Source organism: Prevotella sp. CAG:255, from assembly GCF_000431195.1.
Classification (GTDB): Bacteria; Bacteroidota; Bacteroidia; order Bacteroidales; family Bacteroidaceae; genus Prevotella; species Prevotella rara.
Window position 1 is genome coordinate 1 of sequence record NZ_HF986820.1, and the last position, 45,553, is coordinate 45,553.

The 45,553-nt window shown below is 45.2% G+C and carries 50 protein-coding genes and 1 tRNA gene; 48 read left to right on the forward strand and 3 right to left on the reverse strand.

Annotated elements, in window-relative coordinates; all coding sequences use genetic code 11:
• The 11 genes from tuf to QVO66_RS09035 all read left to right on the forward strand — a co-directional run.
• Nucleotides 1-1,129 (forward strand): elongation factor Tu (gene tuf / locus QVO66_RS08990; protein WP_288172772.1); only part of this gene is annotated, 1,129 nt, incomplete at its 5' end.
• A gap of 54 nt (nt 1,130-1,183) precedes the next feature.
• Nucleotides 1,184-1,259, forward strand: a tRNA-Trp gene (locus QVO66_RS08995).
• Between the two features lie 13 nt (nt 1,260-1,272).
• A complete protein-coding gene (gene secE / locus QVO66_RS13660; RefSeq protein WP_082335246.1) occupies nt 1,273-1,464 on the forward strand; it encodes a preprotein translocase subunit SecE in 192 nt (63 codons plus the stop codon).
• 14 nt (nt 1,465-1,478) lie between these two features.
• Nucleotides 1,479-2,021, forward strand: a complete 543-nt coding sequence (gene nusG / locus QVO66_RS09000; RefSeq protein ID WP_021855148.1) for a transcription termination/antitermination protein NusG — start codon at nt 1,479-1,481, stop codon at nt 2,019-2,021.
• Between the two features lie 63 nt (nt 2,022-2,084).
• Nucleotides 2,085-2,525 (forward strand): 50S ribosomal protein L11, encoded by a 441-nt coding sequence (gene rplK, locus QVO66_RS09005; protein ID WP_021855149.1) that lies wholly within the window; start codon nt 2,085-2,087, stop codon nt 2,523-2,525.
• A gap of 17 nt (nt 2,526-2,542) precedes the next feature.
• On the forward strand, nt 2,543-3,235 hold the full coding sequence (gene rplA, locus QVO66_RS09010) for a 50S ribosomal protein L1 (protein ID WP_021855150.1): 693 nt from the start codon (nt 2,543-2,545) through the stop codon (nt 3,233-3,235).
• A gap of 18 nt (nt 3,236-3,253) precedes the next feature.
• Complete coding sequence (gene rplJ / locus QVO66_RS09015; protein WP_021855151.1) at nt 3,254-3,772, forward strand: 50S ribosomal protein L10; 519 nt, start codon at nt 3,254-3,256, stop codon at nt 3,770-3,772.
• 49 nt (nt 3,773-3,821) lie between these two features.
• Complete coding sequence (rplL, locus tag QVO66_RS09020) at nt 3,822-4,202, forward strand: 50S ribosomal protein L7/L12 (protein ID WP_021855152.1); 381 nt, start codon at nt 3,822-3,824, stop codon at nt 4,200-4,202.
• A gap of 183 nt (nt 4,203-4,385) precedes the next feature.
• Complete coding sequence (gene rpoB, locus QVO66_RS09025; RefSeq protein WP_021855153.1) at nt 4,386-8,198, forward strand: DNA-directed RNA polymerase subunit beta; 3,813 nt, start codon at nt 4,386-4,388, stop codon at nt 8,196-8,198.
• 38 nt (nt 8,199-8,236) lie between these two features.
• A complete protein-coding gene (rpoC, locus tag QVO66_RS09030) occupies nt 8,237-12,571 on the forward strand; it encodes a DNA-directed RNA polymerase subunit beta' (RefSeq protein ID WP_021855154.1) in 4,335 nt (1,444 codons plus the stop codon).
• A 532-nt stretch (nt 12,572-13,103) separates the two neighbouring features.
• A complete protein-coding gene (locus QVO66_RS09035; protein WP_288172773.1) occupies nt 13,104-14,930 on the forward strand; it encodes a hypothetical protein in 1,827 nt (608 codons plus the stop codon).
• A 610-nt stretch (nt 14,931-15,540) separates the two neighbouring features.
• Here QVO66_RS09035 and QVO66_RS09040 read toward each other — a convergent pair.
• Nucleotides 15,541-16,509 (reverse strand): sodium bile acid symporter family protein, encoded by a 969-nt coding sequence (locus QVO66_RS09040; RefSeq protein ID WP_021855158.1) that lies wholly within the window; start codon nt 16,507-16,509, stop codon nt 15,541-15,543.
• Between the two features lie 196 nt (nt 16,510-16,705).
• On the opposite strand from QVO66_RS09040, the gene QVO66_RS09045 reads away from it, so the two are divergent.
• Nucleotides 16,706-17,905 (forward strand): mechanosensitive ion channel family protein, encoded by a 1,200-nt coding sequence (locus QVO66_RS09045; RefSeq protein WP_021855159.1) that lies wholly within the window; start codon nt 16,706-16,708, stop codon nt 17,903-17,905.
• Nucleotides 17,906-18,559: 654 nt separating this feature from the next.
• A complete protein-coding gene (trpS, locus tag QVO66_RS09050) occupies nt 18,560-19,651 on the forward strand; it encodes a tryptophan--tRNA ligase (protein ID WP_021855160.1) in 1,092 nt (363 codons plus the stop codon).
• Nucleotides 19,652-19,760: 109 nt separating this feature from the next.
• Here the strand turns inward: trpS and QVO66_RS09055 are convergent, their stop codons facing one another.
• Together QVO66_RS09055 and QVO66_RS09060 are read right to left on the reverse strand one after the other, a co-directional pair.
• Nucleotides 19,761-21,461 carry a leucine-rich repeat domain-containing protein gene (locus QVO66_RS09055; RefSeq protein ID WP_021855161.1) on the reverse strand — a complete coding sequence of 567 codons (1,701 nt, stop codon included), beginning with the start codon at nt 21,459-21,461 and terminating at the stop codon, nt 19,761-19,763.
• Between the two features lie 45 nt (nt 21,462-21,506).
• A complete protein-coding gene (locus QVO66_RS09060; protein WP_021855162.1) occupies nt 21,507-23,072 on the reverse strand; it encodes a hypothetical protein in 1,566 nt (521 codons plus the stop codon).
• Nucleotides 23,073-23,318: 246 nt separating this feature from the next.
• Here QVO66_RS09060 and QVO66_RS09065 point away from each other — a divergent pair, with 246 nt between their 5' ends.
• From QVO66_RS09065 to rplQ, 35 genes are all read left to right on the forward strand, one after another.
• On the forward strand, nt 23,319-24,818 hold the full coding sequence (locus QVO66_RS09065) for a helix-turn-helix domain-containing protein (RefSeq protein ID WP_021855163.1): 1,500 nt from the start codon (nt 23,319-23,321) through the stop codon (nt 24,816-24,818).
• Nucleotides 24,819-25,441: 623 nt separating this feature from the next.
• Nucleotides 25,442-25,759: a DUF3467 domain-containing protein gene (locus QVO66_RS09070; RefSeq protein WP_021855164.1), complete on the forward strand. Its 318-nt coding sequence runs from the start codon at nt 25,442-25,444 to the stop codon at nt 25,757-25,759.
• Between the two features lie 249 nt (nt 25,760-26,008).
• Entirely contained in the window at nt 26,009-26,389 is a 381-nt protein-coding gene (gene rpsL, locus QVO66_RS09075; protein WP_021851960.1) for a 30S ribosomal protein S12, read from the forward strand.
• A 146-nt stretch (nt 26,390-26,535) separates the two neighbouring features.
• The gene (gene rpsG / locus QVO66_RS09080; protein ID WP_021855165.1) at nt 26,536-27,012 is read left to right on the forward strand and encodes a 30S ribosomal protein S7; all 477 of its coding nucleotides are present in this window, start codon (nt 26,536-26,538) and stop codon (nt 27,010-27,012) included.
• Nucleotides 27,013-27,036: 24 nt separating this feature from the next.
• Nucleotides 27,037-29,154, forward strand: a complete 2,118-nt coding sequence (gene fusA, locus QVO66_RS09085) for an elongation factor G (RefSeq protein ID WP_021855166.1) — start codon at nt 27,037-27,039, stop codon at nt 29,152-29,154.
• Nucleotides 29,155-29,270: 116 nt separating this feature from the next.
• Nucleotides 29,271-29,576, forward strand: coding sequence for a 30S ribosomal protein S10 (gene rpsJ / locus QVO66_RS09090; RefSeq protein WP_009228666.1), 306 nt, complete (start codon nt 29,271-29,273; stop codon nt 29,574-29,576).
• Nucleotides 29,577-29,600: 24 nt separating this feature from the next.
• Nucleotides 29,601-30,215, forward strand: coding sequence for a 50S ribosomal protein L3 (gene rplC, locus QVO66_RS09095; RefSeq protein ID WP_021855167.1), 615 nt, complete (start codon nt 29,601-29,603; stop codon nt 30,213-30,215).
• A complete protein-coding gene (gene rplD, locus QVO66_RS09100) occupies nt 30,215-30,844 on the forward strand; it encodes a 50S ribosomal protein L4 (protein WP_021855168.1) in 630 nt (209 codons plus the stop codon). Before rplC ends, rplD begins: the two co-directional genes overlap by 1 nt.
• Before the next feature lie 14 nt (nt 30,845-30,858).
• On the forward strand, nt 30,859-31,152 hold the full coding sequence (gene rplW, locus QVO66_RS09105; RefSeq protein WP_021855169.1) for a 50S ribosomal protein L23: 294 nt from the start codon (nt 30,859-30,861) through the stop codon (nt 31,150-31,152).
• A gap of 7 nt (nt 31,153-31,159) precedes the next feature.
• Nucleotides 31,160-31,984, forward strand: a complete 825-nt coding sequence (rplB, locus tag QVO66_RS09110; RefSeq protein ID WP_021855170.1) for a 50S ribosomal protein L2 — start codon at nt 31,160-31,162, stop codon at nt 31,982-31,984.
• A 21-nt stretch (nt 31,985-32,005) separates the two neighbouring features.
• Nucleotides 32,006-32,272: a 30S ribosomal protein S19 gene (gene rpsS, locus QVO66_RS09115; protein WP_021855171.1), complete on the forward strand. Its 267-nt coding sequence runs from the start codon at nt 32,006-32,008 to the stop codon at nt 32,270-32,272.
• 34 nt (nt 32,273-32,306) lie between these two features.
• On the forward strand, nt 32,307-32,711 hold the full coding sequence (rplV, locus tag QVO66_RS09120) for a 50S ribosomal protein L22 (RefSeq protein WP_021855172.1): 405 nt from the start codon (nt 32,307-32,309) through the stop codon (nt 32,709-32,711).
• An 8-nt stretch (nt 32,712-32,719) separates the two neighbouring features.
• Nucleotides 32,720-33,439, forward strand: a complete 720-nt coding sequence (gene rpsC / locus QVO66_RS09125) for a 30S ribosomal protein S3 (RefSeq protein ID WP_021855173.1) — start codon at nt 32,720-32,722, stop codon at nt 33,437-33,439.
• Between the two features lie 14 nt (nt 33,440-33,453).
• Nucleotides 33,454-33,882 (forward strand): 50S ribosomal protein L16, encoded by a 429-nt coding sequence (gene rplP / locus QVO66_RS09130; RefSeq protein WP_021855174.1) that lies wholly within the window; start codon nt 33,454-33,456, stop codon nt 33,880-33,882.
• A 2-nt stretch (nt 33,883-33,884) separates the two neighbouring features.
• Nucleotides 33,885-34,079, forward strand: coding sequence for a 50S ribosomal protein L29 (gene rpmC / locus QVO66_RS09135; protein WP_021855175.1), 195 nt, complete (start codon nt 33,885-33,887; stop codon nt 34,077-34,079).
• A gap of 2 nt (nt 34,080-34,081) precedes the next feature.
• Complete coding sequence (gene rpsQ / locus QVO66_RS09140) at nt 34,082-34,348, forward strand: 30S ribosomal protein S17 (protein WP_082335262.1); 267 nt, start codon at nt 34,082-34,084, stop codon at nt 34,346-34,348.
• Nucleotides 34,349-34,350: 2 nt separating this feature from the next.
• Nucleotides 34,351-34,716 carry a 50S ribosomal protein L14 gene (gene rplN, locus QVO66_RS09145; RefSeq protein WP_021855177.1) on the forward strand — a complete coding sequence of 122 codons (366 nt, stop codon included), beginning with the start codon at nt 34,351-34,353 and terminating at the stop codon, nt 34,714-34,716.
• 18 nt (nt 34,717-34,734) lie between these two features.
• The gene (gene rplX, locus QVO66_RS09150) at nt 34,735-35,055 is read left to right on the forward strand and encodes a 50S ribosomal protein L24 (protein WP_021855178.1); all 321 of its coding nucleotides are present in this window, start codon (nt 34,735-34,737) and stop codon (nt 35,053-35,055) included.
• Entirely contained in the window at nt 35,055-35,609 is a 555-nt protein-coding gene (gene rplE / locus QVO66_RS09155; protein WP_021855179.1) for a 50S ribosomal protein L5, read from the forward strand. Before rplX ends, rplE begins: the two co-directional genes overlap by 1 nt.
• Before the next feature lie 5 nt (nt 35,610-35,614).
• On the forward strand, nt 35,615-35,917 hold the full coding sequence (gene rpsN, locus QVO66_RS09160; RefSeq protein WP_021855180.1) for a 30S ribosomal protein S14: 303 nt from the start codon (nt 35,615-35,617) through the stop codon (nt 35,915-35,917).
• 66 nt (nt 35,918-35,983) lie between these two features.
• Nucleotides 35,984-36,379: a 30S ribosomal protein S8 gene (rpsH, locus tag QVO66_RS09165; protein WP_021855181.1), complete on the forward strand. Its 396-nt coding sequence runs from the start codon at nt 35,984-35,986 to the stop codon at nt 36,377-36,379.
• Between the two features lie 16 nt (nt 36,380-36,395).
• Entirely contained in the window at nt 36,396-36,962 is a 567-nt protein-coding gene (gene rplF, locus QVO66_RS09170; protein WP_021855182.1) for a 50S ribosomal protein L6, read from the forward strand.
• Between the two features lie 18 nt (nt 36,963-36,980).
• Nucleotides 36,981-37,325 (forward strand): 50S ribosomal protein L18, encoded by a 345-nt coding sequence (rplR, locus tag QVO66_RS09175; RefSeq protein ID WP_021855183.1) that lies wholly within the window; start codon nt 36,981-36,983, stop codon nt 37,323-37,325.
• Between the two features lie 6 nt (nt 37,326-37,331).
• Nucleotides 37,332-37,844: a 30S ribosomal protein S5 gene (rpsE, locus tag QVO66_RS09180; RefSeq protein WP_053398841.1), complete on the forward strand. Its 513-nt coding sequence runs from the start codon at nt 37,332-37,334 to the stop codon at nt 37,842-37,844.
• Nucleotides 37,845-37,855: 11 nt separating this feature from the next.
• Nucleotides 37,856-38,032, forward strand: coding sequence for a 50S ribosomal protein L30 (rpmD, locus tag QVO66_RS09185; RefSeq protein WP_021855185.1), 177 nt, complete (start codon nt 37,856-37,858; stop codon nt 38,030-38,032).
• 26 nt (nt 38,033-38,058) lie between these two features.
• Nucleotides 38,059-38,505: a 50S ribosomal protein L15 gene (gene rplO / locus QVO66_RS09190; protein WP_021855186.1), complete on the forward strand. Its 447-nt coding sequence runs from the start codon at nt 38,059-38,061 to the stop codon at nt 38,503-38,505.
• Between the two features lie 4 nt (nt 38,506-38,509).
• The gene (gene secY / locus QVO66_RS09195) at nt 38,510-39,853 is read left to right on the forward strand and encodes a preprotein translocase subunit SecY (RefSeq protein ID WP_021855187.1); all 1,344 of its coding nucleotides are present in this window, start codon (nt 38,510-38,512) and stop codon (nt 39,851-39,853) included.
• Nucleotides 39,854-39,868: 15 nt separating this feature from the next.
• The gene (map, locus tag QVO66_RS09200; RefSeq protein ID WP_125105469.1) at nt 39,869-40,663 is read left to right on the forward strand and encodes a type I methionyl aminopeptidase; all 795 of its coding nucleotides are present in this window, start codon (nt 39,869-39,871) and stop codon (nt 40,661-40,663) included.
• A gap of 8 nt (nt 40,664-40,671) precedes the next feature.
• Nucleotides 40,672-40,890, forward strand: a complete 219-nt coding sequence (infA, locus tag QVO66_RS09205; protein WP_021855189.1) for a translation initiation factor IF-1 — start codon at nt 40,672-40,674, stop codon at nt 40,888-40,890.
• A gap of 14 nt (nt 40,891-40,904) precedes the next feature.
• The gene (gene ykgO / locus QVO66_RS09210) at nt 40,905-41,021 is read left to right on the forward strand and encodes a type B 50S ribosomal protein L36 (RefSeq protein WP_021855190.1); all 117 of its coding nucleotides are present in this window, start codon (nt 40,905-40,907) and stop codon (nt 41,019-41,021) included.
• Between the two features lie 30 nt (nt 41,022-41,051).
• Complete coding sequence (gene rpsM / locus QVO66_RS09215) at nt 41,052-41,432, forward strand: 30S ribosomal protein S13 (protein ID WP_021855191.1); 381 nt, start codon at nt 41,052-41,054, stop codon at nt 41,430-41,432.
• A 9-nt stretch (nt 41,433-41,441) separates the two neighbouring features.
• The gene (gene rpsK / locus QVO66_RS09220) at nt 41,442-41,831 is read left to right on the forward strand and encodes a 30S ribosomal protein S11 (protein WP_021855192.1); all 390 of its coding nucleotides are present in this window, start codon (nt 41,442-41,444) and stop codon (nt 41,829-41,831) included.
• Nucleotides 41,832-41,900: 69 nt separating this feature from the next.
• Entirely contained in the window at nt 41,901-42,506 is a 606-nt protein-coding gene (gene rpsD / locus QVO66_RS09225; protein WP_021855193.1) for a 30S ribosomal protein S4, read from the forward strand.
• A gap of 12 nt (nt 42,507-42,518) precedes the next feature.
• A complete protein-coding gene (locus QVO66_RS09230) occupies nt 42,519-43,511 on the forward strand; it encodes a DNA-directed RNA polymerase subunit alpha (protein WP_021855194.1) in 993 nt (330 codons plus the stop codon).
• Between the two features lie 70 nt (nt 43,512-43,581).
• Entirely contained in the window at nt 43,582-44,076 is a 495-nt protein-coding gene (gene rplQ, locus QVO66_RS09235) for a 50S ribosomal protein L17 (protein ID WP_053398839.1), read from the forward strand.
• The last annotated feature ends 1,477 nt before the right edge of the window (nt 44,077-45,553 follow it).

Below are 45,553 nucleotides of genomic sequence, written 5' to 3' on the forward strand. Positions count from 1 at the left end.
TCACGTAGACCACGGTAAGACTACTCTGACTGCTGCTATCACAACAGTATTGGCAAAGAAAGGTCTTTCTGAAGTTAAGTCTTTTGACTCTATCGATAACGCTCCTGAGGAAAAAGAGCGTGGTATTACTATCAATACAGCACACGTAGAGTATGAAACAGAAAACCGTCACTATGCACACGTTGACTGCCCGGGACACGCTGACTATGTAAAGAACATGGTAACAGGTGCTGCTCAGATGGATGGTGCTATCATCGTTGTTGCTGCAACTGATGGTCCTATGCCTCAGACACGTGAGCACGTGCTTCTCGCTCGTCAGGTAAACGTTCCTCGTCTGGTTGTATTCCTGAACAAGTGTGATATGGTTGAGGATGAGGAAATGCTTGAGCTCGTTGAGATGGAAATGCGTGAGCTTCTCGATCAGTACGAGTATGATGGCGACAATACTCCTATTATCCGCGGTTCTGCTCTTGGTGCACTTAACGGTGTTGAGAAGTGGGAAGAGAAGGTAATGGAGCTGATGGCTGCTGTTGACGAGTGGATTCCGCTGCCTCCGCGTGACCTCGACAAACCGTTCCTGATGCCTGTTGAGGACGTATTCTCAATCACAGGTCGTGGTACTGTTGCTACAGGTCGTATCGAGACTGGCCGTGTTAAGGTTGGTGACGAAGTTGAGCTCCTCGGTCTTGGTGAAGACAAGAAGTCAGTTGTAACTGGTGTTGAGATGTTCCGTAAGATTCTTGACGAAGGTGAAGCTGGTGATAACGTAGGTCTGCTTCTCCGTGGTATCGACAAGAACGAAATCAAGCGTGGTATGGTACTCTGCCACCCGGGTCAGATCAAACCTTACAAGAAGTTCAAGGCTCAGATCTATGTACTGAAGAAAGAAGAAGGTGGACGTCACACTCCGTTCGGAAACAAGTATCGTCCTCAGTTCTACCTCCGTACAATGGACTGTACAGGTGAAATCTCTCTGCCGGAAGGCGTAGAAATGGTAATGCCTGGTGATAACGTAACAATCACTGTTGAGCTTATCTACGCTGTTGCATTGAACGTAGGTCTGCGCTTCGCTATCCGTGAAGGTGGTCGTACAGTAGGTGCTGGTCAGATTACTGAAATCATCGATTAATCATTATCAATGATATAAGTTTTAGGTTCTCGTCTTCCGGCGAGAACCTATTTTACGGGAATAGCTCAGTTGGTAGAGCACTGGTCTCCAAAACCAGGTGTCGGGAGTTCGAGCCTCTCTTCCCGTGCCAAAATAAAGATAATATGTTTAAAAAATTCGCAAATTACTGCAAAGTTTGTTACGAAGAACTTGTGCATAAAACAACATGGCCGACACGTGCCGAACTTACTCATAGTGCAATGGTTGTATTATCTGCTTCCTTGATCATTGCAGTTGTAGTGTTCATTATGGATTCCGTGTTCCGGTTTGTTATGAGTACGATCTATCCTAATTAATCGTAAAAAGGAAAATGGCTGAATCAGGAAAAAAGTGGTATGTATTGCGTGCTGTCAGTGGTAAGGAGGCTAAGGTAAAAGAATATATCGATGCCGAACTTAAGCACAACACGCTTCTTTCAACTTATGTTTCTCAGGTACTTATACCTATGGAGAAGCATGCTTCTTTGCGTAATGGCAAGCGTGTGGTTAAAGAGAAGATTTCTCTCCCGGGCTATGTCCTCGTAGAGGCAGAACTGAAAGGAGACGTGGCACATACACTGCGCTTCATACCTAACGTACTTGGCTTCTTGGGCGGATTGGATAATCCTACCCCTGTTAAGCAGTCTGATATCAACCGTATCCTTGGAACGGCTGAAGAGTCAGTGCTGACGGAAGAAGTAAATATTCCGTTCTGTGTTGACGAGACAGTGAAGGTTACTGATGGACCGTTCAGCGGCTTTAGCGGTGTCATTGAAGAAGTGAATACCGAGAAGCACAAACTTAAGGTTATGGTTAAGATCTTTGGACGTAAAACTCCATTGGAATTAGGTTTTATGCAAGTTGCAAAAGAATAACGTGTTGTTACGGACACGTGTGTTCTTTTATAAAATCTCAAATTTTTTTAATTAACAAAAGAAATGGCTAAAGAAGTTGCTGGATTAATCAAATTACAGATTAAAGGTGGCGCTGCGAATCCTTCACCACCAGTTGGACCGGCTCTCGGTTCAAAGGGTATTAACATCATGGGATTCTGCAAGGAATTCAACGCCAGAACTCAGGATAAGGCTGGAAAAGTGCTTCCGGTTGTTATCACTTACTACACCGATAAGTCATACAGCTTCGAAATTAAGACTTCTCCTGCTGCTGTTCAGCTGCTGGAGGCAGCCAAGGTTAAGAGTGGTTCTGCCGAGCCTAACCGTAGAAAAGTGGCTTCTGTGACATGGGATCAGATCCGTGCCATTGCAGAAGACAAAATGGCTGATCTTAACTGCTTTACCGTAGAGTCTGCGATGAAGCTTGTTGCTGGTACGGCTAGAAGTATGGGCATCTCAGTTAAAGGGGACTTCCCTGGTAAATAATTTATAACTTCAAGAAAATGAGTAAACTGACAAAAAATCAAAAATCAGTAGCTGATAAGGTTGAAGCAGGGAAAGCATACTCTTTGAAAGAGGCTGCAGAGTTGGTTAAGGATATTACTACTACCAAGTTTGACGCTTCTCTTGATATTGATGTACGCTTGGGCGTTGACCCGCGTAAGGCTAACCAGATGGTAAGAGGCGTTGTGTCTCTGCCTAACGGAACTGGTAAGGTTACACGCGTGCTCTGCCTTTGTACTCCTGATGCTGAAGCTGCTGCAAAAGAAGCAGGTGCTGACTATGTAGGTCTTGACGAGTATATCGAAAAGATCAAAGGTGGATGGACAGATGTTGATGTTATCATCACAATGCCGTCATGCATGGGCAAGATTGGTCCTTTAGGACGTGTTCTTGGTCCGCGTGGCTTGATGCCTAACCCTAAGAGCGGTACTGTAACTATGGACGTTGCAAAGGCTGTCAAGGAGGTTAAGCAGGGTAAGATCGACTTCAAGGTTGACAAGGCCGGTATCATCCATGCATCAATTGGTAAGGTTTCTTTCACTCCGGAACAGATCTATCAGAATGCGAAAGAATTTATCGCTACTGTTATTAAACTGAAACCTTCTGCTGCTAAAGGTACATACATCAAGAGTATCTTTATTTCTAGCACTATGAGTAAGGGTATCAAGATTGATCCTAAATCAGTTGAATAACTCTAAAAGTTTTGTAAGATGAAGAAAGAAGTAAAAGATACTATAGTTGTTGAACTCGGTCAGAAGCTGAAAGAGTATTCTCATTTCTACCTCGTTGATGTAACAGGTATGAATGCTGGTGCTACAAGCAAGCTCCGTCGCGAGTGCTTCAAGAACGAAATCAAGATGGTCGTTGTAAAGAACACTCTTCTTCACAAGGCTTTCGAGGCTTCGGATGTTGATTATGAGCCTTTGTATGGCTGTCTGAAGGGTAACACTGCTGTTCTCTTCTGCAACACAGCTAACGTTCCAGCTAAGATGCTGAAAGGTTATGTAAAAGAGAGTATTCCTGCATTGAAGGCTGCTTATGCAGAGGAAAGCATCTATGTTGGTGCTGACAAGCTGGAAGAACTCGCAGCTCTCAAGAGCAAGGACGAAGTTATTGCAGACATTGTTGCATTGCTGCAGTCTCCTGCAAAGAACGTTGTTTCTGCTCTTCAGTCAGGCGCTCACACCATCCATGGTGTACTCAAAACTTTAGGCGAGCGTCCTGAGTAATTTTAACACCCAAACATTAATATTTAAAAACATTAAAATTTAAAATAAAATGGCAGATATTAAAGCTATTGCTGAAGAATTAGTAAATTTGACAGTTAAGGAAGTAAACGAGTTGGCAACAGTCCTGAAGGACGAGTATGGAATTGAGCCTGCTGCTGCAGCTGTTGCTGTTGCTGCTGGTCCTGCTGCAGGTGGTGCTGCAGCCGCAGCTGAGGAGAAGACATCTTTCGATGTTGTACTCGCTGAGGTTGGTGGTGCAAAACTGCAGGTAGTTAAGGCCGTTAAAGAGGCTTGTGGTCTTGGTCTGAAAGAGGCTAAGGATCTCGTAGACGGTGCTCCTTCTACATTGAAGGAAGGTCTGTCTAAGGACGAGGCTGAGAACCTGAAGAAGGCTATCGAAGAGGCTGGCGCTAAGGTTGAGCTCAAATAATTGAGACAATAAAAAATATTTCGGGTTAAGATTCTCCCAGTCGGAGAGTCTTAACCTTTTTGTGTCTTTTATTAATACCATGCAGTCAACCACCGCTGCAAGGTGTAGGTCAAGATTCATGACTTTGAAATCTGCGGCCATTTATTTTCAAGGTGGCATTTTTAACGGTAATAAAAATCTGTAATGGCTTCAAAAATTGTTGATAACAGAGTGAATTTTGCCAGCGTGAAGAATCCGATGCCGTATCCGGATTTCCTCGATGTGCAGTTAAAGTCTTTCAGAGACTTCTTACAGTTGGATACTCCGCCTGAGGAACGCAAGAATGACGGTTTGTATAAGGTCTTTGCTGAAAATTTCCCTATCACCGACACACGTAATAATTTCGTTCTTGAGTTCTTGGATTACTATATCGACCCGCCCCGTTACACCATCGACGAGTGTCTTGAGCGCGGACTTACATATAGCGTGCCCCTGAAGGCTAAGATGAAACTGTATTGTACAGACCCTGACCATGAGGACTTCGGTACTTTCATTCAGGATGTTTTCCTCGGCACAATTCCTTATATGACTGATAACGGCACATTTATCATAAATGGAGCCGAGCGTGTTGTTGTATCACAGTTGCACAGATCTCCCGGTGTGTTCTTCGGACAGGGCGTTCACGCCAACGGTACGGTGCTTTATTCGGCACGTATCATCCCGTTCAAGGGCTCATGGATTGAGTTTGCAACCGACATCAACAATGTGATGTATGCATACATCGACCGTAAGAAGAAGTTGCCTGTTACAACACTTTTGCGTGCTATCGGTTTCGAGACCGATAAGGATATTCTTCAGATATTCGACCTGGCTGAGGAAGTTAAGGTCAACAAGAAGAATATGAAGGATGCCATTGGCCGTAAGCTTGCTGCGAGGGTTTTGAAGAGCTGGAATGAGGACTTCGTTGATGAGGATACCGGTGAAGTTGTTTCTATCGAGCGTAACGAGGTTATCATGGAGCGTGAGACAGAAATCACAAAGGACAACATCGACGACATTATCGACAGTGGCGCTTCGACAGTTCTTCTCCACAAGGATATTGATTCTGCAAGCAAGTATTCAATAATCTTCAACACATTACAGAAAGACCCGAGTAACTCTGAGAAGGAAGCCGTGCTCTACATCTACCGTCAGCTGCGTAATGCAGACCCTGCCGATGACGCAAGTGCACGTGAGGTTATTCAGAACCTGTTCTTCTCTGACAAACGTTATGACTTGGGTGATGTAGGCCGTTACCGTATCAACAAGAAGTTAGGTCTTGATACAGACATGGATGTCCGTATCCTGACTAAAGAAGATATAATCGAAATTATCAAATATCTTATACAGCTGGTTAACTCTAACGCCACTGTAGACGATATCGACCACCTCAGCAACCGCCGTGTACGTACAGTAGGCGAGCAGCTGAGCAACCAGTTCTCTATCGGTCTGGCACGTATGAGCCGTACCATCAGAGAGCGTATGAACGTTCGCGATAATGAGGTGTTCACTCCTACAGACCTTATCAACGCCAAGACAATATCGAGTGTTATCAACTCGTTCTTCGGTACTAACCCGTTGTCACAGTTCATGGACCAGACCAACCCGCTTGCCGAAGTAACTCACAAGCGCCGTCTGTCTGCCCTTGGTCCTGGCGGTCTGTCAAGAGAGCGTGCCGGTTTCGAGGTGCGTGACGTTCACTATACACACTACGGACGCCTTTGTCCTATTGAGAGCCCTGAAGGTCCTAACATCGGACTTATCTCGTCTCTTTGTGTTTACGCTAAAATCAATGAGTTGGGATTCATCGAGACTCCTTACCGCAAGGTTAAGGACGGAATTGTTGATCTCGACAATGACCATATACTTTATCTTACTGCTGAAGAGGAGGAAGACCATATCATCGGTCAGGGCAATGCTCCGCTGAACGACGACGGTACGTTTATCCGTGAAGTGGTTAAGTGTCGCCAGGATGCCGACTTCCCCGTAGTGCCTCCTTCGGAGGTTGACCTTATGGACGTATCTCCTCAGCAGATTGCATCTATTGCTGCCGGACTCATTCCTTTCTTGGAGCACGACGATGCTCACCGTGCGTTGATGGGTAGTAACATGATGCGCCAGGCAGTTCCTCTGCTTCACAATGAGGCTCCTATCGTAGGTACCGGTATTGAGAAGCAGGTATGCGTTGACTCACGTACTATGATCACAGCCGAAGGCGATGGCGTAATCGAGTATGTTGATGCAACTACAATACGTATCCTTTATGACAGAACTGAGGAAGAAGAGTTCGTAAGCTTTGAGCCTGCTCTCAAGGAGTACAGAATACCTAAGTTCCGCCGTACTAACCAGAACATGACCGTTGACCTCCGTCCTATTTGCGACAAGGGACAGCGTGTAAAGAAGGGCGACATCCTTACAGAAGGATATGCTACAGAGGACGGCGAGCTGGCACTCGGACGCAACTTGCTTGTTGCTTACATGCCTTGGAAGGGATACAACTATGAGGACGCTATCGTGCTCAACGAGCGTGTAGTGCGTGAGGATATTCTTACTTCAGTACATGTGGATGAATATTCGCTCGACGTTCGTGAGACAAAGCGCGGTATGGAAGAGTTCACAAGCGACATTCCTAACGTCAGTGAAGAGGCTACCAAAGACCTCGATGACAATGGTATAATCAGAGTTGGTGCTCGTGTAGAGCCGGGCGATATCCTTATCGGTAAGATTTCACCTAAGGGTGAGAGCGATCCTTCACCTGAGGAGAAACTGCTCCGCGCTATCTTCGGCGACAAGGCTGGCGACGTGAAGGATTCTTCACTTAAGGCCAATCCTTCTCTTACCGGTGTCGTTATCGACAAGAAACTGTTCTCACGTGCCGTTAAGACACGTTCTTCTAAGCAGCAGGACAAGATCGTTCTGGCTAAGATCGACGAAGAGTATGCTGCTAAGATAGACGACCTGAAGGATATCCTTGTTGACAAGCTCCTCACTCTTACAGACGACAAGACGTCTATGGGTATCAAGGATTATACCGGAGCTGAGATTATTACAAGGGGAAGCAAGTTCACAATGGCTCAGCTGAAGAACCTTGAATATGACGGAATACAGTCAAACAACTGGACTAACGACGAACATACTAATGAGCTGATACAGAAGCTGATTATGAACTTCATCAAGAAGTACAAGCTCCTGGACGCAGAACTCAAGCGCCGTAAGTTCGCAATTACAATCGGTGACGAGCTGCCCTCAGGCATCCTGCAGATGGCTAAGGTTTACGTTGCCAAGAAACGTAAGATCGGCGTAGGTGATAAGCTTGCCGGTCGCCACGGTAACAAGGGTATCGTTTCTAAGATTGTACGTCAGGAAGATATGCCGTTCCTCGAGGACGGACGTCCTGTAGACTTGGTTCTTAACCCGCTGGGTGTGCCTTCACGTATGAACCTCGGACAGATATTTGAGGCTATTCTCGGTGCTGCCGGTAAACGTCTTGGCGTCAAGTTCGCAACACCTATCTTCGACGGTGCCAAACTCGACGACCTTCAGGAGTGGACCGACAAGGCTGGTCTGCCGCGCCTCTGCTCAACACACCTCTATGACGGTGAGACAGGTGAGATGTTCGACCAGCCGGCAACGGTAGGTATCACATACTTCCTTAAACTCGGCCACATGGTTGAAGATAAGATGCACGCCCGCAGCATCGGTCCGTACTCTCTTATCACACAGCAGCCTCTTGGAGGTAAGGCACAGTTTGGTGGTCAGCGTTTTGGTGAGATGGAGGTTTGGGCTCTCGAGGCATTCGGTGCCAGCCATGTGCTTCAGGAAATCCTTACCATCAAGTCTGATGACGTAGTAGGCCGTTCAAAGGCTTACGAGGCTATCGTCAAGGGCGAGCCTATGCCTACACCGGGCATACCGGAGTCTCTCAACGTGCTGCTGCACGAGCTCCGTGGTCTTGGCTTAAGTGTTACCCTTGATTAATAACGAAACTCTTTACATAACAAATATAAACAAGAATTATGGCTTTCAAGAAAGATTCAAAGATAAAGAGTAATTTCACGAAGATTACTATCGGACTTGCATCACCGGAAGAAATCCTCGAAAGTTCTTTTGGCGAGGTTACCAAACCTGAGACCATAAACTATCGTACATATAAACCTGAGCGCGACGGACTTTTCTGCGAGCGCATCTTTGGTCCGACAAAGGACTATGAGTGTGCCTGCGGTAAATATAAGCGCATCAGATATAAAGGCATTGTCTGCGACCGCTGCGGTGTAGAGGTTACAGAGAAGAAAGTGCGCCGTGAGCGCACCGGACATATCGAGCTCGTTGTGCCTGTTGCACACATCTGGTATTTCCGTTCATTGCCTAACAAAATAGGTTACCTGCTCGGTATACCGACAAAGAAACTCGATTCTGTAATTTATTACGAGAAGTATATCGTAATACAGCCGGGTGTAATGGAAGGCCGTACAGACTCTGAGGGCGTTGAAATCAACGGTTCTCACAAGATGGACTTCCTTACAGAAGACGAATATGTAAACATCATGGACAACCTGCCCGACGGCAACGAATATCTTGACGATACAGACCCGAATAAGTTCATCGCCAAGATGGGTGCCGAGGCAATCTATGATCTGTTGGTAAATATCGATCTCGACTCTCTTTCTTATGAGCTTCGCGACCGTGCCAACAGCGACTCTTCTCAGCAGAGAAAGACCGAGGCCCTCAAGCGTCTGCAGGTTGTAGAGGCATTCCGCGGAAGCCGCAACATAAACAAGCCCGAGTGGATGATCATGAAGATTATTCCTGTTACTCCTCCTGAGCTTCGTCCGTTGGTTCCGCTGGATGGTGGTCGTTTTGCAACATCTGACCTCAACGACCTTTATCGTCGTGTCATCATACGTAACAACCGTCTGAAGAGACTTATGGAGATTAAGGCTCCTGAGGTTATTCTCCGTAACGAGAAACGTATGTTGCAGGAGGCTGTCGACAGCTTGTTTGACAACTCACGCAAGAGCAGTGCCGTTAAGAGCGATTCTAACCGTCCGCTGAAGTCTCTGTCTGACTCACTGAAAGGTAAGCAGGGACGTTTCCGTCAGAACCTTCTCGGTAAGCGTGTCGACTATTCAGCACGTTCAGTTATCGTTGTAGGTCCTGAGTTGAAGATGGGCGAGTGCGGTCTGCCTAAGCTTATGGCTGCAGAGCTCTACAAGCCGTTCATCATCCGTAAGCTCATTGAGCGCGGTATCGTCAAGACTGTAAAGAGCGCAAAGAAAATTGTGGACCGCCGCGAGCCGGTTATCTGGGATATCCTCGAGAATGTGATGAAGGGACACCCTGTATTGCTCAACCGTGCGCCTACACTTCACCGTCTTGGTATTCAGGCATTCCAGCCTAAACTTATCGAAGGTAAGGCTATTCAGCTCCATCCGTTGGCATGTACTGCGTTCAACGCCGACTTCGACGGTGACCAGATGGCTGTTCACCTTCCATTGAGCAATGAGGCAGTGCTCGAGGCACAGATTCTGATGCTTCAGAGCCACAACATCCTTAACCCTGCCAACGGTGCGCCTATCACAGTGCCTTCACAGGATATGGTGCTCGGACTTTACTATATTACAAAGATTCGTCCGGGTGCAAAGGGTGAGGGACTTACGTTCTATGGTCCGGAAGAGGCAATCATTGCGCACAATGAAGGCAAGTGTGACCTCCATGCTCAGGTAAAGGTTGTTGTGAAAGACCTTGATGCAGACGGAAAACTTGTTGACAAGATGGTTGAGACTTCTGTCGGCCGTGTGATTGTCAACGGCATCATACCTGAAGAAGTTGGTTATGTAAATAAGATTATCTCTAAGAAGAGTCTTCGCGATATTATTGCCGACGTAATTAAGGCTGTGGGCTTTGCCCGTGCCTGCGAGTTCCTCGACGGTATCAAGAACCTTGGTTATCGTATGGCATATCTGGCTGGTCTGTCGTTCAACCTTGACGATATCATCATTCCGAAGGAGAAGGCCGACCTCGTTGCAAAAGGTAATGAGGAAGTACGTCAGATTACCGACAACTATAACATGGGATTCATCACAGACAACGAGCGTTACAACCAGGTAATTGACGCCTGGACACACGTAAATAACGAGTTGGGTGACGTCCTGATGAAGGAGATGACTGAGGCTGACCAGGGATTCAACGCCGTCTACATGATGCTTGACTCTGGAGCCCGTGGTTCTAAAGACCAGATCCGTCAGTTGGCCGGTATGCGTGGACTTATGGCAAAACCGCAGAAGGCAGGAGCTGAAGGTGCTCAGATTATTGAGAACCCGATTCTTTCTAACTTTAAGGAAGGTATGAGCGTGCTCGAGTACTTCATCTCTACCCACGGTGCCCGTAAGGGTCTTGCGGATACCGCTATGAAGACTGCCGACGCTGGATATCTTACACGTCGTCTTGTTGACGTTTCTCATGACGTTATCATTACAGAGGAAGACTGTGGAACTCTGCGCGGACTTGTATGTACAGCATTGAAGAATGGCGATGAGGTTATTTCTTCTCTGTATGAGCGTATCCTCGGCCGTGTGTCAGTTCACGATATTATACATCCTAACACAGGCGAGCTTATTGTTGCTGCCGGTGAGGAAATTACAGAGCCTATAGCTCAGATTATAGAAGACAGCCCGATCGAGAGCGTTGAAATCCGTTCTGTGCTTACTTGTGAGAGCAAGAAGGGTGTCTGCATGAAGTGTTACGGCCGTAACCTTGCCACAAGCCGCATGGTGCAGAAGGGCGAGGCTGTCGGAGTCATCGCAGCTCAGGCTATCGGTGAGCCGGGTACACAGCTTACACTTCGTACGTTCCACGCCGGTGGTGTGGCTGCCAATGCTGCAGCCAATGCATCTATCGTTGCCAAGAACGACAGCCGCATCGAGTTCGATGAGCTTCGTACCGTGCCGTTTGTTGAAGAAGGTGACAATGGCGAGGTTCAGTGTGAGATGGTCGTAAGCCGTCTGGCCGAAATCCGTTTCGTTGATCCTAACACAAACATCGTGCTTTCTACTCTGAACGTTCCTTACGGAAGCTCACTCTACTTCAAGGGCGGCTCTATCGTTAAGAAGGGTGATATGATTGCACGTTGGGACCCGTTCAACGCCGTTATCGTAACTGAGTATGCCGGTACGCTGAAGTTCCGCGACGTTATCGACGGTGTTACGTTCCACTCTGAGACCGACGATACAACAGGTCTTACCGAAAAGATTATCACTGAGTCTAAGGATAAGAGCAAGGTGCCTACCTGTGATATCGTAGATAAGAACGGCGATGTTGTCGGTACATACAACTTCCCTGTGGGTGGTCACGTTGTTGTTGAAGATGGTCAGACCGTCAAGACCGGTGCAACCCTCGTTAAGATTCCTCGTACAGTTGGTAAGGCTGGTGACATCACCGGAGGTCTTCCACGTGTAACAGAGCTCTTCGAGGCCCGCAACCCGTCTAACCCTGCCGTAGTGAGTGAAATCGACGGTGAGGTTACAATGGGTAAGGTTAAGCGCGGTAACCGTGAGATTATCGTTACCTCAAAGACAGGCGAGCAGCGCAAGTATCTCGTTTCTCTGTCAAAGCAGATTCTGGTTCAGGAGCACGATGCCGTTCGTGCCGGTACTCCTCTGTCAGACGGTGTTATTACGCCTAACGACATCCTTTCAATCAAGGGTCCTACAGCCGTTCAGGAGTATATCGTAAACGAAGTACAGGACGTATACCGTCTGCAGGGTGTGAAGATTAACGACAAGCACTTTGAAATCATCGTTCGTCAGATGATGCGCAAGGTGCAGATCAATGATCCGGGTGACACAACCTTCCTTGAGCAGGAGATTGTCGACAAACTCGACTTCGCTGAGGAGAACGACCGTATATGGGGTAAGAAAGTTGTTACCGACGCCGGCGACAGCGAGACTCTTAAGAAGGGTCAGATTATCTCAGCCCGCAAGCTGCGTGATGAGAACTCAACTCTGAAGCGCCGCGACCTTAAGACTGTTCAGGTGCGTGATGCCGTTCCTGCAACATCGACTCAGATCCTGCAGGGTATCACACGTGCTGCTCTTCAGACTAAGAGCTTCATGTCTGCTGCATCATTCCAGGAGACAACCAAGGTGCTCAACGAGGCTGCTATCCGCGGAAAGGTAGACTATCTGGAAGGAATGAAAGAGAACGTTATCTGCGGACACCTTATTCCGGCCGGTACTGGTCTGCGTGAATTCGAAAAAATTATTGTAGGTTCACGTGAGGATTATGACCGTATACAGGCAAACCGCAAGAATGTGATTGACTATAGCGAAAAGCAGACAGCTGAGAAAGAATAATTTCAAGGCTAAAACTATATAAGCAAAACGGCGATGCAATGTTAACATGCATCGCCGTTTTGCTTATATGTTATATCCAAATTAAAGAAATTTATTTATTTTCTTTTAAAAAATTTGTTTGCATTATAAAATTTCATATATTTGTGGAATTAAAAATATTATTGAAATCCTTGTTAATCTCTGAAAGAGATGGTCTTGCGTTTATTGCAAACCAAAATCTTTGGATGTTTAAATTAAAGGCTTATGAAAAATAACACAGCAGATATATACTTTATTCTAGATGGATAGCAGTATGGCTATTCCCAATATTATAATGTAAAGCTGTTGGATGTTTTGAGTAATGTCAGCCTTATATCAATTTTGATTTATATAATTATTGAATTATTGATGTTTAATTTAAAATAATTGCGTTATGATTAAAAGATTACTTTCTTTGGTAACCGCTTTTGTTGCGTTTTGCTGTATAGCAAATGCACAGGCATTTCAGCGGAATGAGGCCGGTTTAGGACTCAAGTATAATAAGATTGAGAAAATGGCACCGACTCGTGCTGCTGCCGAGGGAGTGGTTTTCACTTATGCTCAGGGAGATACCTATGTTGGTGTAGGAGCAGGTACAGATCATTATGATTGTGCTATTTTTGTACCAGGAAAGTTCGCTGGTAATAAAATCGACCAGGTGGGCTTTTACCTGATAGACCATAAAGTTGTAAAAAATGTTAAGTGCTGGATTGCAAAGGATCTGCCAAGTAGTATCACTTCTTCAGGATGCGAATTTTTGAAAGACATTACTCCTACAACTTCAATTAGTGTTGACGGAAATCCTGAAATCGTAACAGTTGAAAACTATACAATTCCTGCAGAGGGCTGTTATGTCGGTTATTCGTTTGATGTTACATCACTCACTTCACAGGCCGGTCAATATCCTATTGCCTTTGATGGCTCTAGCTATTGTGATGAATACGGAGGATACGTTTGTCTGCAGGGCAAATGGGACAACATGGCAAGCTATGGTTTTGGAAACTTGTTGACATTGGTTTCAATGTCAGGTGACAATTTCCTCGGTAATGCCGCTTCATTTGTTTCAGACAATATAGGTCGAGTAATTACAATGAAAAACGGTAATGTTAATATTTCTGCAATGATCAAAAATGATGGTGTAACACCAATGACTTCTGTGGCTTATACAGTTAAGGATGTTGCAACTGGAGAGACATCTGCAGAAAACACTGTAAACTTGGATAATGTTGAATTTAACAATAATGGTGTGATTAACATCCCATTGACAGCCGGCAATGAGGCAAAAGAGGAAGAAAAAGAAATTGTTATTACTAAGGTAAACGGACAGCCCAACGAAACAGTCAATGCAACATGCAAAGGTTCTTTAATTGTTCTCACAAATGCTATTAAGCGCAGATCTGTTGTAGAGGAATTTACAGCTACAGGTTGTGGATATTGTACTCGCGGATATGCAGGTATGGCTGCATTGGCAGACAAATATCCTGAGTCGTTCATCGGTATTGCCGTACACGGAAAGATGAACTATGACGACCCGATGAGAATTACTGACTATAATTCTGTCATGGCAACGGTTCAGGGTTACCCATCTGCATTCATAAACAGAGGTCCTTCTATTGACCCATATTTCGGCACATCACAGAGTCAACTGCTTGGTGTACTTGACGATTTTGAAGCAAGTCTTACTTTGACAGAAGCTGAAATGTCTGTATGGCCGGAGTGGAACGAAAGCCAGACTGAAATAAATGTAATTACCGACGTGCAGTTCTTCTACAGCAGCAATAATGCTCCTTATGCATTGGCTTATGTTCTGCTTGCTGACGGTTTGCAGGGCAGCGAGAGCAACTGGTGGCAGACTAACTATTATTCTGGAGCTACTGGTGCTGAGAATGAACCTTATATTTACGAGTATACACAAAAAGGTGAGCAGATAAAGGATATGGTTTATGATCATGTTGCCATTATGGCCAAGGATGTAGCTGAAGGTATCAAGGGCTCAATAGCTGCTCCCCTTGTAGCAGATGCAGTTCAGCGTCATGAAACAACTTTCGATCTTTCTAATGGCGTTACTTCTGCCAGCAAGTTCAACCTCTTGCAGGATAAGTCAAAGCTGAAGGTTGTTGCAATGCTTATCAACACAGAGACTGGTGAGATTGTAAATGCTGCAGAGAGAGCCGTTGGTACATTTGGTACAGGTATCAACGTTGTTGATCCTTCAGAGAAGGAAGTTAAGGAAGTTGCCCGCTATACTATTGACGGCGTGCAGCTCAGCGCTCCTGCAAAGGGCATCAATATCGTTAAGATGTCTGACGGAACAACAAGAAAGGTTGTTGTAAAGCAGTAATTGAATAATTCTGAATTTTAAGAATTCAGAGTAGAATAAGATCTTGGCCATTAGAAAATATTAGGGCTGTGTATGAGGCTTCTGATAATTTTCTGATGGCCATTATTGTTTTATTATATTTGGTCTGTCCTTGAGTGCATTGCCGTATGTTTGATGGTTTAACCCCAATCTGCCATTATACCGCACTTGGCTTTATCTATTTTGGGCATTCATGCCTTCGGCCTGTCTTTTTTGTTTCTATTGAGCGAATCGGTTAATAACCGATTTGGGCTTAACTCCAACTTGCCATTATGTTTCCACCTCTTTATCTTTTGTTATTTGCTGCCATGGCCGGATTGTCTAAGGAATATGTTGACTGCACGGTAGCAACAGAAAAAAGAAAGACGGATAAGACTGCAATGAACCAGGCGGAATAAGTCTTATATGCTTAATGATTTGGGGTTGATCGTAACGTATCTGCGATGTGCCTTAATATGCATTTTGCCGGTTTGGGATAGCTAATATAAGATAATCCCTAACCGGCAAAATGTTGATTAAAGAATAGGCTGGTTAAAGTCTATAAAGGTGTGTTACTGATATTTCTTAGGTTTTATCCGGATGCAGCCGGCCATCACTTGTTTTCATTCTTGCTCTCTTCCTGCTTTCTGTGCTGATAAAGCTGATAAGAGTTTATCACGTTGTGCCATATGCTGTAGAAGCCGCCGGCTACTGCCGTTATCGGTGTGAAGAAGGTGTATCCCATCCATATTGCCAGCACGGTGTTCTTTTGTCCAAGCGACTGTCCTGCCGTAATCTTGTCGTTGTATAACGCACCTACCTTGCGTCCGAGCCAGAACTGGAGCAGACAGCTGATAAGCGATGCTGCCACTAGGCCGAGTTCGGTGGCAATGGCCACGTCGGCATGAACAATGGTGCGTGTCGTGACGGTCATGGCCAGCGTAAGCGCAACTGCCCAAAGATAGAAGCTCAGGTCGCTGTAGTGAGATATCGTGAAGTGGAGTCTTGGCGAAAGATATCTCAGCAGGATGGCAGCCAGCAGGGGCAGAAGCAGCAACGGGAACACCTTGCCGAGTATCAGCATTGCCGAATTAAGTATGCCGAGCTCCGGATTGGGATGTACATACGGCACAAGTGCCGGTATGAATGCCGCCGTAATGATGTTTATCAGTATAGTGTATGTGGTTATGTGGTTAACATTTCCGCCAAGTTTTTTTGTTATCACCGCACCGGCCGTGGCCGTAGGACATATTAGGCATATCATGGCACCCTCGAGCACAATGCGCAGTCCGCTGTGCGGCATGAGCATAAGCGCTACGGCTATGGCTGTGAATGTGCCGGCCTGGAAGAGCAGCAGCCACGGATGCCACTTGCACAGGCGGAGCTTCTTGGGGTTCACCTTGCAGAATGTGATAAACAGCATGGCAAATATCAGCATGGGCTGCAGCAGCTCGATGGCTTTGAGGGCAAAGTGGTGAGTAGGTTGCAGCGCGGGTATTGCCGTGTAGACAAAATAGGCAGCAATGCCGGTAATGATGGCGATGATAAGCGTCCAGTCTTTTAAGAATTTGATGATTTTCATTTTGTATTTTCTTTCAGTCAGGCAAACTTACTACTTTTTCCGCAATCTTGTCAATATTTTTTGCTTTTTGTTTATATCTTAGGTGCCATATTCCTTTATATATGTTCCGGCAGTATAATCTAGGCATACTTTTGTTCGTTTATTTCGGCGTTATTTCTTAAATTTGTGCCAAATTGAAGATATACAGAAAAGTCAGATGGATAGATTAGATGATTATATATTAAGTTTTCTCCGCCACACAGCCGGTGTGTCCGAGAGCGTTTTGTCGTGGGTATATCCGCTCACGGCCCTGTTTGCCATAGGTCTTGTTTCGTATCTCTGCACGGCGCTGTTCCGCTATGTTGTAATGCCGGCAGTGCAGAAGCTTACCGAGCGCACCAAGGCCACATGGGACGACTATCTGTTCAACGACCGTGTGATGAAAGCCTTCCGCCGCATCATACCTCCCGTGTTGTGGTATGTCCTGCTGCCGTTTGCCTTTGCTGCTGACAGCAGTGTGCTGCCCGTGCTGCTCAAGGCCTGCAACATCTACCTTGTGGTGGTGTCGCTGTTCTTTATAAGCGAGTTTCTCCATTCGCTCTACGAGATATCCAGCGAGCACCAGAAGCTGCGTAACCGGCCGCTGAAGGGTATCTATCAGATGTTCAACCTCATGGCCGTTGTGGTGGGCTTCATCCTCGTGGTGAGCATCATCGTCAACAAGAGTGCCGGCACCGTGCTTGCCGGTCTTGGCGCTTCTGCTGCCATCATCATGCTGATTTTCAAGGACACCATCCTCGGTCTTGTGGCCGGCGTGCAGCTTACGGCCAACGATATGCTGCGTCCGGGCGACTGGATAACCATGAACAAGTATGGCGCCAACGGATATGTAAGGGAAGTGTCGCTCACCACTGTCAAGGTGCAGAACTTCGACAAGACCATCACCACCATACCGCCTTATCTGCTCGTGAGCGACTCGTTTCAGAACTGGCGCGGCATGCGCGAGGCGGGCGGACGCCGACTGAAGCTGTCGGTCAACATCGACGCCAACACCGTACACTTCTGTTCGCCTGACGAACTGCGCAGCTACGAAGAGAAAGGATATATAGCCAAAGGCCAGTATGACTCTGCTGACAGGCCCGTTGCCAACACGCAGGTGTACCGCAACTTTATGATGGACTTCATGTCGCGCCACCCCAACGTCAACAAAGACCTTATGATAATGGCACGCATGCTTCAGCCCACGCCCGAGGGCCTGCCTCTCGAGCTTTACTGCTTCTCGGTGTTCCCCGACTGGAAACCCTTCGAGCTGTTTCAGGGTGAGGTGCTCGACTATGCCATCGTTATGGCGTCAGAGTTCGGCCTGCGCATCTTCCAGCGTCCTGCCGGCAGCGATCTTGGCTCGCCCGTAGCCTGATGCCGGCCTGATGTGCTGTGGCTTGTGCCTGATGCAGGTGCCGGTGTCGTGTTGTTATGTCATCTCATTGCGCCGCAACCCTTTCATAGTGTCATCTGCATTATGTTCAGAAAAATAGCTGAAACAGCCGCAATACATCTCCTGATTATAGCTGATGCCGTGCCGAATGGGGCGTGTGGTGCGGCGCTTATAGCGTATTCGCACTAAAGCCCTGCCTTTCTCCGTGTGTAAAAGGCAGGGTTTTGTATGCTCAAAGGCCGTCTTCTGTTTGCTAAAAGACTACGTTTTGCATTGCCGTTTGCCGTGTTTTACATTGTAGCCTGCCGCCCGGCATTGCACACATTTGCCACTTTGCCCCATAAAACGCTGTAACAATGTGCTTTCTCTTTGCACACATTTTCAGGCATATTTGCGCATAAAGTATTTTATTTTCTGAAAACCGCAGAATGAGAGCCTCACGCCAAATCAATGTGTAAGCCTTGTCCTTGTTTTATGTTGCATTTGTCAAGACTGCAGCTCAATCGCTCCGGCCGTGCATCCCAATCGCACATATTGCGGCCGTGCTTGCCAAGTTTTTCGTGTTAAATAGCTGATTTTCAGAAAAAATGTGTAAGTTTGCACTTTATAAATAGCAATAAAAAAGAAAAATAGACAATGGGAAAGATAATACTTACCGGCGACCGCCCTACCGGAAAACTTCATTTGGGCCACTATGTTGGCTCGTTGCGCCGCAGGGTGGAGCTGCAGAATGAAGGCGACTTCGACCGCATGTTTGTGTTCATTGCCGATGTTCAGGCACTTACCGACAATGCCGACAACCCCGAAAAGGTCAGACAGAACATCATCGAGGTGGCTCTCGACTATCTTTCGGCAGGACTCGACCCCGAAAAGGTTACGCTCTTTGTGCAGTCGATGATACCCGAGCTGGCCGAGCTGACGGTGTATTACATGAACCTTGTCACCGTGTCGCGCCTTCAGCGCAACCCTACGGTGAAGACCGAGATACAGATGCGCAACTTCGAGACGAGCATCCCCGTGGGCTTCTTCACATATCCTATAAGCCAGGCTGCCGACATTACGGCCTTCAAGGCCACTACGGTGCCTGCCGGCGAAGACCAGGAGCCTATGCTCGAGCAGACGCGCGAGATAGTGAAGCGCTTCAACAATATATACGGCGACGTGCTTGTTGAGCCTAAGATAATGCTGCCCACCAACTCGGTGTGCTGCCGCCTGCCGGGAACCGACGGCAAGGCCAAGATGAGCAAGAGCCTCGGCAACTGCATCTATCTGTCTGACACGCCCAAGGACATGCAGCAGAAGGTGAAGAGTATGTATACCGACCCGGGACACCTGCGCGTGGAAGACCCCGGAAAGGTGGAGGGCAACACGGTGTTTACATACCTCGAGGCGTTCAGCACGCCCGACGACTTTGCCGAATACTGGCCTGAGTATAAGAGCCTCGACGAGTTGAAAGACCACTACCGCCGCGGCGGACTGGGCGACATGAAGTGCAAGAAGTTCCTCATAAAGGTGCTCGACCGCCAGCTTGAGCCTATCCGTCAGCGCCGCCATGAGTTTGAACAGGACATCCCGGAGGTTTACAACATCCTGAAGAAAGGCTCAGAGGCTGCCCGCGAGGTGGCAGCGCAGACTCTGCACGACGTGCGCGAGGCCATGCGCATCAACTATTTTGACGACCTCGACCTTATCAAGGAGCAGGCTGCCAAGTATAAGGCAGGCGAGTAGGAGGCCGGTGTAGCATATAATACATACGTTAGTATAAATGACGGGCCGCATATCCTGACAATGGGGATATGCGGCCCTGCGTGATATATAAGGACTTTTATTGTAGGTGTCAGCGGTTGATTACCTTCCTGGCTGTTCCGTCGCTCATGCGTATTATGTTTATTCCGCGTGCGGGTTTTGCCAGCTTCCTTCCGTCAATGCCGTAGCGTGCCGTCTCTGTTGCGCCGGCTGCTGTCTCGCTTTCTATGCCTGACGTCTCGCTCTCCTTTATCATAAACTCCTTCCATACGTCAGCCTTTTCATATTCGGCCTTGGCTCCTTGCGGCACATACAGCAGGCAGTCCTGCGGCACGTCGCTGTCCCATCCGGCAAATGACGTGTTGTCGCATGCCGGCGGTGTGACGGCCTTGCAGTCTACTTCTGTCAGCATGTTGTAGGCAAATGCCGCATAGCCTATCGACTCGAGCGTAGACGGCAGCGTCAGCTTCGTCAGGCTTTCGCAGTTGATGAATGCCATTTGGTCGATAGTCTTCGTTCCTTCGCCTATTGTCAGCTCCTCAAGATACACCATGTAAGAGAACGCGTTGCGCGGTATCGTGGTGATAGAGCCGGGCAGAGACATCACTACCACGCCCTCGCATCCGTCGAATGCCCCTTCGCCTATGGTCTTTACGGTTTCGGGCAGGTTGATGTTTTCCATTGTGTAGCAGCTCGAAAAGGCATTTTCGCCTATGCTCTCAAGACCTTCCGGGAACACTACGTCGAGCAGTCTCATGTTGTTCTGGAATGCGTTGTCGCCTATTGTCTTCACTCCTTCAGGTATGTTCACGCTTTCAAGGTTAGAGCATCTGTCGAACATATAGTCGGGTATGGCTGTCAGACCTTCGGGCAGAACTGCAGATTTTAGTGCCGTGCAGTTGGAGAAGCATCCCTCCAGCTCGGTAACAGAGTTAGGTATCTCTATGGTTTCGAGTTTGTCGCAGTAAGAGAATGCCGAACCCTCTATGCTCTGCAGGCCGTCGTTCAGACTGACGGATGCAAGACTGCTGCACATAAAGAACGCCGACTCGTCTATCTCTTTCAGCGTTGCCGGACATTCGAGGCTGGTCAGCATGCAGCTGCTGAATGCCTCTTTGCCTATTTTTACGAGATTTTTCGGCAGTGTTATTTCTGTTATTGCCGTGCCCGAGAAGGCGTTTGCCGGTATCTCTTCGCATTCTTCAGGAAGAGTTACCGAAGTCAGCTTGCCGCAGTTTCTGAACATGCCTTTGGCCGGCATGATGCCGTTGACAAAGCTGAACGATGCAATTTGCGTCTCTGAAAAGGCGTAGCTGCGTATCTCTTTCAGACCGTCGGGCAGTGTTATCTCGCTCAGGGCGGTGCATCTCATGAATGCGCTGTCGCCCACAACCGTTGTTCCTGCCGGAAGGCTAAGGCTTTCCAACTTGTCGCAGCTGTAGAATATGCAGTTGCCCATCTCGTTGTCGTTGGTATAAAATTCCTTGTTGTTCACATAGTCGGTGTAGTAGGCTTCGCCTCCTGCCACAACCTTAGCCTCGCTCAGGTCGAGCGTTGCCAGCTTGCCTTCAGTGGGCACGTTGTCGAGGTCTATGCCTGCCATGTCGCGCAGCAATATGAAGTCGGTGCCGTTCAGGTTTCCGGTTATCTTGAGCGATGTAATGGTGTATTTGTCGCTGCCTATCTGTTCCGACAGAGTGCCTGCCGTCTCAACATTCACTGTGGTCTGTTGCGCCTGTGATATGGCCGCGATTGCTGCCATGCAGAATGTAAGTAGTAAAGCTCTTTTCATGGTTAAATCGTTTTTAGGGTCATACAATTTTATTCTTGTTCTCGTTTATCTCACGACAACCTTTCTGGCGGTTGTCTTTCCGTTGCTTAGTGTGGTGCGTATTATGTTTACGCCTCTGCCGGCCTTGCTCACCTTGCTTCCCGTTATGCTGAATATCTCTTCGCTGACAGGGCTGCCGTATTCGTCGGTCGTGGCTGCGTCTATGCCGGTGCCAGTTTCGGGTGTAACCTTCTGCATGAATATTGAGGTTGTGCCGTTGCGCTCCTCGTCCCAGCTTGTCAGGAAGTATTTTCCGTCTATCATGGCCGATGATTTCAGGTTGACTTTCTTTGTCGGAGTCTCTGTAAACTGAATTGTTTCGCAGGTCTTGTTGCCGCCGGCATCATATATGTCGAGCAGTGAGTTCACCGCCTTTGTTGCGCCGTCGAGTTTCTGATAGAACAGGGCAGCGTTGCCGTTGCCGGCGTCCTGCACGCTGTAGAACGAGTACATGTCGCCGTTCTGCATGGCGGCCACCTCTATGTTGCCTTCCGGCAGTGCCTGTCCGTCGGTGGTGTATCTTTTCATGTAGAGTCCCTGAGTGTTTGAGTTGTTTTTGTCAAACTGCTGGTATGCGCAAGCGAAGGTGTTGTCGCTGCTGATGTATGCCACGGCTGGCTGTGCTCCGCCATAGTTGCCGTCGTTGAGGATTATGCCTCCGGGCTTGCCGTCGAAAGCCGTTTTTCCGTTACTCCTGACATAGACAAACGCACTGTTGAAGTTTGCGTCCATGCATGTTATCAGTGCTCCGTTGTCGGGTCCGGGCACAATCTTTAGCACTTCCCATGGCTTAGGCGATGCAAGTCCGCCGTTGAACACCGTCTCGTCCTCTTCCGTAAGGCTTTCCCCGTTGCCGTCAATGAGCTTGGTCTTCAGCGAACTGCTCTCATATATATAGGTAAGAAGGGCGTTGTCGCCGTCGCTTTTTGTCACAAAGGGGTAGGGGGTGCTCTTGTAGGTAGTCTCCACGGCTGTCTTCTGCCATATAGAGTTGCCGTCCTTGTCGAGTCTTTCAATGGCTATGCAGTCTTTTTGTGCGTTGTCGTCGCGATACATGTAGGCGCATATACATCCGCCGTCGTCGAGCGCACATATGCTTAGTCCGACCTGTGTTGCAAAACCCTTGCCGCTGTTGAGCACGGTTCCGTCCCATAGCTGCCTGCCGTCTGGCGCATATTTATATATGGTGTATGTATTCAGCTTGCTGTCAGGAGCAGTTCTGAAGTCCTGCACGCCGACAAACGCCTGTCCGTCTTTGTCGAGAGCCAGATGCTGGTTGTAGGCTGACCACACTTTGTTGGCTTCCTGTGAGATGATTTTTCCGCCCCTCTCCATAACCTTGTTGCCGTCTTTATCTATTATTTGCAGGCGCATGCCCAGGGTTCCGTTCATGTTTGTGATGAAGAAGACATAGGTTACTCCGTCCTTGTTCGTGGCCACTTCGTTTTCGTCAAAGGCCAGTCCTGTCGGCGTAATCTGAGTGTTCTTGCCTAAGTCGGTTGTCCATTGGGCGCGTGTCATGCCCGCTATGAATATTATTACTGCAGTAAGGAGTATTATTCTTCTTTTCATGACAGATGGTTTTAAGGGTTATACATAATAAAGTTATCTAAAAACAAAAGTAATACTTGTTTCATATATAGTGGCTGACGTAGAGGTCTTTCGCAAATATACGCCTAATAATGTTTTTGTGCAATAGCCGGATGCTCCAAATGTTTGCTATTTCATGAAATAACAAAAGAAATGCTTTAAATTTGCCTGCGTATGCCCGGATTTTGATTATAATTCTTATATTTGCCGATACAAAAAGTCTCAGTTATGAATATTATCGCCGTCATTGCAGCTGCCTTGCTGCTGATTATTCCTTGTTCCGGTAGCCTTGCTGCCGGAAACAGCCGTGCTGCAGAGATTGCAGAGACGGCGCAGAAGGATTATTATTCAGGCGAATATTTTGATGCTCTCGAAGGATTCATAACCGGCCTGAAGGTTGCACGCGACGAGAAGGACAGTCTGTCGCTCATGATATGCACCGGATATATAAGCAACATATACAATTGCTTCAACGACTACAGCAGCAGTCTGGCTTATCTGCTTGAGGGATACGAGGTTGCCCGGATGTGCAACAATGAGAATATGAATGCCCGCTTCCTTTCAAACATTGTAAGTACGTGCTGCCGGTTGGGCGATGTTAAGAGCGCGGAGAAATATTATGCCCTTGAAGAGAAGGTCGCTATGAATGACCGGGACGAGAACGACTATTATCTCCTTTATAATAAGGCACGCATCATGCAGGCCGGAGGGAGATTCAATGAGGCCTTGCAGATGCATCACAGACTGTTGGACATGGCTAAGAGACGCGGCATGGCTGAGTTGTATTCACTTATTCAGTATAGCGAGATAGGCAATGTGCTTGTCAGGCTTGGCCGGTATTCAGAGGCACGCAAATATGGCGAGATGTGCATGAGCCTGTCGGGAAGACTTAGCGACGACGACCTAAAGATTAATGCGTATAATATTATGGCAGGAGCCTGCAAGGGACTTGGGCAGGCTGACCAATATGCCTTGTATCATTCTAAGGCGCTGGCTCTTACTGATTCTGTATTTAATCCTAAACGTTTCTATATGGTGCGCAACCGTCTTGACGTTTATCGCGACAGTGTGGCCGGCGAGCGTATAACGATGCTGAACGGTATAGTTACACGGCAGTCGGATGCGATGCTCCTGCTTATTCTTCTTGTTGTTGTTATGTTTGCTGTGTCTGGTGCGGTGTGGTATGCTTACCGCAGACAGGCAAAAACTAAGGGTGCTTTGCCTGAAAAGGCTGTTGCTTCCGACTGTGACATGCTTCCTGGTGATTGTATGCCAGTAGAGTCGGTGTTGTTGACTGTAGAGGCTGCTGCACCTGTACAACTATCAGAAACTGATTCTGCTGTTGAAGAGCAGTGCCTTATGAGTCGTGAGCAGGCCGAAGCTTTATATGAGAAAATAGAACAGGCATTTAATGATGTTGCAGTTATATCAGAACCCGAATTCAGTTTGGGCACCTTGTCGCAGTTGGTAGGCTCTAATATGAAATATGTGTCGTGGGTGATAAACAGTTTTTATGGTAAAAACTTTAAGACTATCCTTAATGAGTGTCGTGTGCGTGAGGCATGTATCAGACTGGGCGACACAGAGCGTTATGGCAACATCACTATTCAGGGAATATATGAAAGTCTGGGATACCGCAGTGCATCAAGTTTTAACCGGGCTTTCAGACAAGTTACCGGCATGTCGCCATCAGCCTTTCTTAAGCAGGCCCAGGTAGAAAAGGTGTAGCGGGGCAGAGGCAAATGCTGTTTTGTGCGACTTCATATTGCTGATGTTGTCTTTCTGTTGTGAGCGCGATGACCGGCAGTTGTGTTTTATTATATGTAGACGGACGTCGGGCGTTAGGTTAAAATGGCGTTGTCTGATTGTGATTTATTTAACGCTTAATGCACATTCCTGATCTTTAGCTAATGTCTTTTTCGTGTTGTGTTTGCAGTCTCCTTCCTTAATTGTTTATGCCGTTTATGAATGTGATTTTGGACCGGTGCTGGCTTTATGTATGCCATGTGGTATGTTGAAAATTTATGACTTTGTTGCGCAGAATATTTATTTTAATGTTTTTGTTACCAAAAATATATCTGTTATTGCTTGTTTTTCTGCCAAAAAGGTTTATCTTTGCATTACTTTCTATCAGGCTCCGTGATGAGCATAAGTAAGGCTGCATGCTTGTGGCTGCAATGCTTAGAATAACGTATGCCGGTATTCTAAAAAATTAATCCGGTTAAATAGGCGGCTGTAGATGCTGTCTTAAAATTCAGGCGGAAGATACTGACTGATGGCTACAGGTGATGAGCTGTATGCCGAGAAACAGAGATATGAAACTTTATACATTAATATAATAATACAAAGAAATGGAAAACAAAAATAACAATCAGGGTCAGTTTCAAGTAGATCTGCCCGCAGATGTATCACAGGGACAATACGCAAACTTTGCTATTATAACACACTCTAGTTCTGATTTTGTGCTCGACTTTGCCCGCATCCTTCCCGGTGTACCCAAGGCAACAGTTAAGTCACGTGTGATTCTTGCTCCTGAGCATGCAAAGCGTCTGCTTATGGCTCTTCAGGACAATATCGTAAGATATGAGAATGCTTTCGGTCAGATAAAGATTCCGCAGCAGGAAAAAGGCACTATTGCACCTTTCCACATTAATAAGGGTGAAGCCTAATTTTTCATCTCAGAAGAATTGATAAGTGTCTACAAGTGCATTTAAATAAGCATATTGTAGTTAATTTATTTTAATAAAGCCTATATTGTGCAAATTTTATGCCGATATAGGCTTTTTGGATTCTTTATAATTATGTAATTTAAAGAATTATTCTTACCTTTGCAGCCCAAATCGGTCTATGTTCTATTGGCCGTATTACAATAATAAGAAAATAACAAAACAAAATATATAACTAAAAATTTAACAACAATGCCTACAATTCAACAATTGGTAAGAAAAGGTAGAAAGGCGCTTGTTGACAAGAGCAAATCACCGGCTTTGGATTCATGTCCTCAGCGTCGTGGTGTTTGTGTTCGTGTTTACACAACAACCCCTAAGAAACCTAATTCGGCAATGCGTAAAGTTGCCCGTGTCCGTTTGACAAACCAGAAGGAAGTTAACTCTTACATACCGGGAGAGGGACACAACCTTCAGGAGCACTCTATCGTACTCGTACGTGGCGGTCGTGTAAAGGACCTTCCTGGTGTACGTTATCACATCGTTCGTGGTACTCTTGATACAGCTGGTGTAGCAAACCGTACACAGCGTCGTTCTAAGTATGGCGCAAAGCGTCCTAAGGCTAAGAAATAATCGTTAAAAGCCAGTTTTTAGGACATAATTGACATTTTATTAACGTTTTGCTGGAGAATTGTTATAAAGGTTGAGTAAGCAGTTCTGGTGAGAACGCTGAAGAACAAGAGAACAGCCCCATGCAGAATTAATTTCAAAACAAAGAAATGAGAAAAGCAAAACCAAAGAAGCGCGTGGTCCTTCCGGATCCCGTTTACAATGACCAGAAAGTCTCAAAATTCGTTAACCATCTGATGTATGATGGAAAGAAAAATACTTCTTATGAGATTTTCTACAAAGCATTAGACACAGTAAAAGAGAAAATGGCTAGCGAGGAAAAGTCTGCTCTTGAAATATGGAAGGCAGCCCTCGACAATATTACTCCTCAGGTTGAGGTTAAGAGCCGTCGTATCGGTGGTGCTACATTCCAGGTTCCTACAGAAATCCGTCCTGACCGTAAGGAGAGCATCTCTATGAAGAATATGATTAACTATGCACGCAAGCGCGGCGGTAAGACAATGGCCGACAAGCTCGCTGCTGAAATCATGGATGCTTATAACAATCAGGGTGGCGCATTCAAGCGTAAGGAAGATATGCACCGCATGGCTGAGGCTAACCGTGCATTCGCTCACTTCAGATTTTAATAATACAGACAGGTAAAAAGAATCATGGCAAAGCAAGATTTACATTTGACCCGTAATATCGGTATTATGGCTCACATCGATGCCGGTAAGACAACAACTTCTGAGCGTATCCTTTTCTATACAGGTAAAACTCATAAGATTGGTGAGGTTCACGATGGTGCTGCTACAATGGACTGGATGGCTCAGGAGCAGGAGCGTGGTATTACTATCACATCTGCTGCCACCACTTGCTACTGGCACTATGACAACAAGCAGTTCAAGATTAACCTGATTGACACTCCGGGACACGTTGACTTCACTGCTGAGGTTGAGCGTTCTCTGCGTGTTCTTGACGGAGCTGTTGCTACATATTGCGCTGTAGGCGGTGTACAGCCTCAGTCTGAAACTGTATGGCGTCAGGCTGACAAATATAATGTTCCCCGTCTCGGCTATGTAAACAAGATGGACCGTTCTGGTGCTGACTATTTTGACGTTCTGCGTCAGATGAAGGAAGTGCTTGGCGCTAATCCTGTTTCTCTCGTTGTTCCTATCGGAAGTGAGGAGACTTTCAAAGGTATCGTAGATCTTATCAAGATGAAGGCTATCCTTTGGCACGATGAGACTATGGGCGCTGAATTTGAGGTTGCTGAGATTCCTGCTGACCTTAAGGACGAAGCTGAAGAGTGGAGAGGAAAACTCCTTGAAAGCGCAGCTGAGTTCGATGAGTCTTTGATGGAAAAATACTTTGAGGATCCTAACTCAATAACAGAAGAGGAAATCATTGCTGCTATCCGTAAGGGTACTTTGGCTATGGAATGTACTCCTGTTATCTGTGGTTCTTCATTCAAGAATAAGGGTGTTCAGACCCTGCTCGACTATGTATGTGCATTCCTGCCTTCTCCTGTTGATACTCCTAACATCGTTGGTACAAACCCGACAACAGGTGAGGAAGAAGACCGTAAGCCGTCTGAGGATGCGCCTACTTCAGCTCTTGCGTTCAAGATTGCTACTGACCCGTATGTTGGCCGTCTCGTATTCTTCCGCGTTTACTCTGGTAAGGTTGAGGCTGGTTCTTATGTTTACAACACACGTTCAGGCAAGAAGGAGCGCGTAAGCCGTCTGTTCCAGATGAACTCAAACAAGCAGGTTCCTATGGACGCTATCGATGCCGGTGATATCGGTGCTGGTGTTGGTTTCAAGGATATCCGTACAGGTGATACTCTTTGCGATGAGGCACATCCTATCGTACTCGAGTCTATGACATTCCCTGATCCTGTTATTGGTATCGCTGTTGAGCCGAAGAGCCAGGCTGACGTTGATAAGCTCGGTATCGGTCTTGCTAAGCTTGCTGAGGAAGACCCGACCTTCACTGTTCATACAGACGAGCAGAGTGGTCAGACTGTTATCTCTGGTATGGGTGAGCTTCACCTCGACATCATCCTTGACCGTCTGAAGAGAGAGTTCAAGGTTGAATGTAATCAGGGTAAGCCTCAGGTTAACTACAAAGAGGCTATCACCAAGACTGTCAACCTGCGTGAGGTTTACAAGAAGCAGAGTGGTGGTCGCGGTAAGTTCGCTGATATCATCGTTAATGTTGGTCCGGTAGACGAGGATTACAAGCAGGGCGGTCTGCAGTTCATCAATGAAGTTAAGGGTGGTAACATTCCTAAGGAATTCATTCCTTCAGTACAGAAAGGTTTCGAGTCTGCAATGAAGAATGGTGTACTTGGCGGTTATCCTATGGACAGCCTGAAGGTTACTCTTATCGATGGTTCTTTCCACCCGGTAGACTCTGACCAGTTGTCATTCGAGGTTGCAGCTATCAACGCTTACAAGAACGCTTGCGTTAAGGCAGGTCCGGTTCTGATGGAGCCTATCATGAAGCTCGAGGTTGTAACACCTGAAGAGAACATGGGTGACGTTATCGGTGACTTGAACAAGCGTCGTGGTCAGGTTGAAGGTATGGATGAGACTCGTAGCGGTGCACGTATCATCAGAGCTATGGTTCCGCTGGCAGAGATGTTCGGTTATGTAACAGCTCTCCGTACAATCACTTCTGGTCGTGCTACAAGCTCAATGGAGTATGATCACCATGCACCTCTGTCAAGCACAATTGCTAAGGCTGTGCTTGAGGAAATAAAGGGACGTACAGATCTCGTATAATCACTAAGCTGATTAAAAATACAAAAGAGAATGAGGCGTCTTGTTAGCGAATGACTCTTAACAGGCGTACCTCTTCTCTTCTTTGAAATTAATATCAATATTAATAAGATAAAATAATGAGTCAGAAAATTAGAATTAAGCTGAAGTCTTATGACCACAAATTGGTAGACAAGTCAGCAGAGAAAATTGTAAAGGCTGTGAAGGCTACAGGCGCTATCGTAAGCGGTCCTATTCCATTGCCTACTCACAAGCGTATTTTCACAGTTAACCGAAGCACATTCGTAAACAAGAAATCACGTGAGCAGTTCCAGCTCAGCGATTACAAGCGTCTTATTGACATCTACAGCTCAACAGCTAAGACCGTTGACGCTCTGATGAAGCTCGAATTGCCCAGCGGTGTTGAAGTAGAAATCAAAGTATAGTTTAATTTTTTAATATCAATTGAAATGCCAGGATTAATAGGAAGAAAAATCGGAATGACATCCGTTTTCAGTGCCGACGGCAAGAATGTGCCGTGCACTGTTATCGAAGCTGGTCCTTGTGTTGTTACTCAGGTAAAGACAGTTGAAAAAGATGGTTACAAAGCTGTTCAGTTAGGCTTTGGTGAGGCTAAGGAAAAGAACACCTCTAAACCTCTTATGGGAACTTTCAAAAAGGCTGGTACAACACCTAAGAGACACTTGGCCGAGTTCAAGTTTGATGAGGAATATAACCTCGGAGACGTTATCACGGTTGAAATTTTCAACGACGCAAACTTTGTTGACGTTGTTGGTACATCAAAAGGTAAAGGTTTCCAGGGTGTAATGAAGCGTCACGGATTCGGTGGTGTAGGACAGAGCACACACGGTCAGGACGACCGCGCACGTAAGCCGGGATCTATCGGTGCTTGTTCTTATCCTGCTAAAGTGTTCAAAGGAATGCGCATGGCCGGACAGATGGGTGGTGACAGAGTTACAACTCAAAACCTCAAAGTGTTAAAAGTAATACCGGAGCATAACCTCATCTTGGTGAAGGGTAGTGTTGCTGGTTGCAAAGGTTCAACCGTTTTAATTGAGAAATAATGGAAATTAACGTATTAAATATCAAAGGTGAAAACACTGGAAGAAAGGTTACGTTAAACGAATCTATCTTCGGAATTGAACCCAACGACCACGTTCTTTATCTCGACGTTAAGCGCTATATGGCTGCACAGCGTCAGGGAACAGCTAAGGCTAAAGAAAGAAGTGAGCATGCAGGTTCAACCCGCAAGCTTGGCCGTCAGAAGGGTGGCGGTGGCGCTCGTCGCGGTGACATCAATTCTCCGGTGCTCGTAGGTGGTGGTCGCGTATTTGGTCCTAAGCCACGTGACTACAGCTTCAAACTGAACCTCAAAGTTAAGGCTTTGGCTCGTAAGAGCGCTCTGTCTTACAAGGCTCAGGAGAATGCAATAGTAGTAGTAGAAGATTTCAATTTTGACGCTCCGAAGACTAAAGATTTTGTAAATATTACTAAAAATCTTAAAGTTGACGGCAAGAAGTTGCTTTTGGTTTTGCCGGAAGTAAATAAAAACGTATATTTGTCAGCTCGTAATTTGCAGGGCACAGAAGTTATGCTCGCATCAACAATCAATTCTTACAAAGTTTTGAATGCTGATGTTCTTGTCATGACAGAAAATTCGTTGAAGACTATCGATGAAATCTTAAATAAATAAAGGAGAAAGATAATATGGCATTTATAATAAAACCATTGGTCACTGAGAAGATGACCAAGATTACAGACAAGCAGCCTAACCGCTACGGCTTCGTTGTTCGTCCAGAGGCTGACAAACTCCAAATTAAGAAAGAAGTCGAGAGTCTGTATAATGTTACAGTAGTTGACGTGAACACTGCCCGCTATGCCGGAAAGCGCTTGAGCCGCTATACAAAGGCCGGTTTGATTAAGGGACAGAAGAACGCGTTCAAAAAAGCAATCGTTACTCTTAAAGAAGGCGAAACAATTGATTTTTACAGCAATATTTAAATAAAAAATGGCAGTACGTAAATTTAAACCGGTAACTCCGGGTCAAAGACACAAAATTATTGGTACGTTCGAGGAAATTACTGCATCCGTACCAGAGAAGTCTCTCGTTTACGGTAAACGTTCTACCGGTGGTCGAAACAATACAGGTAAGATGACTGTACGCTATATGGGCGGCGGTCATAAGAGAAAATACCGTTTGATCGACTTCAAGCGTGAGAAAGATGGTGTTCCAGCTGTAGTTAAGACAATTGAATACGATCCGAACCGTTCGGCTCGTATCGCATTGTTGTATTATGCAGATGGTGAAAAACGTTACATTATTGCTCCTAACGGACTGCAGGTAGGTGCAACTCTGATGTCAGGAAAGGACGCAGCGCCTGAGATTGGTAATACGCTTCCTTTGGCTAACATCCCCGTAGGTACTGTAATTCACAACATTGAGTTACGTCCGGGTCAGGGTGCACTGCTCGTTCGCTCGGCTGGTAATTTTGCTCAGTTGACTTCTCGTGAAGGCAGTTATTGTGTTATTAAGCTCCCTTCAGGTGAGACTCGTAAAATTCTTAGCGCATGTAAGGCTACTATTGGTAGCGTAGGTAACTCAGACCACGCTCTTGAACAGTCTGGTAAGGCTGGACGTTCACGCTGGTTGGGTCGTCGTCCTCACAACCGTGGTGTTGTTATGAACCCGCATGATCACCCGATGGGTGGTGGTGAAGGACGTCAGTCTGGAGGCCATCCTCGTTCACGCAAGGGCTTGTATGCTAAGGGTCTCAAGACAAGAGCTCCGAAGAAGCTTTCTAACAAGTATATTATTGAAAGAGCTAATAAATAATCAAGTTAACTAGAGTAAATTATGAGTCGTTCATTAAAAAAAGGTCCATACATTAACGTATCGCTCGAGAAGAAAATTCTTGCCATGAACGAAAGCGGCAAGAAGAGTGTCGTTAAGACTTGGGCTAGAGCTTCAGTGATTTCTCCTGATTTCGTGGGTCACACTGTTGCAGTTCATAACGGAAACAAATTTATCCCTGTTTATATTACCGAGAATATGGTAGGTCACAAGCTTGGTGAGTTCTCACCTACACGTAGATTTGGTGGCCATGCCGGTAATAAGAAGTAAACAGGCTAACCATTGAAAATAAAATAATAAGATAATGGGAGCAAGAAAAAAAATAGCGGCTGAAAAAAGAAAAGAAGCCCTTAAAACAATGTATTTCGCAAAGCTCAGAGGCGTACCTTCTTCTCCGCGTAAAATGCGTTATGTCGTTGACATGATCCGCGGAATGGAAGTTAACCGTGCGCTCGGCGTTCTGAGGTTCTCTAAGAAAGCTGCTGCTGCAGATGTAGAGAAGTTACTTCGTTCTGCTATCGCTAACTGGGAAACAAAAAATGACCGCAAGGCTGAAGACGGTGAGCTTTATGTATCAAAAGTATTCGTTGACGAAGGCGTTACAATGAAGCGTATGAGACCGGCACCCCAGGGTCGTGGCTATAGAATCCGTAAGCGTAGCAACCATGTTACTCTGTTTGTTGATGCTAAAACTAATGACGAAAAATAATTAATAGAATGGGACAGAAAGTTAATCCAATAAGCAACCGTCTCGGTATTATCAGGGGTTGGGATTCAAATTGGTTCGGTGGAAAGAAATTTGGTGACAACCTCGTTGAGGATATGAAAATCCGTAAATACCTTAACGAGCGTCTTGCAAAAGCAAGTGTATCTCGCATTGTTATCGAGCGTACATTGAAACTTGTTACCATAACTATTTGCACTGCCCGTCCGGGTATCGTCATTGGTAAAGGCGGACAAGATGTTGACAAGTTGAAGGAAGAGTTGAAGAAACTCTACGATAAGGAGATTCAGATCAATATTTTCGAGGTAAAGAAGCCGGAGCTCGATGCGTCTATTGTAGCTAATAACATTGCACGCCAGGTTGAGGGTAAGATTGCTTATCGTCGTGCAATTAAGATGGCTGTAGCTAACACGATGCGTGCTGGAGCTGAGGGAATCAAAGTGCAGATTACAGGTCGTCTGAACGGTGCTGAAATGGCACGTAAGGAAATGTATAAAGAAGGTCGTACTCCTTTGCATACATTCCGTGCAGATATCGACTATTGTCAGGCAGAGGCCCTCACAAAGGTTGGTCTGTTAGGTATTAAGGTTTGGATTTGCCGTGGTGAGGTTTATGGTAAGCGTGACCTCTCTCCTAACTTTGCTCAGGAAAAGCAGAGCGGACGTTCAAACGGCAAGACAAGAGTTAATCGTAAGAGAAACAATAACCGTTAAAGAAACAAGCTATCATGTTACAGCCAAAAAGAGTAAAATATAGAAGACCTCAAGACGGCCGCGGCAGAAAAGGCAACGCCCACAGAGGTACACAACTGGCTTTCGGATCATTCGGCATCAAGACTCTTGAAGCAAAATGGTTGGATAGCCGCCAGATAGAGGCAGCGCGTGTTGCTGTCAATCGTTATATGCAGCGTGAGGGTCAGGTCTGGATCCGCATATTCCCGGATAAACCTATTACACGTAAGCCTGCTGACGTACGTATGGGTAAAGGTAAGGGAGATCCCGCAGGATGGGTTGCTCCTGTTACTCCGGGACGTATCCTCTTTGAAGTTGAAGGTGTTTCTTTTGATGTTGCTAAGGAAGCATTGCGCCTTGCAGCACAGAAATTGCCTGTAAAGACAAAATTTGTTGTTAGACGTGATTACGATAAAAATGCTTAATTATGAAGATTAAAGAAGTCAGAGAACTCGAAACCAAAGACTTGGCAGAGAGATTAGAGGCCGAGATTGCTAAATATAACCAAATGAAGTTGAATCATGCAATCACACCGCTGGAGAATCCATCTCAAATTAAGGCTACTCGTCGTGATATAGCACGTATGAAAACAGAACTTCATCAGAGAGAACTTAATAAATAACAATGGTCCAGATGGAAACAAGAAATTTAAGAAAAACAAGAACGGGTGTCGTTATCAGCAACAAGATGGATAAAACCATTGTTATTGCGTCTAAGTTCAAGGAGATGCACCCGATATATGGTAAGTTTGTTCAGAAGACAAAGAAATACCATGCACATGATGAGAATAATGAGGCAAATGTAGGTGATACAGTGCTCATTATGGAGACACGTCCTTTGAGTAAGACAAAGAGATGGAGATTAGTTCAAATAATTGAAAAAGCTAAGTAATTATGATACAAGCAGAATCAAGACTTACTGTATGTGATAACAGCGGAGCTCGTGAGGCCCTTTGCATCCGTGTTTTGGGTGGAACACGCCGCCGTTATGCAAGTGTTGGTGACGTTATTGTCGTTGCTGTCAAGAACGTTATCCCGTCAAGTGATATGAAAAAGGGTGCAGTATCAAAGGCTTTGGTTGTTCGCACAAAGAAAGAAATACGTCGTGCTGACGGCTCATATATCCGTTTCGACGACAATGCTTGTGTTTTGCTGAACAATGCTGGTGAACTTCGTGGCAGCCGTATCTTCGGCCCTGTAGCTCGCGAACTCCGTGCAGTTAATATGAAAGTCGTTTCTTTGGCACCTGAGGTTCTTTAACATAAAAAGGAAAAAGTAATGAATAAGTTACATATAAAGAAAAACGATACAGTTATTGTCTTGGCCGGTGAGGACAAAGGCAAGACTGGCAAGGTGCTTAAAGTTTTAGTTGAAAAACAGCGTGCCATTGTTGAGGGTATCAACATCGTGTCTAAGAGCACAAAACCGAGTGCTAAGAATCCTCAGGGAGGAATCGTTAAGCAGGAGGCTCCGATACATATCTCAAATCTGAGTCTGATTGACCCCAAGAGCGGCAAGGCTACACGTATTTCAATTAAGAAGACAGAAGACGGTAAGAAGATCCGTATTGCTAAAAAATCAGGGGAGGAAATCAAATAATGAATACAGCTGAATTAAAGAAGGTATATGCAGAGAGCATCGCTCCTGCACTGCAGAAACAGTTTAACTATTCTTCTAAGATGCAGATTCCTGTCCTGAAGAAGATTGTAGTTAACCAGGGACTTGGAGATGCAACTCAGGATAGAAAGATCATCGAGGTTGCAATCAACGAGATTTCTACAATTACGGGTCAGAAAGCAGTTGCTACATATTCAAAGAAGGATATCGCAAACTTCAAACTCCGTAAGAAGATGCCTATCGGCGTTATGGTAACTCTTCGTCGCGAGCGTATGTATGAATTCCTTGAGAGACTCATACGTATTGCATTGCCACGTATCCGTGACTTCAAGGGTATTGAGAGCAAATTCGACGGTCGCGGAAACTATACACTTGGTATTCAGGAGCAGATTATCTTCCCTGAAATCAACATCGATTCAATCGATCGTATTCAGGGTATGAACATCACCTTCGTAACAACTGCCAAGACAGACGAGGAAGGTTATGCTCTTCTCAAAGCATTTGGTCTACCTTTCAAAAACGCTAAAAACGATTAATAGATATGGCAAAAGAATCAATGAAAGCCCGCGAGGTTAAACGTGCTAAACTCGTTGCCCGTTATGCTGAAAAACGTGCGGCTTTGAAAAAAATTATAGCTACAACAGACGATCCTGCAGAGGCTTATGAGGCTGCAAGAAAATTGCAGAGCATTCCCCGCAATGCTAATCCTATCCGTCTGCACAACCGTTGCAAGATTACAGGTCGTCCAAAGGGTTACATCCGTCAGTTTGGCCTTTCTCGTATTCAGTTCCGTGAGATGGCTTCTGCCGGTCTTATCCCTGGAGTAAAGAAGGCAAGCTGGTAATTTAGGAGATTTAGTTTTTTTATTTAATATTGTCGGGGCAGTCCCGATTAATTAAACAATTATTTTATGACAGATCCAATAGCAGATTATCTGACGAGGTTGAGAAACGCAATCATGGCTCATCACCGTGTTGTTGAAGTACCAGCTTCAAACTTGAAGAAAGAGATTACAAAGATCCTCTTCGAGAAAGGTTACATCCTTAACTACAAGTTCATTGAGGATGGACCTCAGGGTACAATTAAGGTTGCATTGAAGTATGACCCTGCAACCAAGACAAACGCAATCAAGTGTTTGAAGAGAGTGTCTACTCCAGGTTTGCGTAAGTATACTGGATACAAGGACATGCCGAGAGTTATTAACGGATTAGGTATTGCTATTTTATCTACATCCAAAGGTGTAATGACAAACAAAGAGGCTGCTGACCTTAAGATCGGTGGTGAGGTTCTTTGCTACGTTTATTAATGGAGGAAATTAGATTATGTCAAGAATTGGAAAATTGCCTATCAGCATTCCTTCAGGCGTTACAGTAACTCTCAACAATGGCGTAGTTAATGTAAAAGGTCCCAAGGGAGAACTTTCTCAGAAGGTAGACTCTTCTATCAAAGTTAAGATTGAAGATAATCATGTAATATTTGAAATTGATGAGAATAGTCCTGTAAACTACAAGCAGAAGCAGGCATTCCATGGCCTTTATCGTGCTTTGGTCAACAACATGGTTGTTGGCGTAAGCGAGGGCTATAAGAAGGAGCTTGAGCTTGTCGGTGTGGGCTATCGTGTTTCTAATCAGGGAAACATCATCGAATTCGCTTTAGGATATACACACCCGATTTTCATCCAGTTGCCTAAGGAAGTTAAGGTTGAGACAAAGTCTGAAAGAAATCAGAACCCTGTTATTATTTTGGAATCTTGCGATAAGGAATTGCTCGGACTTATTTGCGCCAAGATACGTTCGTTCCGTATGCCTGAGCCTTACAAAGGAAAAGGTATATTGTTCAAAGGCGAAGTCATCCGCAGAAAGTCTGGTAAGACTGCTGCTGCTAAGTAACTTTAATATTTTACGATCATGACAACAAAGAAAATAGAAAGACGAATAAAGATAAAGTTCAGAATTCGCAAAAGTGTAAACGGAACAGCTGAACGTCCTCGTATGAGTGTATTCCGCAGCAACAAGCAGATATATGTTCAGATTATCAATGATGTAACAGGTACAACTCTTGTTTCTGCTTCTTCACTTGGCCTTGAGACAATGCCAAAGTGCGAGCAGGCAGCCAAAGTTGGTGAACTGATAGCAAAGAAGGCTGTAGAGGCTGGAATCTCTAAGGTTGTTTTCGACCGTAACGGATACCTCTACCATGGACGTGTTAAGGAACTTGCTGATGCAGCTCGTAAAGGTGGACTTAATTTTTAATCGATTATGGCAATGAACAAAGTTAAAATAAATAGTGACGTTGAATTAAAAGACAGATTGGTTGCTATTAACCGTGTTACTAAGGTAACAAAAGGTGGTCGTACCTTCACATTTGCTGCTATTGTTGTAGTTGGTGACGGCAACGGAGTAATCGGTTGGGGTCTTGGAAAGGCAGGAGAAGTTACCGCTGCAATTTCTAAAGGTGTTGAGTCTGCAAAGAAGAATCTTGTTAAGGTTCCTGTACTTAAGGGTACAATACCTCATGAGATTGAGGCAACATTCGGTGGAGCTCAGGTTTTCTTGAAGCCTGCAGCAGCCGGTACTGGTCTTGTAGCCGGTGGTGCTATGCGTGCTGTGCTTGAGAGTGTTGGTGTTAAGGATGTCCTTGCTAAGTCAAAGGGCTCTTCTAACCCTCACAACCTTGTTAAGGCTACTATCGTGGCTCTGACACAGTTGCGCGATGCTTATACCATTGCCAAGACACGTGGAATCAGTTTGGAAAAAGTATTTAGAGGATAGGAGATAATAATATGGCAACAATAAAGATCAAGCAGATTAAAAGTAAAATTGGTGCTCCGCTAGACCAGAAACGTACACTTGCGGCTCTTGGTTTACGTAAAATATCTCAGGTCGTAGAGCGTGAAGATAGTCCTACCCTTCGCGGTATGATAAGGAAGGTTCACCATCTGGTAACCGTTATTGAATAATAACTCACATTAAAAAAGAAACGATTATGAAACTAAATAATTTGAAACCAGCTGCAGGTTCTACTCATTCACGCCGCCGTATCGGCCGTGGACCAGGTTCTGGCCTTGGTGGAACGTCTACACGTGGTCACAAGGGTGCTAAGGCACGTTCTGGTTATAAGAGAAAGATTGGATTCGAAGGTGGTCAGATGCCTTTGCAGCGTCGTATACCGAAGGCTGGATTCAAGAATATTAACCATAAGGAGTATTTTGCTGTAAACCTTTCTACGCTTCAGGAGATTGCTGAGGCAAAGAATCTTACAAAGATCGGCATTCAGGAACTGAAGGCTGCTGGTCTTACCAATGGTAAAGAGTTGGTTAAGATTCTCGGAAATGGTGAATTGAAAGCAAAATTGGAAGTGGAAGCTCATGCTTTCTCTAAGACTGCTGAAGAGGCTATCAAGGCAGTTGGTGGTAACACAACAATAATCTAAGTAAATGAAAAAGTTTATTGAGACACTGAAGAACTGTTGGAAGATTGAGGATTTGCGTCAGCGAATCCTCATCACCATAGCATTTGTTGCAATTTATCGTTTTGGATCATTTGTTGTTTTGCCAGGAATTGATCCATCAATGTTGCAGAAATTGCAGTCGCAGACAAGTGGCGGTCTTATGTCGCTGCTTGACATGTTCTCCGGTGGTGCTTTCTCCAATGCTTCTATCTTTGCATTGGGAATAATGCCTTACATCTCAGCTTCTATCGTAATGCAGCTGCTTGCAGTTGTAGTGCCGTATTTCCAGAAGATGCAGCGTGAGGGCGAGAGTGGACGTAAGAAGATCAATTGGTATACACGTGTGCTTACCGTTGCAATTCTTTTGTTCCAGGCTCCTTCTTACTTGATGAACCTGAAGATTCAGGCCTATGGTGCTTTGTCATCAGGCATTGACTGGTCAGTGTTCATGATACCCGCAACAATTATTCTTGCTGCAGGTAGTATGTTCGTTTTATGGCTCGGTGAGCGTATTACGGATAAAGGCATTGGAAATGGTATCTCATTGATCATTATGATAGGAATCATCGCCCGTCTGCCGCAGGCATTTATACAGGAGGTCAGCTCTCGCTTTACGGCAATCACTGGCGGTGGTCTCGTTATGTTTATTGTTGAGATACTTATACTTTATGCTGTCGTTTGTGCATCTTTGCTCTTGGTTCAGGGCACTCGCAAAATACCAGTACAGTATGCTAAGCGTATTGTCGGTAACAAGCAGTACGGTGGTGCACGCCAGTATGTTCCGTTGAAGCTCTTCGCTGCTAACGTTATGCCTATCATCTTTGCTCAGGCATTGATGTTCATTCCGTTGGCAATCGTTCAGTATTCAACAGACCAGAGCGGTTACATTATCCGTTCTTTGATGGATCACAGAAGCTTGTTGTATAATATTGTGTTTGCAGCACTTATAATTGCTTTCACATATTTTTATACAGCATTGACTCTGAACGCGACACAGATGGCTGAAGACATGAAGCGTAATAATGGCTTTATACCCGGCATCAAGCCAGGTAAAGACACCGCTGATTATATCGATACAGTTATGTCTCGTATAACATTCCCCGGTTCACTCTTTATTGCGTTTATCGCTGTAATGCCTGCTCTTGCTGGATTGCTGAATGTTCAGGATGCTTTCTCTCAGTTCTTTGGTGGAACATCTCTCCTCATTCTCGTAGGTGTTGTTATAGACACACTCCAGCAGATCGAAAGTCATTTGATGATGAGACATTACGATGGCTTGCTCAATTCAGGTCGAATTAGAGGCCGTAATGGCGGCGTTTCTGCATATTAGAGTATTTCTTACTGAATGAAGATATTTCTCAAGACAGAAGATGAAATAGAACTGATGCGAAAAGCCAACCAGTTAGTTGGAAACACTTTGGGCGAGATAGCAAAGCATATCAAGCCCGGTGTTACAACTTTACAGTTGGATAAAATAGCAGAAAGTTACATCAGGGACAATGGGGCAATACCAACCTTCAAAAATTACCCTAACCCTTTTGGTCAACCTTTTCCGGCAAGCATCTGTACTTCTGTAAATGATGTAGTTGTTCACGGAATACCAGACAACAAGACTGTGCTTCGTGACGGCGATATAATATCTGTTGACTGTGGTGCTCTTTTAAACGGTTTTAATGGTGATTCTTGTTATACTTTTTGTGTAGGTGAAGTTTCGGCTGAAGTGAAGCAGTTGCTTCTGACTACCAAGGAGGCTCTTTATTTGGGTATCGAGAATGCCGTTGCCGGAAAACATATTGGTGATATCGGTCATGCCGTGCAGGCTCATTGCGAATCGCGAGGATATGGAGTTGTCAGAGAACTGACAGGACATGGTATAGGACGCGAGATGCACGAAGATCCATCTGTACCAAACTATGGCACTAGTGGTTCGGGAGTATTGCTTAAAGCAGGCATGTGTATTGCGATAGAACCGATGATAACGATGGGCGACAGATCCCTTTGCATGATGCCCGACCGTTGGACGATAAAGACATGTGACGGGAAACCTGCTGCACATTTTGAACATACAGTAGCGATATATCGGGGTAAGGCAGAAATTTTATCTTCTTTTGAGGAAGTTGAACGATTAGAAAGAAATTAATTTTAAATATGGCAAAACAAGACGCAATAGAGCAGGACGGAACAATCGTAGAGGCATTGTCAAATGCAATGTTCCGTGTAGAGTTGGAGAATGGCTGTCCTATAACGGCTCACATTTCGGGTAAGATGAGAATGCATTATATTAAGATTCTTCCCGGAGATAAAGTAAAAGTTGAGATGAGTCCTTATGATTTGACAAAGGGCAGAATCGTATTCAGATACAAATAATTTTATAGAGATATATGAAGACAAGAGCATCATTAAAGAAACGTACTCCCGATTGCAAAATCGTTCGTCGTAAGGGTCGTCTGTACGTTATTAACAAGAAAAACCCTAAGTACAAATTACGTCAGGGCTAAAACATTAAATTTTTTAATTAATTAACAAAAATGGCAATAAGAATTGTTGGAGTAGATTTGCCCCAGAATAAGCGTGGCGAAATCGCATTGACTTATATTTATGGTATAGGTCGAAGTAGTTCAGCAAAGATATTGGATAAAGCAGGCGTAAGCCGTGACCTGAAGGTCTGCGATTGGACAGACGATCAGGCAGCTAAGATCCGTGAAATAATCGGCGCTGAATTCAAAGTAGAAGGTGATCTCCGTTCAGAGATCCAAATGAATATCAAGCGACTGATGGATATTGGTTGCTATCGTGGAATTCGTCATCGTAACGGTCTTCCGGTTCGCGGTCAGAGTACAAAGAATAATGCTCGTACCCGTAAAGGTAAGAAGAAGACTGTTGCTAATAAGAAAAAGGCTACTAAATAATAATTAGTTATGGCAAAGAAAACAGCAACATCTAGAAAAAGAAATGTAAAGGTTGACGCTATGGGCCAGCTTCACGTTCATAGCTCTTTCAACAATATCATTGTATCTTTGGCTAACAGCGAGGGCCAGATTATTTCATGGTCTTCAGCCGGAAAGATGGGTTTCCGCGGCTCAAAGAAGAATACTCCTTATGCAGCTCAGATGGCTGCCGAGGATTGTGCAAAAGTAGCTTATGACCTTGGTCTCCGTAAGGTGAAGGCATATGTTAAGGGTCCGGGTAACGGCCGTGAGTCAGCTATCCGTGCCGTACACGGTGCCGGAATCGAAGTTACAGAGATTATCGACGTAACACCGTTACCCCACAACGGTTGCCGTCCTCCAAAGAGAAGAAGAGTTTAATCAAGTACACAAATCCGCCATCCTGCGTTGTGCAGGATGGCACAATAAAACAAAGTATTTTAAATTATTATGGCTAGATATACAGGTCCGAAATCAAAAATTGCGCGTCGTTTTGGTGAACCCATTTTCGGCGCTGACAAAGTTTTGTCTAGGAGAAACTTCCCTCCTGGACAGCATGGCAATAATCGTCGCAGAAAGATGTCTGAGTATGGTGTCATGTTGGCAGAGAAGCAGAAAGCTAAATACACTTATGGTGTGCTTGAGCGTCAGTTCCGTAATCTGTTCGAGAAGGCAGCAAAGGCAGACGGTATTACCGGTGAGGTATTGCTCCAGAGCCTTGAGTGCCGTCTTGACAACGTAGTGTTCCGCCTTGGAATTGCTCCTACACGTGCTGCAGCTCGTCAGCTGGTTAGTCATAAGCATATTGTTGTTGACGGTAAGGTAGTTAACATTCCTTCATATTCAGTTGCTCCCGGTCAGGTAGTAGGTGTTCGTGAGAAGGCTAAGTCTCTTGAGGTTATTGAAGCAGCTTTGGCTGGTTTCAATCACAGCAAGTATCCTTGGTTGGAGTGGGATGAAAACACAAAGAGCGGCAAGCTTCTGCACAAGCCGGAGCGTGCTGACATACCGGAGAACATTAAGGAACAGTTAATCGTTGAGTTGTACTCTAAATAAATCATTAAATTAATGGCGATATTAGCATTTCAAAAACCTGATAAAGTTGTAATGTTGGAGGCGACAGACAAATTCGGCAAGTTCGAATTTCGTCCTTTGGAGCCAGGCTTTGGCGTTACCATCGGTAACTCATTGCGCCGCATTCTTCTTTCATCGCTTGAGGGTTATGCTATCAACACAATCCGTATTTCGGGTGTTGAGCATGAGTTTTCCTCTGTACCTGGCGTAAAGGAGGATGTTACCAACATTATCTTGAATTTGAAACAAGTAAGATTCAAGCAAGTAGTAGAAGAATTCGAGAACGAAAAAGTTAGTGTCACCGTAGAGAATTCAACAGAGTTCAAAGCAGGTGATATAGGTAAGTATCTGACTGGATTTGAAGTGTTAAACCCTGATTTGGTGATTTGTCATTTAGATGCCAAAGCTTCAATGCAGATTGATCTCACTATAAACAAAGGACGCGGATACGTTCCTGCTGACGAGAACCGTGAGTTCTGCACTGACGTCAACGTTATTCCAATCGATTCTATTTACACTCCGATCCGTAACGTGAAATATTCAGTTGAGCCGTATCGTGTTGAACAGAAGACCGACTACGACAAGCTGGTTATTGAAGTTACGACGGACGGTTCCATTCACCCGAAGGACGCTCTTAAGGAGGCTGCCAAGATTCTTATTTACCACTTCATGCTGTTCTCTGACGAGAAGATTACTCTTGAGAACAATGATGTTGACGGTAATCAGGAATTCGACGAAGAGATACTCCACATGCGCCAGCTGCTCAAGACAAAGCTCATAGACATGAATCTTTCTGTTCGTGCGCTTAACTGTCTTAAGGCTGCTGATGTTGAGACTCTTGGCGATTTGGTTCAGTACAACAAGACCGACCTCCTCAAGTTCCGCAACTTCGGTAAGAAATCGCTTTCAGAGCTTGATGATTTGCTCGAGAGTCTGAATCTGTCGTTTGGTACCGATATTTCTAAGTACAAATTAGATAAAGAGTAACCGTGCATAATCCGGCGCATGGCTGATACCTGCGCCGGGCATGCCGATTTATCGCAAAAGAAAAACAAAAATGAGACATAATAAGAAATTCAACCATCTGAGTCGTACTGCATCTCACCGTAAGGCTATGCTTGCTAACATGGCTGTATCGCTGATAATGCACAAAAGAATCACTACGACTCTCGCTAAGGCTAAGGCCTTGAAAAAATATGTAGAACCTCTGATAACACGTTCTAAGAATGACACAACAACATCTCGCCGTGTAGTTTTCCGCTATCTGCAGAACAAGTATGCCGTTACAGAGCTGTTCAAAGAGATTTCTACTAAGGTGGCTGACCGTCCGGGCGGATACACCAGAATCATAAAGCTGGGCTTCCGTCAAGGTGACGCTGCTGAAATGTGCTTCATAGAGCTCGTTGATTATGATGAGAACATGGCTAAGGCTCCCAAGGCTGCCAAGAAGACTCGTCGTAGCCGCCGCTCTAAGGCTGCTGAAGCTGCTGAAACTCCTGCAACTGAGACTGCAGCAGAGGAAACAGCTACAGAAGAAGCTAAGGCAGAATAATAACGTCGAATATATCTCTACAATAGCGCTTTTTCCCGTGAGGGAAAAGGCGCTTTTTTTATATCATTATTTTCTCAATAATGAAGAGGCTATGCCGGACCAATGGCGCGTGTGCAATATTATATCAGTTAGGCGCACTTTCTTATATTTCCAGATGAATCAGAAAAGCAAGAGGCAGGTCCAAAATTTTATTTTGACCAACATGCCAATAATTTAATTTTTGCCCCGTGCAGTTATTGCTGGATTTGCAAAAGCTGTATGTTTATTTTCCAATTATTGAGTCAACAACAATAACAGTTATAGGTTAAGCCAAAGTCAACTTTAATCAGGTAAAAGACTGTTAGAAGTCAACCAAAATCAGAAAAGGTAACTAATATAATGAAATAAAAAGTTTTATTAAAAACTTGTCACTCGTCACATTCTTGTCTAAAGCCTTGTGCAACAATATTTTATGGCGTGATGAGTTGTAGGGTGAACTCATCACGCCGGTATGCCGCTGTGCCGTTGTGATGTTTCCTTAATACAACTCGTCACGCCATAATGTGTTGATATTCTGTGAGTTAGGTGCAGATGTGATGAGTGACGAGTTTTTTATAAAACAATTTTTATTTTCCTTACGCTTGTCTTCAGTATAAATTGTGCCCTTTCAGCTTGTGAAAAGCCATATTTTATAGGGTAAAAGCATACCTATTGTGTTGCCGTTCAGCACCTTTTGCATCGTGGATGTTCGCAGGTGATTATGCTTTTAGCGCTTTCATGGCAGACAGCAGATTGTCTTATATTGCATGGTTAAATGTTTATCGCGTACAAGACAGACTGTGACTCTATTCAACAGGTATACAGATGCCTTCATCGGCTTATTTGTTCTTGTGGTATTCTTGTCGTCATTCTTTTTCTGACATAGTCTGCTATGACTTAAAATGGCAAACGATAGTCTGCTCAATATAAAATGATAATCCGGCAGAATCATGGTGAGCGATTATGATAAAATCGCGCAAAGTGTAAAAACGGAAACTCAGATTAATCAGAGTTGGAATATTTTTCGTATCTTTATAGCCGTAAACTTATGGTGATGACTGTATACCAACGAGTGAATGAAGAGAAACCTTTTATGACCTTAAACGTTTTTTACAGAGATTAAATACAGGCGAATATGATCTACGATGAAATACCCGCAAAGGTTATCCGTATATTCCGCAGCTTGCAGGCCTGTTGCATTTGCATAATATCATGTAGCTGTTATGTGACAGCGATGCACCTTGGCCGTCTATATGTCTGCCTGGCGTGTACGCCTTGAAATGGATTTGCATCAATTTAGGTAAAAACATAAATCTATACGAAAATGAAGAAGACGATATTTATTCTTGTTATTGCGTTCTTTGCACATCTGTCAGTGATGTCGCAGAATGATGGAAGCCCTCCGCAGTTATCAACAAATAAAGCCGATCATGGCGTGTGGTTCAGCATAGAGTTAGGC

What these genes read in the sequence shown, in the direction of transcription:
- secE (WP_082335246.1), top strand. Translation starts at nt 1,273, where the DNA reads ATGTTTAAAAAATTCGCAAATTACTGCAAAGTTTGTTACGAAGAACTT.
- nusG (WP_021855148.1), top strand. Translation starts at nt 1,479, where the DNA reads ATGGCTGAATCAGGAAAAAAGTGGTATGTATTGCGTGCTGTCAGTGGT.
- rplK (WP_021855149.1), top strand. Translation starts at nt 2,085, where the DNA reads ATGGCTAAAGAAGTTGCTGGATTAATCAAATTACAGATTAAAGGTGGC.
- rplA (WP_021855150.1), top strand. Translation starts at nt 2,543, where the DNA reads ATGAGTAAACTGACAAAAAATCAAAAATCAGTAGCTGATAAGGTTGAA.
- rplJ (WP_021855151.1), top strand. Translation starts at nt 3,254, where the DNA reads ATGAAGAAAGAAGTAAAAGATACTATAGTTGTTGAACTCGGTCAGAAG.
- rplL (WP_021855152.1), top strand. Translation starts at nt 3,822, where the DNA reads ATGGCAGATATTAAAGCTATTGCTGAAGAATTAGTAAATTTGACAGTT.
- rpoB (WP_021855153.1), top strand. Translation starts at nt 4,386, where the DNA reads ATGGCTTCAAAAATTGTTGATAACAGAGTGAATTTTGCCAGCGTGAAG.
- rpoC (WP_021855154.1), top strand. Translation starts at nt 8,237, where the DNA reads ATGGCTTTCAAGAAAGATTCAAAGATAAAGAGTAATTTCACGAAGATT.
- QVO66_RS09035 (WP_288172773.1), top strand. Translation starts at nt 13,104, where the DNA reads ATGGCACCGACTCGTGCTGCTGCCGAGGGAGTGGTTTTCACTTATGCT.
- QVO66_RS09040 (WP_021855158.1), bottom strand. Translation starts at nt 16,509, where the DNA reads ATGAAAATCATCAAATTCTTAAAAGACTGGACGCTTATCATCGCCATC.
- QVO66_RS09045 (WP_021855159.1), top strand. Translation starts at nt 16,706, where the DNA reads ATGGATAGATTAGATGATTATATATTAAGTTTTCTCCGCCACACAGCC.
- trpS (WP_021855160.1), top strand. Translation starts at nt 18,560, where the DNA reads ATGGGAAAGATAATACTTACCGGCGACCGCCCTACCGGAAAACTTCAT.
- QVO66_RS09055 (WP_021855161.1), bottom strand. Translation starts at nt 21,461, where the DNA reads ATGAAAAGAGCTTTACTACTTACATTCTGCATGGCAGCAATCGCGGCC.
- QVO66_RS09060 (WP_021855162.1), bottom strand. Translation starts at nt 23,072, where the DNA reads ATGAAAAGAAGAATAATACTCCTTACTGCAGTAATAATATTCATAGCG.
- QVO66_RS09065 (WP_021855163.1), top strand. Translation starts at nt 23,319, where the DNA reads ATGAATATTATCGCCGTCATTGCAGCTGCCTTGCTGCTGATTATTCCT.
- QVO66_RS09070 (WP_021855164.1), top strand. Translation starts at nt 25,442, where the DNA reads ATGGAAAACAAAAATAACAATCAGGGTCAGTTTCAAGTAGATCTGCCC.
- rpsL (WP_021851960.1), top strand. Translation starts at nt 26,009, where the DNA reads ATGCCTACAATTCAACAATTGGTAAGAAAAGGTAGAAAGGCGCTTGTT.
- rpsG (WP_021855165.1), top strand. Translation starts at nt 26,536, where the DNA reads ATGAGAAAAGCAAAACCAAAGAAGCGCGTGGTCCTTCCGGATCCCGTT.
- fusA (WP_021855166.1), top strand. Translation starts at nt 27,037, where the DNA reads ATGGCAAAGCAAGATTTACATTTGACCCGTAATATCGGTATTATGGCT.
- rpsJ (WP_009228666.1), top strand. Translation starts at nt 29,271, where the DNA reads ATGAGTCAGAAAATTAGAATTAAGCTGAAGTCTTATGACCACAAATTG.
- rplC (WP_021855167.1), top strand. Translation starts at nt 29,601, where the DNA reads ATGCCAGGATTAATAGGAAGAAAAATCGGAATGACATCCGTTTTCAGT.
- rplD (WP_021855168.1), top strand. Translation starts at nt 30,215, where the DNA reads ATGGAAATTAACGTATTAAATATCAAAGGTGAAAACACTGGAAGAAAG.
- rplW (WP_021855169.1), top strand. Translation starts at nt 30,859, where the DNA reads ATGGCATTTATAATAAAACCATTGGTCACTGAGAAGATGACCAAGATT.
- rplB (WP_021855170.1), top strand. Translation starts at nt 31,160, where the DNA reads ATGGCAGTACGTAAATTTAAACCGGTAACTCCGGGTCAAAGACACAAA.
- rpsS (WP_021855171.1), top strand. Translation starts at nt 32,006, where the DNA reads ATGAGTCGTTCATTAAAAAAAGGTCCATACATTAACGTATCGCTCGAG.
- rplV (WP_021855172.1), top strand. Translation starts at nt 32,307, where the DNA reads ATGGGAGCAAGAAAAAAAATAGCGGCTGAAAAAAGAAAAGAAGCCCTT.
- rpsC (WP_021855173.1), top strand. Translation starts at nt 32,720, where the DNA reads ATGGGACAGAAAGTTAATCCAATAAGCAACCGTCTCGGTATTATCAGG.
- rplP (WP_021855174.1), top strand. Translation starts at nt 33,454, where the DNA reads ATGTTACAGCCAAAAAGAGTAAAATATAGAAGACCTCAAGACGGCCGC.
- rpmC (WP_021855175.1), top strand. Translation starts at nt 33,885, where the DNA reads ATGAAGATTAAAGAAGTCAGAGAACTCGAAACCAAAGACTTGGCAGAG.
- rpsQ (WP_082335262.1), top strand. Translation starts at nt 34,082, where the DNA reads ATGGTCCAGATGGAAACAAGAAATTTAAGAAAAACAAGAACGGGTGTC.
- rplN (WP_021855177.1), top strand. Translation starts at nt 34,351, where the DNA reads ATGATACAAGCAGAATCAAGACTTACTGTATGTGATAACAGCGGAGCT.
- rplX (WP_021855178.1), top strand. Translation starts at nt 34,735, where the DNA reads ATGAATAAGTTACATATAAAGAAAAACGATACAGTTATTGTCTTGGCC.
- rplE (WP_021855179.1), top strand. Translation starts at nt 35,055, where the DNA reads ATGAATACAGCTGAATTAAAGAAGGTATATGCAGAGAGCATCGCTCCT.
- rpsN (WP_021855180.1), top strand. Translation starts at nt 35,615, where the DNA reads ATGGCAAAAGAATCAATGAAAGCCCGCGAGGTTAAACGTGCTAAACTC.
- rpsH (WP_021855181.1), top strand. Translation starts at nt 35,984, where the DNA reads ATGACAGATCCAATAGCAGATTATCTGACGAGGTTGAGAAACGCAATC.
- rplF (WP_021855182.1), top strand. Translation starts at nt 36,396, where the DNA reads ATGTCAAGAATTGGAAAATTGCCTATCAGCATTCCTTCAGGCGTTACA.
- rplR (WP_021855183.1), top strand. Translation starts at nt 36,981, where the DNA reads ATGACAACAAAGAAAATAGAAAGACGAATAAAGATAAAGTTCAGAATT.
- rpsE (WP_053398841.1), top strand. Translation starts at nt 37,332, where the DNA reads ATGGCAATGAACAAAGTTAAAATAAATAGTGACGTTGAATTAAAAGAC.
- rpmD (WP_021855185.1), top strand. Translation starts at nt 37,856, where the DNA reads ATGGCAACAATAAAGATCAAGCAGATTAAAAGTAAAATTGGTGCTCCG.
- rplO (WP_021855186.1), top strand. Translation starts at nt 38,059, where the DNA reads ATGAAACTAAATAATTTGAAACCAGCTGCAGGTTCTACTCATTCACGC.
- secY (WP_021855187.1), top strand. Translation starts at nt 38,510, where the DNA reads ATGAAAAAGTTTATTGAGACACTGAAGAACTGTTGGAAGATTGAGGAT.
- map (WP_125105469.1), top strand. Translation starts at nt 39,869, where the DNA reads ATGAAGATATTTCTCAAGACAGAAGATGAAATAGAACTGATGCGAAAA.
- infA (WP_021855189.1), top strand. Translation starts at nt 40,672, where the DNA reads ATGGCAAAACAAGACGCAATAGAGCAGGACGGAACAATCGTAGAGGCA.
- ykgO (WP_021855190.1), top strand. Translation starts at nt 40,905, where the DNA reads ATGAAGACAAGAGCATCATTAAAGAAACGTACTCCCGATTGCAAAATC.
- rpsM (WP_021855191.1), top strand. Translation starts at nt 41,052, where the DNA reads ATGGCAATAAGAATTGTTGGAGTAGATTTGCCCCAGAATAAGCGTGGC.
- rpsK (WP_021855192.1), top strand. Translation starts at nt 41,442, where the DNA reads ATGGCAAAGAAAACAGCAACATCTAGAAAAAGAAATGTAAAGGTTGAC.
- rpsD (WP_021855193.1), top strand. Translation starts at nt 41,901, where the DNA reads ATGGCTAGATATACAGGTCCGAAATCAAAAATTGCGCGTCGTTTTGGT.
- QVO66_RS09230 (WP_021855194.1), top strand. Translation starts at nt 42,519, where the DNA reads ATGGCGATATTAGCATTTCAAAAACCTGATAAAGTTGTAATGTTGGAG.
- rplQ (WP_053398839.1), top strand. Translation starts at nt 43,582, where the DNA reads ATGAGACATAATAAGAAATTCAACCATCTGAGTCGTACTGCATCTCAC.